56 protein-coding genes and 1 pseudogene (2 of these 57 running past the window's edge) are annotated in these 57671 nt (G+C 43.0%); 9 read left to right on the forward strand and 48 right to left on the reverse strand.

What is annotated here, in order from left to right:
- Together ACSX1A_RS04335 and ACSX1A_RS04340 are read right to left on the reverse strand one after the other, a co-directional pair.
- Positions 1 to 454, reverse strand: the beginning of a protein-coding gene (locus ACSX1A_RS04335) for a hypothetical protein (protein ID WP_439882393.1). It extends 461 nt beyond the left edge of the window; the window shows 454 of its 915 coding nt (coding positions 1–454); the start codon lies at positions 452 to 454; its stop codon lies off the left edge, out of view.
- Positions 447 to 1328, reverse strand: coding sequence for a DUF58 domain-containing protein (locus tag ACSX1A_RS04340; RefSeq protein ID WP_439882394.1), 882 nt, complete (start codon positions 1326 to 1328; stop codon positions 447 to 449). The genes ACSX1A_RS04335 and ACSX1A_RS04340 overlap by 8 nt, the downstream gene beginning before the upstream one ends.
- A gap of 59 nt (positions 1329 to 1387) precedes the next feature.
- Between ACSX1A_RS04340 and ACSX1A_RS04345 the strand changes: the two genes are divergently transcribed.
- The gene (locus ACSX1A_RS04345; RefSeq protein ID WP_439882395.1) at positions 1388 to 1762 is read left to right on the forward strand and encodes a DUF4296 domain-containing protein; all 375 of its coding nucleotides are present in this window, start codon (positions 1388 to 1390) and stop codon (positions 1760 to 1762) included.
- An 8-nt stretch (positions 1763 to 1770) separates the two neighbouring features.
- Here ACSX1A_RS04345 and ACSX1A_RS04350 read toward each other — a convergent pair whose 3' ends face one another.
- From ACSX1A_RS04350 to ACSX1A_RS04380, 7 genes are all read right to left on the reverse strand, one after another.
- Positions 1771 to 2127 carry a tRNA-binding protein gene (locus ACSX1A_RS04350; RefSeq protein WP_439882396.1) on the reverse strand — a complete coding sequence of 119 codons (357 nt, stop codon included), beginning with the start codon at positions 2125 to 2127 and terminating at the stop codon, positions 1771 to 1773.
- Between the two features lie 85 nt (positions 2128 to 2212).
- Positions 2213 to 2770, reverse strand: a complete 558-nt coding sequence (locus tag ACSX1A_RS04355; RefSeq protein WP_439882397.1) for a hypothetical protein — start codon at positions 2768 to 2770, stop codon at positions 2213 to 2215.
- A gap of 110 nt (positions 2771 to 2880) precedes the next feature.
- Positions 2881 to 3060 (reverse strand): hypothetical protein, encoded by a 180-nt coding sequence (locus ACSX1A_RS04360; RefSeq protein ID WP_439882398.1) that lies wholly within the window; start codon positions 3058 to 3060, stop codon positions 2881 to 2883.
- 239 nt (positions 3061 to 3299) lie between these two features.
- A complete protein-coding gene (locus ACSX1A_RS04365; RefSeq protein WP_439882399.1) occupies positions 3300 to 4421 on the reverse strand; it encodes a Fic family protein in 1122 nt (373 codons plus the stop codon).
- Between the two features lie 180 nt (positions 4422 to 4601).
- Positions 4602 to 5027 carry a hypothetical protein gene (locus tag ACSX1A_RS04370; protein WP_439882400.1) on the reverse strand — a complete coding sequence of 142 codons (426 nt, stop codon included), beginning with the start codon at positions 5025 to 5027 and terminating at the stop codon, positions 4602 to 4604.
- A gap of 231 nt (positions 5028 to 5258) precedes the next feature.
- Complete coding sequence (locus tag ACSX1A_RS04375; RefSeq protein WP_439882401.1) at positions 5259 to 5804, reverse strand: hypothetical protein; 546 nt, start codon at positions 5802 to 5804, stop codon at positions 5259 to 5261.
- Between the two features lie 121 nt (positions 5805 to 5925).
- The gene (locus tag ACSX1A_RS04380) at positions 5926 to 6495 is read right to left on the reverse strand and encodes a hypothetical protein (protein ID WP_439882402.1); all 570 of its coding nucleotides are present in this window, start codon (positions 6493 to 6495) and stop codon (positions 5926 to 5928) included.
- A 138-nt stretch (positions 6496 to 6633) separates the two neighbouring features.
- On the opposite strand from ACSX1A_RS04380, the gene ACSX1A_RS04385 reads away from it, so the two are divergent.
- Positions 6634 to 8217 (forward strand): IS1182 family transposase, encoded by a 1584-nt coding sequence (locus tag ACSX1A_RS04385; RefSeq protein WP_439882403.1) that lies wholly within the window; start codon positions 6634 to 6636, stop codon positions 8215 to 8217.
- 12 nt (positions 8218 to 8229) lie between these two features.
- Here the strand turns inward: ACSX1A_RS04385 and ACSX1A_RS04390 are convergent, their stop codons facing one another.
- A complete protein-coding gene (locus tag ACSX1A_RS04390) occupies positions 8230 to 8919 on the reverse strand; it encodes a hypothetical protein (RefSeq protein ID WP_439882404.1) in 690 nt (229 codons plus the stop codon).
- Positions 8920 to 9183: 264 nt separating this feature from the next.
- Here ACSX1A_RS04390 and ACSX1A_RS04395 point away from each other — a divergent pair, with 264 nt between their 5' ends.
- Entirely contained in the window at positions 9184 to 10719 is a 1536-nt protein-coding gene (locus ACSX1A_RS04395; protein ID WP_439882405.1) for an FAD-dependent oxidoreductase, read from the forward strand.
- 53 nt (positions 10720 to 10772) lie between these two features.
- Here ACSX1A_RS04395 and ACSX1A_RS04400 read toward each other — a convergent pair whose 3' ends face one another.
- From ACSX1A_RS04400 to ACSX1A_RS04415, 4 genes are all read right to left on the reverse strand, one after another.
- A complete protein-coding gene (locus tag ACSX1A_RS04400) occupies positions 10773 to 11345 on the reverse strand; it encodes a DUF922 domain-containing protein (RefSeq protein ID WP_439882406.1) in 573 nt (190 codons plus the stop codon).
- Between the two features lie 68 nt (positions 11346 to 11413).
- Positions 11414 to 12763 (reverse strand): MATE family efflux transporter, encoded by a 1350-nt coding sequence (locus tag ACSX1A_RS04405; RefSeq protein ID WP_439882407.1) that lies wholly within the window; start codon positions 12761 to 12763, stop codon positions 11414 to 11416.
- Between the two features lie 88 nt (positions 12764 to 12851).
- Entirely contained in the window at positions 12852 to 14048 is a 1197-nt protein-coding gene (locus tag ACSX1A_RS04410) for a threonine synthase (RefSeq protein ID WP_439882408.1), read from the reverse strand.
- A 75-nt stretch (positions 14049 to 14123) separates the two neighbouring features.
- Positions 14124 to 15029, reverse strand: coding sequence for a LysR substrate-binding domain-containing protein (locus tag ACSX1A_RS04415; RefSeq protein WP_439882409.1), 906 nt, complete (start codon positions 15027 to 15029; stop codon positions 14124 to 14126).
- A 109-nt stretch (positions 15030 to 15138) separates the two neighbouring features.
- Between ACSX1A_RS04415 and ACSX1A_RS04420 the strand changes: the two genes are divergently transcribed.
- On the forward strand, positions 15139 to 15357 hold the full coding sequence (locus tag ACSX1A_RS04420) for a hypothetical protein (RefSeq protein WP_439882410.1): 219 nt from the start codon (positions 15139 to 15141) through the stop codon (positions 15355 to 15357).
- A gap of 111 nt (positions 15358 to 15468) precedes the next feature.
- Here ACSX1A_RS04420 and ACSX1A_RS04425 read toward each other — a convergent pair whose 3' ends face one another.
- Together ACSX1A_RS04425 and ACSX1A_RS04430 are read right to left on the reverse strand one after the other, a co-directional pair.
- A complete protein-coding gene (locus ACSX1A_RS04425) occupies positions 15469 to 15936 on the reverse strand; it encodes a MaoC family dehydratase (RefSeq protein WP_439883534.1) in 468 nt (155 codons plus the stop codon).
- Positions 15937 to 16133: 197 nt separating this feature from the next.
- Entirely contained in the window at positions 16134 to 16667 is a 534-nt protein-coding gene (locus ACSX1A_RS04430; RefSeq protein ID WP_439882411.1) for a DinB family protein, read from the reverse strand.
- Positions 16668 to 16900: 233 nt separating this feature from the next.
- On the opposite strand from ACSX1A_RS04430, the gene ACSX1A_RS04435 reads away from it, so the two are divergent.
- The 3 genes from ACSX1A_RS04435 (at position 16901) to ACSX1A_RS04445 (ending at position 19396) form a co-directional block, all read left to right on the forward strand.
- The gene (locus ACSX1A_RS04435; protein ID WP_439882412.1) at positions 16901 to 17608 is read left to right on the forward strand and encodes a class I SAM-dependent methyltransferase; all 708 of its coding nucleotides are present in this window, start codon (positions 16901 to 16903) and stop codon (positions 17606 to 17608) included.
- Positions 17609 to 17664: 56 nt separating this feature from the next.
- Positions 17665 to 18339 carry a nitroreductase family protein gene (locus ACSX1A_RS04440; RefSeq protein WP_439882413.1) on the forward strand — a complete coding sequence of 225 codons (675 nt, stop codon included), beginning with the start codon at positions 17665 to 17667 and terminating at the stop codon, positions 18337 to 18339.
- Positions 18340 to 18472: 133 nt separating this feature from the next.
- Entirely contained in the window at positions 18473 to 19396 is a 924-nt protein-coding gene (locus ACSX1A_RS04445) for a YihY/virulence factor BrkB family protein (protein WP_439882414.1), read from the forward strand.
- Between the two features lie 271 nt (positions 19397 to 19667).
- Here ACSX1A_RS04445 and ACSX1A_RS04450 read toward each other — a convergent pair whose 3' ends face one another.
- Positions 19668 to 20651 (reverse strand): pyruvate dehydrogenase complex E1 component subunit beta, encoded by a 984-nt coding sequence (locus ACSX1A_RS04450; RefSeq protein WP_439882415.1) that lies wholly within the window; start codon positions 20649 to 20651, stop codon positions 19668 to 19670.
- A gap of 339 nt (positions 20652 to 20990) precedes the next feature.
- Between ACSX1A_RS04450 and ACSX1A_RS04455 the strand changes: the two genes are divergently transcribed.
- The gene (locus ACSX1A_RS04455) at positions 20991 to 21209 is read left to right on the forward strand and encodes a PspC domain-containing protein (protein ID WP_187066083.1); all 219 of its coding nucleotides are present in this window, start codon (positions 20991 to 20993) and stop codon (positions 21207 to 21209) included.
- 2 nt (positions 21210 to 21211) lie between these two features.
- Here ACSX1A_RS04455 and ACSX1A_RS04460 read toward each other — a convergent pair whose 3' ends face one another.
- From ACSX1A_RS04460 to ACSX1A_RS04550, 19 genes are all read right to left on the reverse strand, one after another.
- The gene (locus ACSX1A_RS04460) at positions 21212 to 22234 is read right to left on the reverse strand and encodes a glycosyltransferase family 2 protein (RefSeq protein ID WP_439882416.1); all 1023 of its coding nucleotides are present in this window, start codon (positions 22232 to 22234) and stop codon (positions 21212 to 21214) included.
- Positions 22224 to 22559, reverse strand: coding sequence for a YbaB/EbfC family nucleoid-associated protein (locus ACSX1A_RS04465; RefSeq protein ID WP_439882417.1), 336 nt, complete (start codon positions 22557 to 22559; stop codon positions 22224 to 22226). Before ACSX1A_RS04465 ends, ACSX1A_RS04460 begins: the two co-directional genes overlap by 11 nt.
- 200 nt (positions 22560 to 22759) lie before the next feature.
- Positions 22760 to 24661, reverse strand: coding sequence for a gliding motility-associated C-terminal domain-containing protein (locus tag ACSX1A_RS04470; RefSeq protein WP_439882418.1), 1902 nt, complete (start codon positions 24659 to 24661; stop codon positions 22760 to 22762).
- 133 nt (positions 24662 to 24794) lie between these two features.
- Positions 24795 to 26285, reverse strand: coding sequence for a histidine ammonia-lyase (hutH, locus tag ACSX1A_RS04475; RefSeq protein ID WP_439882419.1), 1491 nt, complete (start codon positions 26283 to 26285; stop codon positions 24795 to 24797).
- A gap of 4 nt (positions 26286 to 26289) precedes the next feature.
- Complete coding sequence (hisS, locus tag ACSX1A_RS04480) at positions 26290 to 27693, reverse strand: histidine--tRNA ligase (RefSeq protein WP_439882420.1); 1404 nt, start codon at positions 27691 to 27693, stop codon at positions 26290 to 26292.
- Positions 27694 to 27801: 108 nt separating this feature from the next.
- Positions 27802 to 28677 carry a glycosyltransferase family 2 protein gene (locus ACSX1A_RS04485; RefSeq protein ID WP_439882421.1) on the reverse strand — a complete coding sequence of 292 codons (876 nt, stop codon included), beginning with the start codon at positions 28675 to 28677 and terminating at the stop codon, positions 27802 to 27804.
- 116 nt (positions 28678 to 28793) lie between these two features.
- Positions 28794 to 30176, reverse strand: a complete 1383-nt coding sequence (locus ACSX1A_RS04490; RefSeq protein WP_439882422.1) for an undecaprenyl-phosphate glucose phosphotransferase — start codon at positions 30174 to 30176, stop codon at positions 28794 to 28796.
- A 42-nt stretch (positions 30177 to 30218) separates the two neighbouring features.
- Entirely contained in the window at positions 30219 to 31346 is a 1128-nt protein-coding gene (locus ACSX1A_RS04495) for a glycosyltransferase family 4 protein (protein WP_439882423.1), read from the reverse strand.
- Positions 31347 to 31363: 17 nt separating this feature from the next.
- Positions 31364 to 32647: an O-antigen ligase family protein gene (locus ACSX1A_RS04500; RefSeq protein WP_439882424.1), complete on the reverse strand. Its 1284-nt coding sequence runs from the start codon at positions 32645 to 32647 to the stop codon at positions 31364 to 31366.
- 78 nt (positions 32648 to 32725) lie between these two features.
- The gene (locus ACSX1A_RS04505) at positions 32726 to 33916 is read right to left on the reverse strand and encodes a glycosyltransferase family 4 protein (protein ID WP_439882425.1); all 1191 of its coding nucleotides are present in this window, start codon (positions 33914 to 33916) and stop codon (positions 32726 to 32728) included.
- On the reverse strand, positions 33906 to 35213 hold the full coding sequence (locus ACSX1A_RS04510) for a hypothetical protein (RefSeq protein ID WP_439882426.1): 1308 nt from the start codon (positions 35211 to 35213) through the stop codon (positions 33906 to 33908). The genes ACSX1A_RS04505 and ACSX1A_RS04510 overlap by 11 nt, the downstream gene beginning before the upstream one ends.
- Before the next feature lie 389 nt (positions 35214 to 35602).
- Positions 35603 to 36631, reverse strand: coding sequence for a glycosyltransferase family 2 protein (locus ACSX1A_RS04515; RefSeq protein WP_439882427.1), 1029 nt, complete (start codon positions 36629 to 36631; stop codon positions 35603 to 35605).
- A complete protein-coding gene (locus tag ACSX1A_RS04520; RefSeq protein ID WP_439882428.1) occupies positions 36624 to 38147 on the reverse strand; it encodes a glycosyltransferase in 1524 nt (507 codons plus the stop codon). The genes ACSX1A_RS04515 and ACSX1A_RS04520 overlap by 8 nt, the downstream gene beginning before the upstream one ends.
- Before the next feature lie 34 nt (positions 38148 to 38181).
- A complete protein-coding gene (locus ACSX1A_RS04525; RefSeq protein WP_439882429.1) occupies positions 38182 to 39465 on the reverse strand; it encodes an O-antigen translocase in 1284 nt (427 codons plus the stop codon).
- Complete coding sequence (locus ACSX1A_RS04530; RefSeq protein ID WP_439882430.1) at positions 39465 to 40562, reverse strand: DegT/DnrJ/EryC1/StrS family aminotransferase; 1098 nt, start codon at positions 40560 to 40562, stop codon at positions 39465 to 39467. Before ACSX1A_RS04530 ends, ACSX1A_RS04525 begins: the two co-directional genes overlap by 1 nt.
- A 74-nt stretch (positions 40563 to 40636) precedes the next feature.
- Positions 40637 to 41317: a hypothetical protein gene (locus ACSX1A_RS04535; protein ID WP_439882431.1), complete on the reverse strand. Its 681-nt coding sequence runs from the start codon at positions 41315 to 41317 to the stop codon at positions 40637 to 40639.
- Positions 41314 to 41706 (reverse strand): MaoC family dehydratase, encoded by a 393-nt coding sequence (locus ACSX1A_RS04540; RefSeq protein ID WP_439882432.1) that lies wholly within the window; start codon positions 41704 to 41706, stop codon positions 41314 to 41316. The genes ACSX1A_RS04535 and ACSX1A_RS04540 overlap by 4 nt, the downstream gene beginning before the upstream one ends.
- Before the next feature lies 1 nt (position 41707).
- Positions 41708 to 42139, reverse strand: a complete 432-nt coding sequence (locus tag ACSX1A_RS04545; RefSeq protein ID WP_439882433.1) for a sugar 3,4-ketoisomerase — start codon at positions 42137 to 42139, stop codon at positions 41708 to 41710.
- Entirely contained in the window at positions 42129 to 42542 is a 414-nt protein-coding gene (locus tag ACSX1A_RS04550) for a sugar 3,4-ketoisomerase (protein ID WP_439882434.1), read from the reverse strand. Before ACSX1A_RS04550 ends, ACSX1A_RS04545 begins: the two co-directional genes overlap by 11 nt.
- A gap of 304 nt (positions 42543 to 42846) precedes the next feature.
- On the opposite strand from ACSX1A_RS04550, the gene ACSX1A_RS04555 reads away from it, so the two are divergent.
- Entirely contained in the window at positions 42847 to 43746 is a 900-nt protein-coding gene (locus tag ACSX1A_RS04555; protein ID WP_439882435.1) for a Wzz/FepE/Etk N-terminal domain-containing protein, read from the forward strand.
- Positions 43747 to 44016: 270 nt separating this feature from the next.
- Here the strand turns inward: ACSX1A_RS04555 and ACSX1A_RS04560 are convergent.
- The 12 genes and pseudogenes from ACSX1A_RS04560 to ACSX1A_RS04615 all read right to left on the reverse strand — a co-directional run.
- Positions 44017 to 45052 (reverse strand): annotated as a pseudogene (locus ACSX1A_RS04560) (IS3 family transposase); the annotation flags it as partial.
- 692 nt (positions 45053 to 45744) lie between these two features.
- The gene (locus tag ACSX1A_RS04565; protein WP_439882436.1) at positions 45745 to 46674 is read right to left on the reverse strand and encodes an acyltransferase family protein; all 930 of its coding nucleotides are present in this window, start codon (positions 46672 to 46674) and stop codon (positions 45745 to 45747) included.
- Positions 46675 to 47192: 518 nt separating this feature from the next.
- Positions 47193 to 48743: a GNAT family N-acetyltransferase gene (locus ACSX1A_RS04570; RefSeq protein ID WP_439882437.1), complete on the reverse strand. Its 1551-nt coding sequence runs from the start codon at positions 48741 to 48743 to the stop codon at positions 47193 to 47195.
- 169 nt (positions 48744 to 48912) lie between these two features.
- On the reverse strand, positions 48913 to 49569 hold the full coding sequence (locus tag ACSX1A_RS04575; protein ID WP_439882438.1) for a 3-oxoacid CoA-transferase subunit B: 657 nt from the start codon (positions 49567 to 49569) through the stop codon (positions 48913 to 48915).
- A gap of 17 nt (positions 49570 to 49586) precedes the next feature.
- Positions 49587 to 50285: a CoA transferase subunit A gene (locus ACSX1A_RS04580; RefSeq protein ID WP_439882439.1), complete on the reverse strand. Its 699-nt coding sequence runs from the start codon at positions 50283 to 50285 to the stop codon at positions 49587 to 49589.
- A 279-nt stretch (positions 50286 to 50564) separates the two neighbouring features.
- Complete coding sequence (locus tag ACSX1A_RS04585; protein WP_439882440.1) at positions 50565 to 52439, reverse strand: TIGR00341 family protein; 1875 nt, start codon at positions 52437 to 52439, stop codon at positions 50565 to 50567.
- Positions 52440 to 52610: 171 nt separating this feature from the next.
- Positions 52611 to 53540, reverse strand: a complete 930-nt coding sequence (locus ACSX1A_RS04590) for a bifunctional riboflavin kinase/FAD synthetase (RefSeq protein WP_439882441.1) — start codon at positions 53538 to 53540, stop codon at positions 52611 to 52613.
- On the reverse strand, positions 53524 to 54219 hold the full coding sequence (gene truB, locus ACSX1A_RS04595) for a tRNA pseudouridine(55) synthase TruB (RefSeq protein ID WP_439882442.1): 696 nt from the start codon (positions 54217 to 54219) through the stop codon (positions 53524 to 53526). Before truB ends, ACSX1A_RS04590 begins: the two co-directional genes overlap by 17 nt.
- A gap of 2 nt (positions 54220 to 54221) precedes the next feature.
- Positions 54222 to 55055 (reverse strand): undecaprenyl-diphosphate phosphatase, encoded by an 834-nt coding sequence (locus ACSX1A_RS04600; protein WP_439882443.1) that lies wholly within the window; start codon positions 55053 to 55055, stop codon positions 54222 to 54224.
- Between the two features lie 12 nt (positions 55056 to 55067).
- Positions 55068 to 55274 carry a DUF3098 domain-containing protein gene (locus ACSX1A_RS04605; RefSeq protein ID WP_439882444.1) on the reverse strand — a complete coding sequence of 69 codons (207 nt, stop codon included), beginning with the start codon at positions 55272 to 55274 and terminating at the stop codon, positions 55068 to 55070.
- A 1-nt stretch (position 55275) separates the two neighbouring features.
- On the reverse strand, positions 55276 to 56172 hold the full coding sequence (locus ACSX1A_RS04610; protein WP_439882445.1) for a cell division protein FtsX: 897 nt from the start codon (positions 56170 to 56172) through the stop codon (positions 55276 to 55278).
- Between the two features lie 101 nt (positions 56173 to 56273).
- Positions 56274 to 57671 carry the 3' end of a translocation/assembly module TamB domain-containing protein gene (locus ACSX1A_RS04615; protein WP_439882446.1) on the reverse strand. The gene runs 3168 nt beyond the window's last position, so 1398 of the gene's 4566 nt are visible here — the last part of the coding sequence; its start codon lies beyond the right edge, outside the window; the stop codon is at positions 56274 to 56276.

A 57671-nucleotide genomic window follows, 5' to 3' on the forward strand; every position in this document is an offset into this window, starting at 1 on the left:
AACGCTGCGCTACTGGTGCGAGGGCTGTATTGGATTTAATTGGCAAAGGCTCTGAAACCTGCTTCACAAGCTGCTGCAGCACCACAGTATCAGCCCGGGCATAGACTTCAAGGGTGTCGCTGGCCTGCAATACATACACTGGCAGCGCCAGCTGCTGTACCGGTTGCGTTTCAAAGGTACGGAGGGTATACACGGCGCTATCGGTGCTGATGCCCCCTTTGGTATAAGTCGGGTAAAACACCTTGCGCACAATTTCAAAAGGGGCAAAGTTATACTTTTCTTCAGGTAGTACGATCTCCTGCGTGGCTGCATGGCGGTGCACGAGGGTATACCGTATCAGCTGCCCCAGCTTAATGGTATCCTGGTCAAAGGCACCCACAGGTTTAGGTACCTGCTGCCCTGAAACGATGCCAAAGGGCAACAATAAAAGGATAAATAGTAGTAGGTTACGCACTCTTTTTGGTTGACCGGTTTCTTAGTCTGAATAAATTGACCAACTGTGGCACATAATCCTCATTAGTCTGGATTGCCAGGTAATTTGCCTGGTACTTCTGGCAGATACGCGCCACTTTCTCCTGGTTCTCTGCATACTGGGCAAAATAATGCTTCTGAAAGGCATCGCCTGAAGTATTCAACCAGATGGTTTTGCCGCTTTCTTTGTCCAGTACAGGTACAATACCGAGCGGAGGTATCTTCTGCTCCCGCACGTCCTGCAATTGTATCACGATCAGGTCGTGCCGCTTGGCTAGCATGCCCAGTTCCTTTTCGTAATTCATATCAATAAAATCAGAGATCAACAGGATAATGCTGCGGCGCTTGATAATATCCATCGTCAGCTTAATACCTGCTGCCAGGTTTGTTTTTGCTGACTTTGGCGTGAGCTCGTTCAAGGCTTTGATAATGGTGTATGCCTGCTGGATACCTTTGGCCGGTTTGATATATTTCTCCTTTTGGTCAGAGATGCAGATAATACCGATCTGGCTTTGCTGGCGGGCCGCCGATAGGGCCAGTACCCCACATATCTCCTTGCCAACATCAATTTTCTGCTGCAAACCTGTACCTATACTTTGCGAGGCGCTTACATCCAGCATCAAAAAAACGGACTGCTCTTTTTCCTCACGATAGGTTTTAACAAAGGTACCATGCCCTTTTGCCGACACGTTCCAGTCAATGGAACGCACATCATCGCCATACTGGTAAGCACGCACATCGTCGAACTCCAGCCCCGTTCCTTTAAAAACGGAGTGGAAATCGCCTTGCATTTGGGTGGTAATTGCCTTGCGAATGCGGATCTCGTACTTGCGTAGCTTTTGAACAAGCTCTTTCATGGGTCAGTGCCGAAGCGTCAGATTTTAAAATTATGATATATTATCGTAATTTTCCATCCGTGAAAAGACTTTTCTACATACTTTTTTGCCTGAGCCTGTTTGGCTGCGGGGCAGATTCATCTGACAGGCCTAAAAATCTTGTTCCAGAGGACAAGATGGTACAGATACTGGCCGACATCCACATTGCTGAATCAAGGATTGAGACCAAGGTGGTTTACCCAGATACGGCGCTCATGACCTATAATTACTGGCAAAAGGAAATATTGCAGAAACACGGGGTAACGGAGAAGCAGTTTCGGGACACGTACCGCTATTACCAAAACCACTTGAAAGAAATGGATGCCCTCTATGAAACAATTATTGATACATTGAGTGTGCGTGAAACCAAACTTAGAGCTTCCGGGCAGGAACCTACTCCGTTGCGCGAAGAGTAACAGTTTTATTAATGTAGTTTGCTGCCATTGGGCACTTTGCCAGCTGGTTGTGCGAGTATAATATCCCCGTTCTCGTCAGAAAAGCCTGTTACGAGCACCTCCGACATAAATTTGCCGACCTGCTTTTTACCCAGATTAGTCACGCAAAGTACTTGTGTGCCCACTAGTGCCTCTTTCGTATAGTGCCTGGTGATCTGGGCGCTGGATTTTTTTATACCTAAAGGCCCCAGGTCTATTGTTAATTTGTATGCGGGGCGGCGCGCCTCCGGGAAATCGTTTGCTTCCAGAATGGTGCCTACCCTGATATCCGTCTGCTCAAACTGCTGCCAGGTAATTGTTTCCATTGTTTCGGAGGGTGCGTGCATAGGGCTTATCTATTGTTGAAGATTGGAATAAATGGAACCAGAATTATCTCCATTTCTTTTAAAAATTAACGGATCTCTTTACTCTTTATTTTGTGGCAAACTTTGTCCCAACATATAGTAGTATTGTTCTGATGTATAAGTACAGTACTAAACCTACTAAACAAAAGATGGCTCCGATACCTGTTGGAAGGACTGTGCCAAATGTAAAAGTCATGCCTAGTACAAAGCCGAGAAAACATTCGGCTCGGTAAATCGGAAACAGAATAGCTAACGGGAGTAGCCCTAACACCATAATGCCTGCTATATCAGTATAACCATAAGTAAAGAAAACGGAGAGTATTAGACCAAATAACAAAGCTCCTGCAAATCCATAAATTACAGGTAACAGGAAGTTCGGGGTATCAGGATTCTTGTTTTCGTTGCTAAAAACTCTCTTCTGAACACGATACAAAAGAAACCAGGTGAGTACAGGAATCAGCACTGCTCCCCACCAATCTGATATGGAAGGCAATGCTTCATTTGCCAGAATATGATGATTTGGTACACCTCCGTTAAAATGGTTCCAACCCAGAAATGCCCAGTCAGCTATCGTTACTACAGCTGTGAAATATACCCTGATTTTAAAAAAACTATTTTGGTTCATAGTTTACATCCTGTTTTATGACTTTCCATTTTTTAATTAACGGGTATGCAAAACGGAGGGCGGGGCCGTCGGCCGTAGCATAGCTGATGCACAATGTTACCTGCTGTCTTTTATTTGGTGAATTCACAAAAGTGCCACAATACACCTGATGGGTCATTCATTATTAATTCTCTGCCCCAATCAAATTGCTTTATTTCAGTGAACATTACCCCTGTATATTTTCCTTGTAATCCTTTATTCGATAACTCTTCTGCGCATCTTCCAATGTCATCCACTTCCAGGAATATCATTGTGTTATTAACCCAATCTTCAACATAGTAGTCCTGTAAATAGAACCCTAAATTCTCATTCACCCTAAAAAGACACATCTTATCCCCAATAACAACTTCCTCAAATTCAAGTGCCTTATAAAATTCTCTTGACTCCTAGTAGTTTTTTGCTCCAATGAACGGGCGAATAGCTTTTGAAAGTGAATCCATTGATTTTATTTTCTTTTAAAATTGCAGGTAAATGATGGGCTAGGGTGCATTTATACACCATAGCTGGGGTTGTGCTTTCGTCCTTTTCTTTTATTCTCCAGTACTTCCATTAATCGCTGGTTTAGGTAAAGTTTTTCTTTTCCGACCTTGGTTGCTTTTAAGAAGCCTTCCTGCTCAAGCGCTATCAGGTAATTGCCTACTGTTTTTGGTGTTCCCATATTCGCGTCAATCAGAAACTGGCGCTTTGTATACGGCAGCCTGAATAGTATCTCTATTAACTCCTTCGAATGTATTTTGGGGAGTTTCTCTCTTATTTCTTCCGAAGTGGCCTCCATGACAGCCATGATCTCCCCCAACTTTATTAGTCCGCTGATGGCTGTTTTTTCTATCATGTCCAGCATGTATAGCACCCAGCCTTCCCAATCTTCGGCTTCTGTAACGTCCCTTAGCTTCTGATAATATGCCGACTTGTTCTGGATAATATACTCACTCAAGTATAGCGCAGGCACATCCAGCAGTTTCTCCATCTTCAGGTAAAGCAAAAGCAGTATTCTTCCTGTTCGTCCGTTTCCATCAATGAACGGGTGTATAGCTTCGAACTGGTAATGCATGACGGCCATTTTGATGAGCGGGTCCAAGGTACTTTCCTCATTAATGAAGCGCTCCAGATTAGCCAGTTTCTCGCGTATTACCGCTTCTCCCGACGGTGGCGTATAGATCACTTCGCCCTGCGTGTTGGATAAAGTCGTGCCCGGAGTAGCCCTGATACCCGATGTGTTCTGCTTGATGCATTGCATGATCTCCACACAAAGGTTCGTTGTGATGAATGGCCGCTCTTTGAGCTTTTCCAAGCCGTACCATAGCGCCTCTTTGTAGCTTATAACCTCTTTTGCTGCCGTGGATTCATATCTCTTTTCAGCCACAACTGATTTATAGAGGTCATCATTAGTGGTGATAATGTTCTCTATTTCAGAACTTGCCTTAGCTTCCTGTAAATGGATTGTGTCCAGGAAAAGGCTTGGGTTAGGTAGGTTAATAATGGCTCCATTCAGTTGTGCCAAGGCCCTGCTCGCTTTGACGGTCTTTCGCATGACTTCTTTTGTTTCCAGATCTGCCTTCGGAGGAAGCAGGGGCAAATTATTGTAAGGTATTTCTCTATGAAATTGGGCCATAATGAGGGTAATAGTTACTCTTGTTCTAAATACAAAGGTAAAAATAGTGATTTATTACACCTGTTGTTCGTTCACAGGTAACTATTACTCCTGTAGGTTCATTTCATGCATTGCCTGAACGGATTTGCGCAGGCGAAGCCGAAACGTAGTGGAGGTTAAGGCTGCGCTTGGTTATGGGACTTAATTTTTATATTCCTTGATGTTGACTTCTTGTACAACCGCTTTGCCATCATGGTACAATATTTCCTTGCTTAAGAAACCGGCTGAGTCATATGTGTAGACTATCTTCGAATCAGGGACTTTGGCGACCCCAATAGGAGAAGCAACTTTATCATTCACTTCTGTTAGTTTCTCAATCAATCTGCCGTGATTATCATAGATGAAGTACTCGTTCTCAAAGATATTTCTGCGAGTCTTTCTGAGCTCTACCAGCTTCCCACTCTTATCATACTTGTAGGCTCCCTTCCAGAGTAAACCATCATTCTCCTTTATTACTACTGAGTCTCTTCTATTCCCATCATAGGTATAGTAGTTCCAAGTCTCAACCGTGTCTCCTGATGGCTCAACCCTTTTGGCTGTTTTCTCCTTTATCAGCCTATTTTTCATGTCATAAAAGTAAGTCTGCTTGTAATCTACGGTGTCTAGATTAACCAGCGAGTCATGTGTAGTATAAGTGCCAACAGGGTTATCTAAAGAGTCATAGATCAGTATGCTCCTTACTGCTCCATAAGCTTGCTCACAGCTTCTTCCCCAAACCTTCTCTTTCAGTTTTCCAGTTTCATCATAGATTTCGGCTTGGCTATAATGTAGCGAAGCTATATTATAGCTTTGGTTAGGCTAAATTATTTTACTTGTAAGTTCCCCTTTTTTATAAAAATCTAAACTAAGTTTTAAAAGAGTTGGGAGTACACCAATTATTATAAAACCGAATTCGAAGAAGTAATTTTCGAAATAATTAGTCCTCAAAATTTCATTAGTTAGTCTACCTCCCCAATCAATGTAGCTTTGCAATAAGAGGATAAGTAAAGGAATGGCTGAGTTTAAAATTAAATAAATAATAAATTTTAGGTTATTCTTTAATTGGAAAACTGCAGCCATCTTTTCAGATAATTTTAACCACACCAAAATTCCTAAAGTCATAGGAATTAATGCAATCAAAGCTAAATAAATAGATGTATCAATGAAGTTTGAAAAGGAAGCCGAGATAGTAAACAGATAAATAAGGGTTACGACGTTGCCAATTATACAAGCTTCTAAAATCTTTTCTTTCATAATTTCTAATTCAGCCAATGTTGAGTATATGGCAAGTAGGGCAGTAGAAAGCGATAAACTGTCAAGTTTGCACTGAGCCAAAGCGTTGTATTTTGTTTTTAATTTATTCATTTATAAAAGCCAATACAACGATTTGGCGGTGTTGGTAAATAGCACTGAACTCTCGTAAACCACTGAACGCCCTATTTGCTATATACCGTGTTGTGTGTTCGGCTTTTTTATTTTTTATTCATTAAGGTAGCAGCCAAAATCTCCAACCATTCCAATGTCTTTTGTAATGTTCAAAGAACTCTTCAAATTCAGCTGGTTTCGGATAATTATTTTTCTCTGCTTCAATTAAATAATCTTCTTTGGTTTTATAAAATGACCACTCGTCTGTTCTTAGGTTCCATATTACATAGTCGCCTTTTTCACCATTAAATTCTCGTTGAGTTTCAGCATACAAGTTGTGATTGTCGAAGGCGAAGTTTTTAATTCCTAACTGGTTATATTTCTCCTTTTCGATATATGCATCATTTCCATTAATTTCTTTTACAACTTGAAAATATCCAACAGGAACTCTTGCACTGTCACCAAGTCCGTGGTCACCCCAATAAGAAAACATAAAAGCAAAAAGTCCAATTGAAATAAGAAGTCCGCTTAGAAACCACAATTTGAATTTCTTCTTTGAAACTCTCGCAAACCAACTTTCAGGTTTAAACTTTCCGATTATCAAAATAGTAATGAAAGTCAGTGTCGCATAAATAACCCCCAAAATGGAGATTTTAATTAACTCGAATACGAAGTGAAAAAGTACTTCCATTAGTTATTAGTTTGTTTTTTTAGCTGACACACAACGGACTAGCCTAAACTGTGGCGTAGCTATAGTTTAGGTGTGGTGCATGTTGCACAACTGGTTGAAGATAATCGTAAAAGCGTATAGTACCAAATCGATGAGGCGATGCAGGGCAGGAAAACTTTCGAAGACGAGCGGGAGCTACGCTTCTCGCTCTCGGCACACGTACCTGAGTGCAACTTCTACAGGCAGCTCAAGCAGCGGCTGGACTTTTCATTTCTCTATGAGCTGACGGCTCCCTTCTATGGCCGCTGCGGTCAGCAGTCGATCGACCCGGTGGTCTTCTTCAAGCTCTGCCTGGTGGGCTACCTGGAGAACATCATCTCCGACAGAAAACTCATCGAGCACTGCAGCCTGCGCCTGGACCTTTTGTACTTCCTCGACTACCAGCTTGACGAGCCGCTGCCCTGGCATTCGACCCTCTCCCGTACCCGCCAGCTCTTGCCTGCCGCGCTCTTTGAGGAAGTCTTCACCCGCGTGCTCTCCCTGTGCGTGGAAGCAGGCATGGTCTCGGGCCATACCCAAGTGGTAGATTCTGCCCTGATCAAAGCCAACGCATCGATGGACTCGCTGGAGCTGAAGGTGCCCCAGCAGGAGCTGGCCGATCACCTGGAGCGGGTCAGGGCAATGAGTCCTGCCGACCGCAGGGCCATGCGCAACAAGGCCAGCCAGCAGCAGCGTACCCTCACCGCCAGCCGCGATGAGCTGCAGGAAATCAAGGCCCGTAATAAGAAGTGGGGAAAAGACCAGCACCCCGGCGCCAGCAATAAGGACAGCCGCTTCACCTCTAACAAGACGCACTACTCCCCGGTGGATCCGGATGCCCGGATAGCGGTAAAGCCCGGCAAGGCCCGCAAGCTCTGCTACCTTTTACAGCTGGCAGTGGATACGGGCAGTCACGTGATCACCCACGCGCAGGCCGACCACGCTGACCGAAAAGATAGCCTGTGTCTGCCAACCCTGCTGGGGTCGCTCACCTCAAGGCTACAGCTGTTAAGCCTCTCGTGTAGTACGCTGCTAGCGGATGCCGGCTACTCCTCTGGTGAGAACTACGCCCTTTTGGAGCAGCAAGGCGTCACGGCTTTCATCCCGCCCCACGGCACCTACAAGGGAGGCCCTGCCGGCTTTACCTACGAGCGGGAAGGGGATTACTGGCGCTGCCCTCAAAATAAAAAGGTAACCTTCCGCAACGTGCTGGTGGAGAAAAAGAACAACAACAAAAAGAGAACCTACTACACCACCAGGAAGGACTGCAGGGACTGCCCCATCAAAGAGAGCTGCATTGGCCAGCTACACGTCAAAAAGATTGAAGTAACCTTCTATCGGGAGGAGTATGAGAGAACCATTGCCCGCCTCCAAAGCCGCTGGGGACGACGCATGAAGCGAGTCCGGCAGGCCACCGTGGAGCCGGTGCTGGGCACACTGCTTAACTTTTTGGGAATGCGCAAGATTAACACCCGGGGACTTGTAATGGCCCACAAGGGGATGCTTTTGGCCGCGGCGGCCTATAACTTGCAGAAGCTGATGCGCTATACCCAAAAAAGAAGTCAGGCGGCTGTCATGGCCCTACCCAGGCCGGAGCTACATGGTTTTTTTAAACTGCTAATTGAGGCTTGGAAATGGAAGTGCGTGAAAAGAGAATTAAGAAAAGAAATTACTTTAGTGTTGTGCAACAGCTACTGTGGTTAGCCAGATGTGTTTTTATTTTGAACCATAGTTCCTCATTTCAAGAGAGTCCAAACAATCAAAGTCGGGCCACGCAATATGAGATTCGGCTTTTACTAAGAAGAATTGCCTGCCTTCTTTAAAAAGAAGGGATTCTACTCCTAGACCGTCCTCGAGTATCACATTTTCATACAAAATATTTTCTTCAAACTTTCTCTCTGCTTTGTTGAATACGCTTGCCTTACCCAAAAGCAGTAGATCACTGACGATCCACCTGTAGCTTTCACTTGCTTTTACATTTGGCTCTGAAATTTTAGTAAGAGGCGCATAGCCATAAGGTTCTATAAACTGCTTTTTATATTCTTTATAGTATCTCCGCCCCATATCCTTGTGATAGTCTGGAGCAGGAAGATGTTCTATATTAAACAGATTGGCATCTCCTTCTATTGTTCGTATTTGCTTGTTCAGTTTACTGAGGTCATTCTTTTTCTCTTGGCATAAGTTCTTGTCGGAAAGGTTCTCGGCAATATAAGATTGTAAAACTGAAAGCGGAATGAAGATCAACGCATTGCTGTTTTCATAGATAAACTGATTGGCAGTGGTATCAATCTGCAACAGACGAACCAGCTCCTTGTCTGCGAATTGAGCATAGTCGCCTTGACTACTGTCTGTTGCTTTACAGGACACCATCATGAAAACTACCAGAATAAGAACAGTTCTTATCATTTTCTGTAATTTCACTTTTGGCTAACTAGCAGATATGCGTAAACATACGCTTATTACCACTATGTGCGGAGTAGCAATCAACGCCAATTGTTTAGTTTTTTAAATCTTGATTAACGTTTCGGAGTACAATATAACGTTTTTATAATATAATTTCACTGTTGCCATTTTAGTATAACAGAAACATATAGTTTTTGCACTCCGTAATCCTTAGCGAAGCTGATACTTGGTATTGGCGGCCACTTTGTTGTGTATAATCAAGAAACTATGAAGAACGAATCCGGAGCTAGCTTACCTGTGTGGGTAGAGAACATTACTTTACCGAGCACGCAGCGATTAGATAAGAACTTAACCTGTGACGTGTGTATCGTAGGTGGAGGTATTGCAGGTATCACCACTGCATATTTACTGCAAAAAGAAGGCAAGCGTGTTATTGTACTCGAAGCAAGATCTATTGCAGGTGGCGAAACCAGCCGGACTACAGCACATCTTTCAAATGCCCTTGACGACAGGTTCACAAACCTGATCAAGTACTTCGGTAAAGATGGTGCCCGGCTTGCCTGCCAGAGCCATGCACGCGCCATTGAGATGATCGAGAAGATAGCTAAAGAAGAAAATATTGATTGTGATTTCCAGAAGGTGAATGGCTATCTTTTTGCCAACAACCGTGAGCAGGAGGAAGAACTGATGCGTGAGCTGGAAGCTGTACAGCAGATCGGCTGGTACGATGTGGTGATGCGTAAAGCTTGCCCTGTGGATACACTAACTGCCTTGCCTTGCCTGCAATTCCCTGATCAGGCACACTTTCATGTGATGAAGTATATGGCGGGCTTATCTAAAGTATTTATGGATAATGGTGGTCAGATCTTTACCGATACAAAAGTAACAGGGTTTAAATCAGGCCCTGTTATAACGGTTACCGCAGAAGATGGCCATGCTGTGTCAGCAAATCATTTAGTGGTAGCCACCAACTCACCGGTAAATGACCTGGTAACCATCCACACAAAACAGGCTCCTTATCGTACCTATGCCTTAGGCTTGGCTGTACCGAAAGATGCTGTTCCGGATGCATTGTTCTGGGATTTGGACGACCCATATCATTATGTCCGTTTGCTGAAAGCGGATGCGCGCGGAGCTGCTAAAGACTTGCTGATAGTGGGGGGAGCAGATCATAAAACAGGACAGGAAAGCACACCTGCAAACCATTTTTATGAACTGGAGCGCTGGGCGCGGCTTAAATTCCCGATGGTAGAGGAACTGGAATACCACTGGTCCGGACAAGTACAGGAGCCGGTAGACGGGCTGGCTTATATTGGTCGAAATCCGGGTGATACTGATAACGTTTATATTGCCACCGGCGACTCCGGTCATGGCATAACACATGGTACCATTGCCGGAATGTTAAACACGGACTTGATCATGGGAAGAGATAACGAGTGGGCTAAATTATATGATCCGGCGCGTATAAATTTCAAATCAGCAGGTAGCTTTTTAAAGGACAACCTGAATGTGGCAGCACAGTACAAAGACTACGTAACACCGGGTGAGGTAGATGATGAGATGCAGGTAATGCCCGGCTCCGGACGTGTGATGCGTGACGGAACAGATAAGATAGCGGTGTATTGCGATAATGACGGCATTCGGCACAAATGTTCAGCTGTCTGCACACACCTAGGCTGTGTGGTTAGCTGGAACAATGTAGAAAAATCATGGGACTGCCCGTGCCATGGCTCACGCTTTGACCCGTTTGGCAGAGTAATAACCGGACCGGCTACCAAAGACCTGCAAAAGCCAAAACTATAATGATCTCCTTAAGCAGAAAGCCCCGTACGTTGAAGTACCGGGGCTTTCTGCTTTTAAAAACTATACGCTTTTAATGCTGAGAGGCGGCTGTAGATATCCTTTTCCCAGGCTTTCTGTTCCTCCTTATTCAGGCCATGTCTACTAAGTTGGTCAAACAGGGCCTGTTCCTCTTTCCAATCCTGGAAGGCACTTTTAACAGCCAAGTTGAGGTTGCTTTGGAGATTTGTACAACTACTGTTCATGTTGCGCAGCTTTTTCCGTAATAGCCTTGCGTGCACTTCTGTCAGGTCAAAGTGCAATTGTTCATGTAGCAGTAGCTTCTCTGATTTCTTGTTCCTGGACCAGGATTCCTGCGGTAAAAACACACATTTTACATCGTAAGACAGCTTGTTATTGCTGCACCTTGCATCTACAGCAAGATTGGCTGCTGTAAGGGCATGATGTTCATTGGCATCATCCGGAATGCCTTTAAAATCGTCCCAGGTAAGCCTTCTGGCCGCTGACCAGGTAAGCTTATCAGTATTTGTTTCTGCTGCCCCAGGTACGGGTGCTTTCGAGGCAGCTGGAGCTACGTCAGGCAGAAAAATACCTAACCATAGCGACATTGCTAAGGTAAACGTAAACATTTTGACTTGGCTAAAAGTTAAAAAGTGTTCGTAAAAAGCAACGCAGCTATTGCACTTTTAGTGCCATGCTATAATGCAATTTTTTTATACCTGCTACTTAAGTCCCTGAAACGCAGGAACAAAAGTATGGCGGCTACGGATAATCCTACTAATAAACCTGTCCAGACGCCACTTACTCCTAAACCCATTTTAAAGCAAAGGATATAGCCAACAGGCAGGCCAACCACCCAGTAGGCCAGCAGGGAGATGAGGCTTGGCACACGCACATCCTCCAGGCCACGTAAGGCACCAAGCCCTACTACCTGTACGCCATCTGATATCTGGAACAAGGCAGCAATGATGAGTAGGGAAGAGGCGATCTGTATCACTGCAGGGTCATCAATGTAGAGCATCGGGATCAGCTTATTGCCCAGCACCATGAGCAAGCCACTGCCGATCATGAACATGATACCCATGGCAAAACTGCTGTTGCCGGCTACCCGCATGCCCCTGAAATTGCCGAGCCCTTTTTGGTTACCCACCCGGATGGTGGCTGCAGCACCGATGCCACTGGCCATCATGTAGGTAACAGATGCAACGTTTATGGCAATCTGGTGAGCGGCAAGTTCTTTGGCGCCAAGCCACCCGATCATAACAGCCGAGAAACTGAAAGCACCCATTTCAAAGATCATCTGCCCGGAAATAGGTAATCCTAATTTAAAGATATGGTACATGTGCAGCACAGACAGGTGACGCAGCTTCAGGTACTTTCGTAATATTTTAAACCGCTTGGCATAAAGCACATACCCGGCCATCATCATGGCCATCACTACCCTTGAGATCAGCGTTGCCCAGCCGGCGCCTACAAGGCCCATCGGTTCGAACCCCAGCTTTCCGAAAATAAGGATGTAGTTGAGAACGATATTCAGGCTGTTGGCCACAACGGAAATATACATGGACTGCTTGGTGAGTGATAAACCCTCCGCAAACTGACGGAAAGCCTGGAACACCATCAACGGTACCATAGACAGGAAAAGAATATTGATATAAGGAACAGCTAAGGCTACTACCTGTGGGGGCTGATCCAGAAGTGTGATGTAGGGAGAGAAAATATAGCCAAATATAAACAGCAGGATACCCAGCAGCACGTTTGATACGAGTCCGTTGAGCAGGAGCAATGAAATACGGGTATAATTACGCCTTCCGTCTGCCGCCGCGATAAGGGGCGTAATACTATACGATACGCCAAGCCCAAAAACCAGCGTTATGGTAAATATGCTGTTACCCAACGAGGCTCCTGCCAGGGGCAGCGTACCGATCTGGCCAACCATGAGGCTATCAAAAACACTCACCATGATGTGCCCCAACTGGCTGAGTACCACCGGGAAAGCCAATGTGAAATTTTTGGAAAAGTGTTCTTTGTACTCTGCAGTGTTCATCGCGTAACTCGTTATGAGCCCGCAAAATTAACGCTTTTCTTTAGAAGCAGCAGCGGAATCGTAAAGTTTAGTGCCTGAGCTGATGATCTTAGCGATACTTACCTGCTATGTTCTCCATGTATTTTTGCCCGGAGCCGGTATTTAGCAGCAGGATATTAGCATCAGGTGCTATGTTATTGGTTTTGAGTAGTTGCCGGGCAGCCATCCAGATAGCCGCACCTTCAGGAGCAACAAAAAGTCCTTCAGAGGCGCTCAGTTCCCGGAGGCCCTGCAGCATTTCATCTTCTGTCACACTAACTGCCGTTCCCCGGGACTCTCTTATTACACGCAGCATCATTTGCTCTCCGATAGGGCGGGGCACAGCCAGGCCGTTGGCAATGGTCGGTTTACCGGTATAGTTCTTTGAGTTTGGCTGATGGCCTAAAAACGTTTCGACGAGTGGCTGGCAGTTTGCTGCCTGCACGGCTATCATGCGGGGCAGTTTTATGTCTTCAGACAACCAACCCATGGCCTGCATTTCTCTAAAAGCTTTCCAGATACCGATCAAACCTGTGCCACCACCGGCAGGATACAATATTACCTCAGGCAAAGACCAGCCATACTGTTCGGCAATTTCATAACCCATGGTCTTTTTCCCTTCCAGGCGGTAGGGTTCCTTAAGCGTGGAAACATCCAGTAAGCTATTGTCAGCGTTCAACTCTTTTGCTTTGGCAGCGCAGTCGTTTATAAGCCCGTCTACCAGGTGCACCTCTGCTCCATACCAGTAGCACTCTTCCTTAAAGGCATTGGGGGTGTGGCGGGGCATAACTACTACAGCACGCATACCAGCCCTGGCACAATATGCGGCCATTGCTACGCCAGCGTTGCCGGCTGTTGGAATGATACAGCCCTCCACCCCAAACTCTTTCGCCTTAGAAATAGCCATACTTAGACCACGCGCTTTAAAGGATCCTGTTGGGTTCTGTCCTTCGTCCTTTAGCTGCAGTTGCTTCAGGTTATACTTTGTGCCAAGGTTATGGAGTGGTAAAACAGGAGTGAAGCCTTCGCCAAGCGTTACAATGTTTTCATCACACAACACCGGAAGCATTTCCCGGTAGCGCCACATAGTGGCCGGGCGACGAAGCAGGGCATTTTTACTTATCGGCTCATAGACGTTATACTGCGCCTCCAGCGGCAATTGGCAACACGTAGATGTTAACTGTGGCTCAAAGGCAGAGTGGGAGGAGCCGCAGTTAGAGCAGGTTAAATGACTGAGTAAGCTTTGGGTGTGCGTGGTAGTTTCCATAGTAAATAGCTTTACTTATTACTACGGCAAATAGCGCTTAACCTATGAGCAAACAAAATACAGAAATGGAATAGCCTATTCCTTTTTGGAATACTGTTTTTTGATAAACTTAATGAAATTCTTGTATAGCAAATCGTTCTCGGTGCCTTTGCGCTGAATGAAGTTAAAGGTGCGGTTTATCTTCAGGCCATTCACCTGCACCTCTACAAGTTCACCGGATGCAAGCTCTTTCAGGACGGCAGGCCTGGGCAGGAAGGAAAGGCAGGTATCTGCCCGCACAAAGTTCTTGAGAGCTTCGGTACCTCCCAGCCTGATCTTAACCGGCAGGTCGGTCAGGTCTATCTGCTTCCGTTTCAGGGCCTCTTCTAGCACTGCCAGCGTGCCGGAACCATACTCCCTGAGAGCTAGTGGAATGTCGTACAGGTCTTTGGGGTCCAGTTGTTTATCCTTCAGCGGACTCTGCGAGGCACACACCGCTATTACTTCATCTGTGAGGAAGGGGGTATAGGTAACGTTATTTACTTTGTTGATCCCCTCAATAATGCCCAGGTCAATCTCATGCTCGAGCAGGGCCTTCTGAATGTTCTCGCTGTTCCGGTTCATAAGTGTTATCTGTACATTCGGGTTGTTCTGCAGGTAAACAGATAGTACAGGAGGCAGGATATAAAGGGATATTGTGGTACTGGACCCAATGATCATCCGTACCTGTGGCGAGAACTCAGAGCTGATACTTTTGAACTCCTCATATAACTCATGCTCCAGCTGACGTGCTACCAGCAGCTTCTGATACAGCACGCTACCGGCAGGCGTGAGGCTAACGCTGTTTCCGTGGCGCTCAAACAGGCCGGTTTTATAATACTCCTCCAAAGCCTTCACATGTTTACTGATGGCAGACTGGCTCAGGAACAGGCTTTGGCTGGCTTTGGTAAAGCTAAGTAAGCGCGCTACCTCCAAAAATATGGCATGGCGATGTGATAGCATATATGGATCAGTTTAAACAAGCATAATAACCTCCCCTTTAACCAACCGTACCTAAGTAAGGATACCTGCAAAGGTTGGAGGTATAATTTAAACAAAAAAGGATACAATCATGGCTGATAATAAAGATAAGCAAAACAAGAACAAACAAAAGCCGGATAGCGATGCAAACGCTACCCCAATGCCCGACAATTATTCTAATACTGCAAACTACAAAGGAGCCGTAGATCTGGGTACGGATGGTACAGGCGCGACTGCAAGTCAGCAGCAGGGGCAAGGCTCCTGGAACAAAAAGAGCGATAAGAACCGTGAAGGGAGCGACAAGAAGTAACTGAATTCATTATAAATGCATTTAAAAAGGGCTTCCCCGTTCGTGTAAAGCGAACGGGGAAGCCCTTTTAAATTTTAACTGAAACGAGGCCTTTGCCTGGGTACAGCTGTTTTAGTTGTTAAAGTGGTATAGAAACGTGACAATGCCTGTAAAAGCAGGTTTTTTATTGTCTTTGATCTCCATGGTTACTTCTATCTGGGCTTTGGTGATGCCCCGCAGGTTTTTAAGCGACAGCAGTTTTGCTTTTAAACGAACCTCGCCATTAACCAAAACAGGCTGGTTGAACCTGAGTTCTTCAATACCATAATTCACCTGCATTTTAAGGTTTTCTATAGAAACGATCTGCCCCCACAGGTAAGGCAGCAACGATACTGTAAGGTAGCCATGGGCAATAGTGTTGCCGAAGGGCGATTCGTTCTTGGCTCTCTCCTGGTCCAGGTGAATCCACTGATAATCGAGGGTAGCCTCTGCAAACTTGGTGATCTGCTCCTGTGTGATGGTGTGGTACCCGGAGGTGCCTAATTCTTTCCCCTCATACTGCTCAAATTCTTCGTAGGTCTTGATGGTCAGCTTACTCATGTATTGTATAGTTTGTGTCATATGAACGTGCTTTTACTGCTGCTTGCTACCATTTGTTTGGGCAACAGCAGGGGAGTTACCTGGTAAATTATCCGGTAAGAACCATGGAGTTCCTGAAAGCGTGTTTCAGCAGGTAAATTACGCAATTAATTTAAAAAGCAACTTGTGCATCGTACCCATTAACCCGGACACAGGTTTTACCTCACTAGTTTTAACTTTAGCTGATGGATCTGGCGCAGGTGGTGGTCAAAATGGTCCTGCAAAAACGATAAGGTTTGAGAAATGGAGAGGGGCCCTACATAAGGATGTTTGAAAAGGCATTTGTCCAGGAGGTCTTCCGGGATTTCAGTCAGAACATCTTCCATGGTAAACCTAACCTCATCCCATTGCTTGCGAAGCTTATCGAATGAAGAAGTGGCCGGGACCTGGGCTACTGCCTCTGGGGCTTTATACTTTTTACCTGACTTTAAAGCAAGCTTCAGGAGCAGGGATTTAAAGCCGTTTGAGATAGAGGATGGATGAAGGTTCTCGCGTTTTGCAACTTTGTTTTTAACGTAGCTGGTCGTAAGCTGATCTACCTGTATCAGGTGGCAGATTGTTTGATTGATGGTCCATTTACCATCGGCAGAAGTTAAGTTAAGCAACTCATCATCTAACCCTTCCAGCTCGTCGAGCAGGCGGTTACGTGACTTTTCTAATCGCAAATACTTCATTTCCAGTTTAGGATCCATAAGCTGAATGTGATTATAAGCTGCTGTATTCATCTGGTGAAAAATATTTATCTACAGCTAAATCTACATATAATTTTGATTAATGCAATAAGCAGGATTTAAATTTATAAGGTAAGTGTTTGGTTAATAGCTATGTCATACAATATTAAATTTTATTAATAATTAGATTTGTTCAAACCACTGTTTCTTAATCGGTAATTTGTGTATTAATTTGCAGCCTGAAACGTAGCATTATGAATAACAACGATCCAATTGGTTCTGCAGTATTAGATTTTATTGCAGGCGATGTAAATACAGAGATAACTGTTGAAAGTAACCTGACAGAGGATGACTTCATTCCGGTAAGCTACCTTTTCAGAAAAGAGGATGAAATGCCCGAAATGGAGCTATTGGCTTTGGACATGTGTAAGGGAGCAATACTGGACATCGGAGCAGGAGCGGGTTGCCATACCCTGGCCCTGCAGGATCGTAATTTGCAGGTAACAGCGCTTGATATTTCAGGAGGTGCCGTAGAGGCCATGAAGCAACGAGGGGTAAAGCAGGTAATGCACCGAAGTGTTTATGACCTGGAAGGTAAATTTGATACACTGCTGATGCTCATGAACGGCATTGGTATTGCCGGAGACCTGCAGGGCCTGGAGCGTTTCCTGGAGCACGCTAAAACCCTGATTCAACCAAAGGGGCAGATCCTGCTCGAGTCATCTGACATACTATACATGTTCGAGGAAGAAGATGGGTCTGTTTTACTTGACCTGAATGCTGGTTATTATGGTGAAGTAAAATATAACATGAAGTATAAAACACAGGAAAGCGGCTGGTTTAACTGGCTTTTTATCGATCCTGAGATACTGGAAGATTATGCCGGAAAGCATGGCTTTGATTTCAAGGTTTTGTTTGAAGGCGAAGCCGGGAATTACCTTGCCAGGCTTACACTGAAATAGAAATGGTGCCCCGTTCTCTGTAGGTAGTTGCTTTCGTACCTTTATACATTGCATTAATGCCGGATACCGATTTTCCATTCATACCGTATCACCCTGATCAGTATACTTCAGAGGAAGTAGTCAGGAGAGCACAGGAATACTTTAATTTCCTGGATAAGCGCCGTTCTGTGCGTGAATTCTCTGACAAACCTGTGCCCCGAAAAGTAATAGAGCGATTACTGATGACAGCCTCCACGGCTCCTTCCGGTGCGCATAAACAACCCTGGACCTTCTGTGTGATCTCAAACCCGGAGCTGAAACAACAGATACGTGCGGCGGCTGAGAAAGAGGAATATGACAGTTACCATGGCAGGATGACCCCTGAATGGCTTGAAGACCTGGCTCCTCTTGGCACAGACTGGCGGAAGCCATTCCTGGAAGTGGCCCCCTGGCTGATAGTGGTGTTTAAAAAAGCCTACGACTTTAAAGAGGATGGTAGCAAGCGCAATAACTATTACGTTTCAGAGTCTGTTGGTATAGCCTGCGGTTTTCTTATCTCGGCTATTCACCATGCGGGGCTTGTTACCCTAACCCATACTCCAAGCCCGATGAACTTCCTGACAAAACTTCTGAAGCGACCTGAGAACGAGCGGCCTTTTCTGCTTTTACCGGTAGGATATCCGGCACATGAAGTACGGGTACCTGACCTGGAGCGTAAACCTTTGCAGCGTGTATCTGAGTGGTATGAGTAAGGCAGGCTGTATCTGAATTTTGGATCAAAACATACTTTAAAATATATCCATAAACCAGAAGCAGCCCGGATGCCGTATGAAAGGTGGTAAAACAAAGTGACCAGCATGGTTACCGTATTATACTACCTTATAGATGAAAAAGGGACTGCAATACACCTGGTATCTGACCAAGCGAACGTTTAAGGAGTTTGCTGACGATAAACCCCTGGACTATGCCGCCATCATAGGCTTTTATACGATCTTTTCACTCCCGGCGGTGCTCATCATCATGGTCCGGATTGCTGGTGCTGCGTTTGGGCAGGAGGCTGTGAAAGGGCAGCTGGTAAACCAGATCGGGGGCATTATCGGGCGTAACAGTGCGGCACAGGTTCAAAGCATCCTTGAAAATGCCAGCCAGTCGTCGGCTACCACAATAGGCACGATCGTAGGTGTCTGCACCATGATCTTTACGGCTACCACTGTGTTTGTTGCCCTTCAGGATTCGCTTAACGCAATGTGGGAGGTAAAGGCAAAGCCGGAACGAGGGTGGGTTAAGCTGATCGTGGATCGTGTTCTATCCTTGGCACTGGTTGTGAGCCTGGGTTTTCTCCTGCTTGTTTCCTTATCCATCGACATCATACTGGGTGTGATTTACGATTACCTGCGGGAGTCCTTGTCTGGCATCGCAGTATACCTTGTCACTATTGGGAACATTTTTATTTCCATTGTGATCAGTACCTTCATTTTTGCAGCAATCTTTAAAGTACTGCCTGACGCAAAAATAAAATGGTTTAACGTATGGGTCGGGGCGACAGTAACGGCTATTCTGTTTGTGCTGGGCAAGTATGTGCTGACCATTTATTTTCAGCACGACCCTTTAGCCGATACCTATGGCGCAGCAGGTTCCCTGGTACTTATACTGGTGTGGGTTTACTATACTTCGGTCATCTTTCTGTTGGGTGCTGAGTTTACCCAGGTGCACTCGAGGGTGCGCGATCATGGCATTAAGCCAGAGGAGCACGCGGTGAAGGTAAAAGTAAAAGAGGTTGAGGAAGACGAAAAGCAAAGCAGCCAGTAACAGGCAATGGAACCTGCGCTAAATACCCTCTCGATCATAAAATACCTTGCTGCCTTAATTGGCCTAGCTATAACAGTTTATATTTTGAGTACTGCAGGCAATAGTGATAGAAAGCGGGTTGTGAAAAAAGCCACTGTCACGTTTTTCCTGACCATTGCTTTTGTTGGCTTAATTTTCTTGCTCGAATGGTGGCTGCTGCTAAGTTGATCTACAAAAAAAGGCTGCACAAGTAAATGTGCAGCCTTTTTTATATAATTAGAGCGCCTGATTACTAAGCCTCTTTATAAGTTACTTTTTTAACAGCTTCAATCGTGCGCTGTACGTTTGGTAACGATGCCTCGATAAGAGTTGGGGCATAAGGAAGCGGAACATCGCGGCAAGTAACGCGCTTAACCGGTGCATCCATGTAATCAAATGCATTGCTCTGGATATGGTAAGCCAGTTCTGCAGAGATAGATGCCAATGGCCAGGCCTCCTCAACTACTACCATTCGGTGCGTCTTTTTAACTGACTCAACTAAGGTTTTATAATCGATAGGTCGAACAGTGCGAAGGTCGATCACTTCTGCGCTGATACCATCTTTTGCCAGTTCATCTGCAGCTTCAAGCGCTACTTTCATCATTTTTCCGAAAGAAACGATAGTAACATCAGTTCCCTCACGCTTGATATCGGCAACACCGATCGGAATAGTATATTCTTCTTCAGGAACTTCGCCCTTATCGCCATACATCTGCTCCGACTCCATGAAAATAACAGGGTCGTTGTCGCGGATAGCAGACTTTAAAAGTCCTTTTGCATCGTAAGGGTTAGAAGGCACCACTACTTTTAGGCCAGGTGTATTGGCATACCAGTTCTCGAAGTTCTGCGAGTGCTGTGATGAAAGCATCCCCGCGCTACCTGTCGGTCCACGGAAAACGATCGGGCAGGAATACTGACCACCAGACATCGACATCATTTTAGCAGCAGAGTTGATCACCTGGTCGATAGCTACTAAAGAGAAGTTAAAGGTCATGAACTCTACGATCGGGCGGAGGCCATTCATAGAAGCTCCTACACCTATACCTGCAAAGCCAAGCTCTGCAATAGGCGTATCAATTACCCGCTCAGGACCAAATTCGTCCAGCATTCCCTGGCTCACTTTGTAGGCTCCGTTATATTCAGCAACTTCTTCGCCCATCAAAAATACGCTCTTGTCGCGGCGCATTTCCTCTGTCATCGCTTCGCGCAGGGCTTCTCTAAACTGTATACTTCGCATATAGGATGTTTAATTCTCTGTTCAGAGGGTAAAATTAAGAGAAGTCTGCCAAAATACAATGTACTTCTTAATTTATAGTCGTCGAAATACCCGTTTATGCTTGTTTACTGGTTCGCTGCAGTATCAGTGCAAACTGATGCCTGCAGGTAGATTACAAAGAAATGGAGAGGGTGGAGGAGACGTAAATCTTATGCGGAGGTTAGCCGCTTACGGGCTTTAAACGTAAAAAGATGAAACTGTATGAGGCAATTCTTTGTCCTTTTTATACTTCATGGCGTCTGAGTCCGTTTGGATAGAAGTATAATATTTGATAATTTTAAGTTTAAAAACCCTTTACAAATGAAACGGCTACAGTACTTTATCGAATCGCAGGCCTTTGGCGTTTGTACCATGCTGGGTGAGAAACTTGGCTTTGCAACGAGCAGCATTCGCCTTACTTTTATTTATGTTTCGTTTCTAACCATGGGGTCGCCTGTGCTGATCTACCTGATGCTGGCCTTCTGGATGAACGTACGAAAGCATTTGCGCCGTGAGCGAAGCACCGTTTGGGACCTATAGGTCTATAAGTCCTTTACAGTACGCTTCTGCCTCACGAAATATTCCCACACAATACTGCCTGAGTAAACTCCTGTAAGGCGCGGAAAGCTACCTTTGTGGAGTTGTTTCTTACGCTGGCTGCTCCAGTAGCTCCTGTGGCGTAAAATATCAACGTGTGCATCCAGCACGGCTCTTGCATCTTTGGTCTGGCCCGCCATCACCATGCGCAACGCCGCTACCCAATCTAAAAACACCCGTAATGCCAGTGTTGGTATAAGCTCTTTTGCTGGCAGGTTTTTGTAGAGCAGGGCAAAGCCGTTCCTGAAGTTAAGAAATGTTTTGCGTGGGTTCGATTTGTGAAGGGTTCCACCACCTACATGGAATACCTGGCTGAAACCGTTATACATTACTTTGTAACCGACATTCTTTGCACGCCAGCAAAAGTCAATCTCTTCCATATGGGCAAAAAAAGCAGGCTCCAGTCCTCCCAACCCATGAAAAACATGCGCTCTTACAACCATACAGGCGCCGGTTGCCCAGAATACTTCCTGTACATCGTTGTATTGCCCTTTGTCTTCTTCCAGAGTTTCAAACAGACGGCCCCTGCAAAACGGATACCCAAGAGTGTCTATCATCCCTCCGGCAGCACCTGCATATTCAAAATAACCAGGGTGTTGCTCTGCATTTATTTTGGGCTGGCAAACGGCAATATTTTCATCCGATTCCATCAACTCCACGAGCGGCACAGTCCAGTTTTCCGCAACAGCTACGTCTGAGTTAAGCAGTATATAATACTTTGCGTCTACCTGCTGCAGGGCCTTGTTATACCCCTCGCAAAAACCGTAGTTCTCAGAAAGTAATATAAGGCGAACCTGCGGAAATTTTTCTTTTAGAAAAGCAACAGAGCCATCGGTAGAAGCATTGTCGGCAACGATCACTTCGCAACCGTTGCTGTTGGCTACTACCGATGGCAGAAAGTTTTGTAAATACCGTAGCCCATTCCAATTAAGTATGACTATGGCAGTGTGTGCGGGGTTATAGGCCAAAGCTTCCGAGGTCTAAGCCGGGGATATTAGGTATTAAGCCTTCAGTGCTTTTTTTAATTTCTTCCTGCGCACGTTCAGCGGCAGTTAGCATGGCGTTGTTCACGGCAGCTACTACCAGGTCATTTACCATATCCTGGTCGTTTGCATTCAGAATACTGTCGTCGATCTCAATTTTTATGAGTTTGCGCTGGCCGTTAACGGTTGCTTTTACCAGGCCTGCACCTGACTCTGCCGTAACAGTTATGTCTTTGAGTTTTTCCTGCGCTTCTTTCATTTTGGCCTGGACCTCTTTCATCTTGCCCATCATGCCGAACATATCAAACATAGTTTCTTATTTTAGGTATGGAATAGCGCCTGGCTTTAACAGGGGCGCTTATATGCAAATATACGAGCAATAACTTTACAACGCTTAAAGTACGGTGACTACCGGTGCGGTTTAGCTAGTATAAATATGGTGGTCGGAAAGAGTAATAACGCATGTTGCTTGTTGAGAAAGAGGCCTTTGATTGCTGTGAGCCGTGCTCATTACCGAAGCAAAGTAACGGTGCCAGTTTTCCGTTTCGTAGCGCCAAAACTTGTCTTAACTGTTATTTCGTAGGCATAGGCTCCAACGGGTAGGGGTTCCCCTTTGTATGTGCCATCCCAACCTGCAGATGCGTCAGCAGACTGGTACACCACATTACCAAGACTGTTGTAAACTCTAATGGAGAAGTTGCTGAAAAGTTTCCCCTTTACTTCAAACGTATCATTCAATCCGTCAGCGTTCGGGCTAAAAGCACTTGGTACATAGAGCGCAACTTCCTGCTCCACTTCCACTATGTTGGAATAAGTTGTTTCATTGCCGGAATTTGAGGTGGCACTGATCCGGTACCGCAGCAGCTGTAGTTCATTGCTCAGGGACTGATCGGTATAGGTTGTGCCAGTGACAGGGTAACTGTTAACAATGTTATTGTTCCCATCCAGCAATTCCACGGCGTACTGTATGTTTCCATTCGGGAAACCACTATAGGCACTCCAGTCCAGCTTCACCGAACCATTCTGCTGCTTTTCTGAGCCTAATATGATAGGGCAGGACACATTGCTGTAGTTGGAGGTGTTGTTGCAGAGATCTGTAAAAGTTGCTCTGTAGCAGAGGTTGATAAGCTCAGGTACAGCATCCGTATAGGAAGTTTGGTTTATGCTGGCTAAGGAAGTATAAGCAGCACTGTTTATACTTTTCTCTATGTCAATATTTTGTGCTTCTTTACTGTTTGGCAGCTTCAGTGAGAGTACTACCTGATTTTCTGGGTTAAAAGAGGAAAGGAGGTACGGTGCTGCAGGTTTAACATTTGAGACAGCGGTTACACAACTTAAGGTGGAAACAGAAGTAGCCTTACTATCTGCTTCAACAGCTCTTATTTCATAGCAGTATTCTTTGCCGCAAATAACATCTGTGTCTTTATAAGGATTTGAAGGGTTGGATATTGGCAAGAATTCACCGTTACGGGTAATCTGCAGCTTTTGAAAAGTACCGGTGTGTACCCATCTGACGCTGTTTTGATCGTTAGATGTCGTTATGTCAATAACAATGTTGCTTACTTCGTTAGACGGAGGTAACACTGTACCACAAGCATCTGTTGCTTCTATGCGATAATCAGCTTTAACAAGCGTGTTGGTATTTGCTAAAGTATAATTCGATCGGCTGGGTGAAAGATCTGCCACTTTACCGAAACTACTCTCAGATTCCAGCTTTCTGCTGAGGGTGTAAGTATAACCCGGAAGTAAGTTATTAAACGTGAAGTTTATACTTCCGGAAGAGGCATCCTGCTGTGCTACTTTCAGGATGTTGATAGCTGGGGGAGAATAAACAGGCAGCTCACTTACCGTTTTGGTTACAGGTGGTGAAGAGCAGGTAGGTTCCTGATAATTTCCCACTACGGTTATCGTATAAGGACCTGCGCTAAGATAAGTATGATCGATCGTTGCTCCGGCTTTTATTTCAGCCTGCTTTCCATCTCCATAGTTCACAGTATAAAGATCATATTGGTTATCTGTGATAGAAAGGGACACTTTACGGTTAGCGCAGGGAGTTACAGTAAAGGAGGGATCAGGTGAAGCTTTTATCTGATACTTTTGCTCATACAGTTTATCTTCACCCGAATTATTTCTGGCATATTGTGTAATGATATATTCACCAGGAACTGTAAATGTTGTGCTCTGCTCACCTTTTAATAATTTGTTGTTATCATAGTTGTCAGGGTCAAAAGCTTCCGGCCCCTTATAATAAAATATGGTAACATTCTGGTTTGAGCAATCGCGAAAGAAAACAGGCTTACCTGCGCATATTACCTGCACAGGCTGTCCGTCTTGTATGGCTTTGAAGCATCCCTGAGCCCTTGCATTAAAAACGGCTAGTACAAAAAATAATATGATGTGTAGGACCTTCAATTTAACTGGTTTAGCAAGGACTAATTTATTTAAATAAAGAACAGAAGAAAAGAATATTGTATTTCTAACTAAAAAGACCTTGCAAGTATAGCTGGCAAGGTCTCTATATATGAAATGTCCTAAAGTAAGATGCCTAGAGGGGGTAAGTTGTAAGGAAATCTATACTTTTCATGATGTCGTAATGTAGTACCCTGTCCGTCGATACGAAAGGAACTACTTCCCGATACGCCTCCACCAGTGTCTCTAACCTAGGAGAGGTTTTTTTTGGCTTCCTGAATTCTATGGCTTGTGCCGCGTTCATGAGTTCTATGGCCAGCACCCGCTCCAGGTTATGTACCACCTGGAAAAGCTTTGTAGCAGCATTGGCCCCCATACTTACATGGTCTTCCTGGTTATTGGAAGAAGGTATGGAGTCGATAGAAGCAGGGGTGCAAAGCTGTTTGCTCTGGCTAACAATGGAAGCTGCCGTATACTGGCTGATCATAAAGCCGGAATTTAGCCCGGGCTCAGCCACTAAAAACTCCGGCAGACCTCTAAGCCCGGAAATAAGTTGATAGGTGCGGCGCTCAGAGATACTGCCCAGCTCTGCCAGCGCGATGGCTAAAAAGTCCAGTGCCAAGGCCAAAGGTTGTCCATGAAAGTTACCTCCGGAGATGATTTCATCCTCTTCTGGGAAAATGTTCGGATTATCAGTAACAGCGTTAATTTCGGTCAGGAATACCTGCTCCGCGTAAGCAATGGCATCTTTTGAGGCACCGTGTACTTGCGGAATGCAACGGAAGGAGTACGGATCCTGTACATGCTGCTTCTCCTGTACGATCAGTTCGCTGCCCTCCAGTAGCTGACGAATATTGTCAGCAGTTTGTAGTTGCCCCTGGTGTGGGCGGATGCGGTGAATCAATTCATTGAAAGGCTCAATGCGACCATCAAAAGCATCCAGGGAAAGTGCTCCGATCGTATCTGCAGCCTTAGAAAGTCGCCGGGCCTTGAGCAGCACGTAAGTACCGTAAGCAGCCATAAACTGCGTACCGTTCAAAAGGGCTAGCCCTTCTTTGGCCTTTAGTGCTATCGGTTCCCAACCAAACATTTCCAGCACATGCTTACTTTCCAGTTTAAAATCCTGAAAGTATACGTCTCCCAACCCAATTAGAGGAAGACAAAGATGAGCCAAAGGAGCCAGATCTCCGCTTGCTCCAAGAGACCCCTGCTGGTACACGACCGGGTAAACATCCCTGTTATAGAAGTCGATGAGACGCTTTACTGTTTGCAGCTGCACACCACTGTGGCCGTAGGAGAGCGACTGTATCTTAAGCAGGAGCATTAGTTTCACCACTTCAGCCGGTACCTCGGCACCCGTACCACAAGCATGCGACATCATCAGGTTGGCCTGCAGCTGCTCCAGGTCAGCGGGGGAGATCTTTTTGCTGTACAATGACCCAAAGCCGGTATTGATGCCGTAGATGCTGCGGTCAGACTGCTTTGTTTTCTGCTGCAGGTACTCAAAGCAGCGCGTAATACGCTGTTCTGCATCCTCTGACAGGGCTAACGTATACTTTTCGCTAACGATCTTCTCAATGGTCTCCAGGCTAAGGTGCTCGCTGGAGATGTGGTGCACGTGGCTCATATCGTTATTTCAGTGATCTTAACTGGGCAATGATATCATCAATATAAAGCTCATCCTGCTCGCCTGTCTGCATGTCGCGCAGCTTTAGTTTGCCGCTTTCTATTTCCTCTGAACCGACCAGCATCACAAACGGGATATTTTTCTGATCGGCATAGCTCATCTGCTTCTTCAGCTTAGCTGCTTCAGGGTATAGTTCTGAGGCAATACCGGCATCGCGCAGTTTCTGTAATAGCGGGAGGGAGTATGTTTCAGACTGCTTATCAAACTGAACGATCAACACCTTTGTACCCATCTGGGTGCTTTTCGGGAAAAGATCAAGCTCTTCTATTACATCGTAGATGCGGTCGACACCAAAAGAGAAGCCTACGCCGGACACACCTGGCAGGCCAAACATGCCGGTTAGGTTATCATAGCGGCCACCTCCACTGATGCTGCCCATTGCCACGTTATTTACCTTTACTTCAAAGATACAGCCTGTGTAGTAGGAGAGGCCTCTTGCCAGGGTAACGTCAAGCATCAGTCTTGGCTGAGCCGAAGGATTTTTCGTTTGCAAAGCATAGCTACCCAACTCCTGCAGGTACTGCCACACGGCACGCAGGTCATTTAATCCGCGTTTCCCCTCTGGCGTAGCGCCAAGTATGGTCTCAAGCTGCTCCAGTATCTGCTCGTTATTACCTTCTAAAGTATAAAGGGGCTCCAGTTTGTCTACCGCGGCTTCTGAAATACCACGCTCCAGCAGTTCTTTCCGAACGCCTTCCTGACCAATTTTATCCAGTTTGTCAATCGCTACACAAATATCGCCCTCACGCCCTTTTTCGCCAATAGCCTCCGCAATACCCGCTAAAACGCCCCGGTGATTGATCTTGATGGTGAAATCAGTGAGGCCGAGTGTTGTCAGCACCTCATCGATCATTTGCACGATCTCAGCTTCGCAAAGCAATGAGTTGGTTCCCACTACATCGGCGTCGCATTGGTAAAACTCACGGTAACGGCCTTTTTGAGGCCTGTCAGCACGCCAAACAGGCTGAATCTGGTATCGCTTGAACGGGAACGTGATCTCATTTCTGTTCATTACCACAAACCTGGCGAAAGGAACTGTAAGATCGTATCGGAGTGCCTTTTCAGAAATCTTGCGTGTCAGGTGCTTAGAGCCCTGTGCAATATCCTCCTCCTTAGTTTTGCCAAGAAAATCCCCTGAATTAAGGATCTTAAAAATAAGTTGATCCCCTTCGTCGCCATACTTACCTGTTAATACCGACAGCTGTTCCATCGCCGGTGTTTCCAGAGGTAAATAGCCGAACTTTTCAAAGGTTCGTTTAATAGTATTGAAAATGTAATTACGTTTGACCACTACTGCTGGGCCAAAATCCCGTGTTCCTTTGGGTATAGATGGTTTTTCTTTGCTCATGCTTATGCCAGTTTGCCGGCGAAGTTACTAAAAGATGAGGAAAGGAGGAGGGTGGACGCGAAAAAGCTACGAGGCTAAATCTTTAATACGAAGTATACATGGTGAGGTTTAAAGGGTAGCGGCGTACTTTCTGCTATAATCATTTGGCTTGTGTACTTTACTAACCTTTCTAGCTGCCATAGCGCTTTTATTAATAGCCTTTCTCTCAGCGTCTATAAACCAACCCCACTTATTAAAGTATTTTACCACTGAAATAGTGTGATGGAAAAGCATTGTTAAGCTTTTTGAGGATGCTCTTTGGTAATGGTGGTAAATTTTTACGTGGCCGTAGTAAATAACTTTAAAGTGTTTATCCATGCGCCTGCAGATGTCTAAATCCTCTAGGTACACAAAATATCGCTCATCGAAGTAGCCCACTTGTTCTAAAGCGTCCATTTTGAATAGCAAGAAACAACCCAATAAGAATGGTACCTCCAGAATTTGCTGACTATCTACGTTATGATATTCATTTGCCTTCGTCCTGGTGCTGAAAAGCTTGGCTGCTAAGGGTAACCTTCGGATGAGTAAGTCTGCAGGTGTAGGAATGAGTCTTCTCGATATCTGTTCTTCCCCATTAGGATACACTACCCGGGGAGCAGTCAAGCCGACTTGCGGGTTAAGCTCTAAATAACTGTAAAGTATATCGATTGTATTACCCTCAAAGAATACATCGGGGTTTAAAACAAGGAAGTACTTAGCCTTATTTTTAAAATAAGCTATTCCTTGGTTGTGAGCTTTGCTGAAACCTACATTACTTCCGTTGAAAATGTAGTATACTCTTTCATCTTTTACCAGTAACTTAACTAATGTGTTTGAAGGAGAGTTGTCTATAATAAGTATTCCTACTCTTAAGTTTGTATCTAAAAAACTGTTTATAGCATTATTAAGTATTGCAGGATCATTATTGTATGCAACAATAGAAGCTGCTATATCATATCTATACATACTTAATTTAATGTTTGCTTCTTATCCTGAATATTTACAACAAATTAAATACAGCATTCACCTATCGAAAGAAAAAGATGTAGTTAACTATTTCTTTTTATAGTAGGGGGCAAAGCCTAAAATGCACGGTCATCGCCATTAATTACATTTAACACAGTGTTGATAATAATTTTTAAATCAAGGATAAACGACCAGTTCTCAAGATAAAAAATATCCAGCTTAACTCTTCCGCGCATCTGATAAAGTTCGCTTGTGTCTCCTCTGAATCCCCTCACTTGGGATAAGCCAGTAATGCCGGGTTTTACAAAATGTCGTACCATAAACTTGTCTACTGTTGCGGCATATTCGGCTGTATGTTTTAGCATGTGTGGCCTAGGGCCAACAACAGACATTTGTCCAACAAATACATTAAAAAACTGAGGGAGTTCATCTAAGCTAGTTTTCCTCAGAAAGGCACCGACCATAGTTATGCGGGAGTCTCCCCTACGCGCCTGATGCGTGTTAGCCTCGGAGTTTACATACATGGTACGGAGCTTCATGCAATTGAAAACTTTGTTGTCAATGCCTGAGCGTTCTTGTCTGAAGAAAGTAGGTCCTCTCGAGTCGAGCTTTATAATAATGGCTATTATTGGCAATAGCCATGACAGTAAAAAAACTATTACAAAAGTAGAAAACGCGATATCAAATGCCCTTTTAATAAATTTATTTACAGCATCATCCAGGGGAATTGAACGTAACATTAACACCGGAAGAATATCGTAGAAATCTATCTTAAGCTTTTTGTATGGAAACTCCCCTGGTGAAGGAAGTAACTTCATTCGTACAAGGTTGTTATCTACGAATTCTGTTAATCTATCAAGCTGATGTTTTTCTACTTCGAAGGGAGAACAGTATATTTCATCAATACCATTTTTTGTAACAAAGTCTTCAACATCATCTACTTTACCAAGTACTTCCGGGTGCTCTTCGGCATTATCATCAAAGAATCCAAAAAAGTGGTAGCCATGCTCAGGATGAGCTTTAAAAAAGTCTCTCATTTCAAGGCTTACTGTGCCACAGCCAACGACAATAACATTTCGGTAGTTATAACCTCTTCTTCGGTACTCTCTTAGAATCTTAGTTATCAAAAACCGCCAGAAAATCATGGATACTGTTAGCAGAATATAATGATAGATAAGGTACTGCCTTGGCATTTGCGAGAGGTTCAGGATGTTTAATGTTGCCTCAACTAGCAAAATGTAAAGAATAATCACTTTCGAAACGTTAAAAGTTGTCCGAAGTAGATTGGTTATCCTGTGAAGCTTATAGGCTCCAGATAAAGAGGAGCAAACAAACCATGCCAAAATGGTAAATAAGGAGAACTTTATAAAAAAAGAAAAGGGTAAGAGAATATCGTATTTAACACTCAAAAAATAAGTGCCAACCGAAACACCAGATAAAACTACTGCATCCCCAATTACATGTATAAGTCTATTATACTTAGAGTAAAGCCCAGGCATTCGTTTATTAACTGATCTGATGATATTAGATAAAGTTACTTATTATATTATAGCTGCAACTTCTTCTTGTTTAAACTCTTGATATTTATCGTGAACAAACTCTTGGAGTTGTTTGTTAAACCTCTCCTTCGAGAATCTCTCTGCATTTAACCTTATTTGATATTTATCAAACTTGAGAATATTCTCTTCAAACTTTAATACTGCATTAATGATGCTTGTTGTGGTTTGCTGATCGAAGAAAATGCCTGTACTATTATTTACAGTCTCTAAACTCCCACCTTTACCAAAGGCGATGACAGGTGTGCCGCAGGCCTGCGCTTCAACTGGTATTATTCCAAAATCCTCCTCAGCTGCAAAAATAAATGCCTTTGCTCTCTGCATGTAATCTTTAAGAACCTCGAAAGGCTGGTATCCCAGCAGAATCACATTATTCTTTGCTTTACTTTTGATCTTATCATAATCAGGGCCTTCACCAATAACAACAAGCTTTTTATCAGGCATCATGGCAAAAGCTTCTACGATCAGATCGATGCGCTTGTATGGTACCATGCGAGATGCTGCAAGATAAAAGTCTTCTTTTTCTACTTTGTAATCAAACTTGTTTACATCAACAGGAGGGTATATTACGGTTGCTTCTCTGTTATATAATTTTTTGATTCTTCTGGCTATGTAATTAGAATTGGCAACAAAATGATCCACTCTATTAACTGTAGATGCATCCCAAAGCCTAATATAATGTAAGACAAGTTTGGCTAGTACTCCTTTAACGCCTTTCTTTAAGTTCGCTCCTACTAAATACTGCTGGTAAAGATCCCATGCATAGCGAATAGGAGAGTGGCAATAGCATATATGCAGCTGATTTGGATTAGTTAATGCGCCCTTTGCTACAGCATAAGATGATGAAATTACAAGATCATACTCAGCTAAGTTGAATTGCTCTACCGCCATTGGAAATAAGGGCAAATAGCTTCTGTACTTCTTCTTCGCGAAAGGAAGTCTATCGATAAAGGAAGTTTTGATGTCGCAAATACTAAAATAAGTATCCCTGATGGCATCCTCATTAATCATCAGCGTGAATATTTTGCCTGGAAAGGAGCGATGTATCTCTTCTAACACCTTCTCAGCACCACCAATCACGGGCAACCAATCATGAACTATAGCAGTTTTCACAAATAGTAATTAAATATTTAATCTCTAGTCTTCGCCTCGTTGTTGCTTCGGTTTGCCAATGCAATAAAAACAGAACAGAAAAAGGAGAACAATACTACCCCCTTAAAGGAGTTTAGTACTGACTCTGATAAAGACGAAAGTACCATCAAAGCTACGAAAAATAGCGCAGAGTAAATCTTACTATTAAAAAACAAGTATATGAGGTTCCCATAAACAAACAGTAGAACAAGCAAACCAACTATACCTGAGCTAATAGCCGCATCTAAATACTGATTATGTGTATTCAGTTTACCTTCTATAAAAGTAGGGTGGTAATTTCTATTTGTATAGCAATTATCTAACTGATTCTGTGTGTCTCCTATACCAACTCCTAATACCGGGTTTTCCCTTAAGATTTGCAATGAACAGTAAATTTGCCCGTACCGTACGCTAACAGAATTCATATCGTTTGGCCCTGGCTCTTTAATAGGTGTGTTAACTAGCTCTACAAGCCTTCTGTTTAAGAAATGGCTATCATAGACAATTTTTACCGTAATAAGCAAGCTTAAAAGGCCTAGAAGAAGAAGTGTGATTTTCCTTTGTGAGATAACATAATATACTGACCACAATGCAACAATAAATACAAGAGACAATAGTGCCATTCTTGAATACGTCAGTAATAATCCCGTGAATAGAACAACAGATGTTGCAAACAGAAGAAACCCGATTTTTACTTTTATCTTGGTGGTTGTTGTGAAGTTTATCAGAAAAAGTAAAGCTGTTGAAAGATACAACCCAAAATAAGGAGGGCGAATACGGATGACTGAAACAAAAAAGTCGCGATCATAGAAATACTGATTGGCAAGGATTGAAATACCATTCGTTCTTGCATAACCCATATAAAAAGCATTTACAATGCATATAATAGCAGCAAGAGTAACCCCTGATATAAAATAAAATATGGTTCTTCTGACTACTGCCTTATCAAATTGATAAGCACAAATCAGAACAGGCAAAATTAGGAGGGATAACTTAGTTTCAAGTTTACTTAATCCTGTAGCTATGTCTTCTGTATATAATAAACTAAAGGAATAAGAAACGAATAACAAAGGTAGAAGCCAAGTTGCTAGCTTATAGTTAATGACAAGCTTGTTTCTGCTTAGGTCAATAATAAAAATAATGGCTAGCAGAATTGATGCAACATTAATTACAAGCATAGAAAAGGGAAAAGAGAATGCTATTAAGCAATAAAGCACCTCTCTTATTTTACTGGTATTCCTTCTTTCCAAAAGGGCACCCCCTTTTTGCACTATAGCTCGCATATAAATTTTATTTATTCTTGATTTAACTCCAAAGCAGCATCTTTTACAGAAGACTTTGTTGTTGTAAGTTATTCTGCTCTAGAAAACGGATATGTTATTTTTAAAATCAGGGCGCTTACCTATCTTATTAAAGAACTCCTCTAAGATAGCGGCTTGATTATAATATTTTCTTAAATGCTCCTGTGCATGTATTACCATTGACCTTCTGTTATCTAAATTTTCCAGAAGCTGTTGTATTTCCTTTGCAAACTCGTGTGGAGTATCTGCTAACTTATAATGTAGTCCTGGTTTTAAGCCTGTACCCTCCATTCCTACTGTAGTAGATACAACTGGAAGACCTTCTTGTATGGCATGAATCGATTTCAACTTTACCCCGGCTCCATTTAGCATAGGATTTATGAACACACTTCCTTGTTCGTAAATAGGCTCTAAATCTACAGCATCAGGATAGTATTCAATAGAATGATCTTCTTTAGAAAGCTTATTCAGATAACTGTTGCTCTTTCCCTTAGTGCTTCCAGCTATAATTAATCTGTAGTCTTTTATATTTTTTAACTTCGGATGCACCTGTTCCAGATACCAATTTAACGCCTCTATGTTGTTGGGCATAAACAGTGAACCAACAAACAGCACATTCTTTGTAGTAAGGTTTCTTTCACGTTTTGTCTGCGGCAAAGGAGGTGGAATATGATATGCGAGTAAACCTTCTTTTTTATTATTTGCTAAAAAGCTATCACACTCATCCTTTGAAATAAACAAGTAGTTGTTTATTTCCTTAATTATCTTCTGTTGATATTTTGAGAATTTCCAAGCTTCTGATGCATAATAGAGCTTAGTTATTCCATTCGAGCTTTTGTATAGAGACCAGAAATATTTAGACTCATTATTGTGAACTCGTAAAGCAATATTAGTATATTTTAATGTCTTATTTTCTAGTATAGCACCAACATACTCACTTTCTAATAGTATTAGATCGAATTTTTTATCAAAGTCATAAAGCTGTAAAGCTTTTCTAGAGGTTACTTGAAGAGGATGTTTGCGTAATAGATCAGTTATTTTGTTTTTTCGGCCAACAAGCATTAGAGAAGCCACTTGTTGTTTAACGGTTGCAATAGATTCGCTATCTGGCTGGCTCTTGGGAGCACAAATAAGATGTACCTCTAGCCCCATAGATACGAGAACTAGAATTCTGCCCCAAATGTCTGCAGCACCTCCATAAGTGGGCGGAAATGGAAAATCAGGAGCAACTACAAGAACATTATTTATCATAGCTAAGTTTTTCTATCTTTATTCTCAGGAAATAGAGGATCAAAGCCCAAAATAAAATTACATTAGGTTTAGCCATAATAATTTCAGAGAAGAAACTGGTGATTGTAAAGTATATCATCCCCCAGTAAATAAAAAGGTGGAGTCTACTGTATATGATTAATTTGTAATGAATTGCAATAAAAAGTAACCCTCCCGGAATACCCAAAATGGCAAGCCACAAAGAAAACTCAGCACCAGTAGCAATTGCCTTGTCATTTTTTACTCCCCAAGTCAAAATCTCACTAGTGTCGCCACCTCCAAAAATAGATGTTACAATCTGGAGTGAGTTATCGAGGTATTTCATGAAGTAATAAAAATACACCCCCCCTGTTCCTAACGGATGGTGAAAGGCGATAAGATAGCCATTAATATAGGCGCCTGTCCTTGTAATAGTAGAGGTATAGTAGTTAATATCTTTAACAAATGCGGCCTCTAGTTTAGGGTATATAAATATAACACTTATTATAAAAAAGATTAGACCAGCAACTAAATACTTATAGTTAAGTTTAAAAGTAGTTAATATCAGAATAGTAGTACAGGCCAATGAGGTAACCAGAAACATCTTTGAAGTTGTGGCAAGAACATATATAACGAAGAAGGCTACTATTACAAAGAGCCTTTTCTTACGTTTTGCCTTATCAGCTATGTACAGCGTACATGTTATAGCTGTAGTTAGTAACATAACAACAACCCCTCCTGTGAAGCTAGACTCTACAGTTAACAATCTTACCCGGTAGTAAGTGTCTCCTAATGAGTGCAAAAAAGGAAGAGCATGAGGTATGGTATACAGTTCTATTAAGATTATGATCAAGTGCAGGAAGATTACCCAGTAGAACACAGAACCGATCTTTTTAGGATCACCTATAGCGCTCAGAACAAAGTAGATGTGTCTGAAGAATAGCCACAGTAAAACATAATATAAAAGAATCTTGATAGATTTTATTGCAACATGTTCTCCGAGAATAACAGTTGGTTTGTCTGAAATAAACCAATAGCATAAGTAAATTATACTTATGCATAATATTCCGAAAATGAAGTAGAAAAAAAGATTATTAACACTAATAAACTGCCTGGTTTTGTATTTACTTAGATTAAGGAATTCGGTTAATACAAATATCGGGAAAAAGAGGAAGATCGGATTTCTTGCTATTTCACCTAGTTTATTAACCAGGATGAAGTCTTGCCAACATACACTTATCAGCAGCATGAATAACCATAACTGCAGATATACTCCTCCTGATTTAGTATTGGTAGACATCTAATTAAATTAAGCTACTATTTATTTGACTTGAGGAATTACTAAATTCCAAAGGTCAGTAAAAAAATCGGGTTCTTTACCTGAAGGTCAGCCAAAAGATTGTAGGAGTCATGAGCACTTTCAAGAGTTGGCTTCAAATTGTTGTTAGCTGCTTAGCAGGCCTTATGCCGTTCAAGCTCTAAAAATTGCCCTCTATCATTTTCTAGGAGGTGCATTTTCAGTACCAAATTAACTATTTCCATAGTGGTTACCGCAACTTTGTTTACATTCTGCAGTTTCCGCTCTGACCTTTCTTATATAACATCGGCATGGCGGCAGGTACTGCATTTTTTGCTTAACTTACCTGTGAAACTAGCAACCTAAATTATTAATCAACACCGAGGATTCCCTTACAAAATTTTCCTATTTGCTGCAACACTCCTTTTTAGGCTTAATGGGTTCAAAGATAGTAGGTATCGAAACATTTTAACTCCAACTTCTCTCTGACCTCTTCTAAAGCGATTTAACATAATGAGAATGGATGATAAATATGTTAAAATAAGATATTGAGGGTAAAACTTACTCATAAAAATAAATCTATTCCTAAAAATCAGAAGGTCTGAGAGCATGCTTCTCGTACGCCACTGACCTGATCCAGCACTTGCACCCTCTTTATGAAACACAGTAGACTCAAGTGCTGTGCCGATTGACCACCCTTTTTCTATAGCTCTATGTGCCCAATCTAATTCTTCGAAATAAAGAAAATACTCTTCTGCGAGTAAACCTACTTCTTTTAAAAAGCCTTGTGAAACAAACATTGAGGCACCTACTACATAATCAATATCTGTAAATATTCCGAAAGAATATGCGCCTGTGTCTTTCTCACCTTCACCGATGTGTTTAGATACCGCTAAAAGCTTATTGAATTTCCCCCCAAGCGCTTGAATAGTATCTGGATTTTCATAGTAGCACAGCTTGCTCCCTAATATTCCTACTTTATCTGTCTGAATGTATTGAACAAGTTTTGGTAAAGTATCATCGTTAATGAAGGTATCATTGTTCAGGAGCCAAAAATAATCACAATTGCAAGCTAGTCCATATCTCATTCCTATATTGTTAGCTCCTGCAAACCCAAGATTTGTTCCAGCCTGAACTGTAATTAGCTTGTACTGTGTAGTAGGTATGTTTAATACTTCAATTTCAGCTCTGCTGCAGGAATAATGAAACTGGCTATCCTCTTCTTTGATTTTAGCAGAAAACTTACAAGCCCACTCATTAATAAAAGTTAATGAGTGGTTGGGTGAGTTATTGTCTACTACTATGACTTTAATATTAGGATAGTTTAGACTAAATATACTTTCCAGACATACGATCGTGTCAAGGTAACCATTGTAATTAACTAATATGATGCATACGGATGGATACGAGTTACTATTCATAAGACGCAGAGAATTGATCTTTTAGAAAGGGGTAAGTTTTGGCAACTACATCTTTAGCTAAAATTTTAGAGTTGCTTGGGTGGAAACCTCTCACAACACAGCCTGCTCCAACTACAGAGTTGTCTCCAATATAAGCACCATCAAGAATAACACAGTTTGCTCCGATCCAACAATTTTTACCTACATAAATTCCTTTAAATTTTTCTCCTTGACTATTGAAGAGTTTTGATTTATCAGCTGTTACATGATTTGATGCAAACAATGAAGTATGACCTGCAATCATAGTATTATCATCGATAACTACTCCTCCCTTTGCTTGGATGTGAACCATAGGCCCTAGAAAGCAATTTTTACCAATCTTTATTGTGCCACCATGAGTGAAGAGTGTGCAGTTATGATCAAGTATACAGTTATTACCTACTTCTATTTTTTCCCTTCCATAGTTCAGATCAGCAACGAGCCTTAGATTACCTAACACTTTCACATTATCACCTAAGCTAACATTATCCAGAAGACCATGAATAACTATTTTTCCTTTGATCTTACAACCTTTTCCTAGTTTTAAACCTCTCGCCTTTAAGATCAAATTGCTGAAACTATACTTAGCTAAAAGTGATAGTTTATATAGAACTACATTTAAAAAAACTAGCGGAGTAGTGTTTGAAATATCGAACCTTGCCTGAACCTTTCTAATAGATTTTCTAATGATCAACTCAAAATTCAGTAAACTTGCATTTCTCAGAACTGAAGTAAAGTTTTTTCGCTTAAGAGCTTCCTGGAAATGGATAAATTTATTAAGAGTTGGGTGATTTAGTGCGGTAACTTTAAGTTGCTCCTGCATCAACTCGAAGTTTGCACTTGTATTATTTTCATGAAATCTGTACTCAAAAAGGCATTCGTTTAAGTAGAGTAGTTTAAACTTTGCTGTGAACTTAAGGAGCATATCATGGTCCTCCACTTTTATACCTTCTGTAAAAAGGCCAACCTCAAATAAGGCTTCTCTTCTGTAGAGCAGGCTTATTGCACCTATCCAATTTTCAACAATGAGCTCTTTGTAAATATTTTTACCGATAGGAACATGGTAGTTATCGGTAAAGTAAGCTGTTCTCTCACCAAAATCATTTATTATATAACCATCACTATAAATACCTCCAACTGAGTCTGGAGACCTAAGTAGTGTGTTTACCTGTTTTTCAATTTTAGTTGGTAAAAACAAGTCATCTGAAGCTAGGAAAGATATAAAATTCCCTTTTGACAGTAGAATGCCACTGTTTAGAGTCTTGCTAACACCTTCGTTAACTTTATTTATATAAATGAAGTTAACAAACCTTTCTTTACAGGTTTCTTCAAGATCTAGAACCTTATTGTGTGTATTGTCTTTTGAACCATCGTTAAGAACAATTAACTCAATATTTACATATGTCTGGTCAATTACGCTTTGTATGGCCTCAGTAACATATTTCTCATGATTGTAGCATGGGACAATTACAGAAACTAAAGGAGAACTAATAATCACTTCTTAAAAAGTTAGAGTTATAAAAAGGTGATTGTTATACTTTGCTTAACATGACCTTTCTGAATATTATTACCATTGTTAAAAAGTAGATAATATAGGTTATAGAATGTCCTATAGTAGCTCCTACTGTACCAAATTTTTCAACAAAGAACAGTCCCAAAAATACAAACATAATACTGAAGATGACTTCTGTTGCGACAAATGTTGCAGTCATTGATTTAGCGACCATCTGGAAAGCTAAGATCCAGCTGATAATTTTAAAAAAGTCACCTATTAACTGAAAGGCGAATAAAGGCTGCATGCCCTGAAATTGATCATCAAACAATATATAAATAACCCAATCTTTTAGGAGGTAGGTTGATAGTGTGATAACGAGCAATACAGGTACGATTATTTTATATACCTCGAGTATCTCTTTTTTTAGTTCAATGTCATTTTTGATCTCTGACAGGCGCGGCAGGTAGTAAATAACCAGGGAAGATGTAATCAATAGTAAATACATGCCAGAAATCCTGTTAATGCCTTCCCATAACCCTGCATCTGTTAAAGAAACATTGTCCGTGATGTATCTTCTTACTATTAATTGGCTAATTGGGCCCGTAGAAGCTGTAGCAAGTGCCATTACGGAGTAGTGGGCAAGCTTCTTTCCTGCTGATGGGTTAAACTCACCAATAAAGTTTGATTTTTTAAACCAATTACTTTTAACAGTTAGAGCTAGCGTAACAAAGAATACTACTGACTGAAAAGTTACTGCGGCAAGCAACGCTCCATATACTCCGAAGGCTAGCGTAAGGGAGGCGGAAAATAAAAGACCAAATAGACTGCTTACAATATTTACTACTACATATTTCCTAAACTCCTTAAAACCGTTTATAATAGACAATAATAAGGCATTGAAAGAGTAAAGTGCCAGCGTGCACCCAAAAACTACTATTGTAAAAGTATACTGGGTATCGTCGAATATTAGTTGAGAAAAAAAAGAGGCCCCAAGTATAAGTATAGCAGCACAAAGCGAGGACAAAACTAAGGTTATCCAAAAGGACGTTCTCAAAAAAGTCGCTAAAACTTTGTCAGAGCCGGCATTCTCTGCTATATATTTGGTTACACCATTGTTGATGCCACCAGTAGAGACAGTAAGGAATATTGTAGAAAAGTTTGTCAGTTGTCCTAAAAGGGCAATACCTGCAGGTCCGATCAACACAGCAACAACTTTTACGCTAACAAACCCTGTTAGCATTTTTACTAAAGTTGAGATTGCATTGAGAGAGAAGACTTTTACAATATCTTTTTTTAAAACTTTTGATATTACTGCAAACATTACCACCTATTGATGACTTCTATCACCTTGTCAGCCTCCAAGTCTGTCATTACGGGGCTTATAGGCAAACTCACGACCTCACGGTGAATCTTTTCAGTAATCGGAAATGAAAGGCTGTTCAATTCTTTGTAGGCATTCTGCTTATGCGGCGGAATCGGGTAATGGATCAACGTTTGAATGCCATTTTCATGCAAGTACTGCTGGAATGACTCTCTGTTGCCTGTCCTGACAACGAACAAGTGCCACACATGGCCGTTTTTATCTTCGACCTGAGGTAGTATAACTTTAGGGTTTGTTATGCCACTCAGGTACTTATAGGCTATCTCCCTTCTTCTGGCGGTGTCTTCCATTAGGTACTTCAATTTCACGTTCAGAACAGCAGCCTGTATTTCGTCGAGTCTGCTGTTAAGCCCCATAGTCTCGTTCACGTACTTAGTGCGAGATCCGTAGTTTGCTAACGTTCTGACCGCAGCTGCGAGTTTTGGGTCGTTGGTAGTTACTGCTCCCGCGTCACCGAATGCTCCCAGGTTCTTGCCTGGATAAAAACTAGTGCCGGCGGCGTCACCAAGCGCTCCGGTTACCACACCTTTGTATTTAGCGCCCTGTGCCTGAGCATTGTCTTCTATAAGCTTCAAATCGTATTTATCGCAAATTCTCTTAAGTTCACTATTATAGGCGCATTGCCCGTAGAGATGTACTATCATGATGGCCTTGGTTCTGGGAGAGATTGCCCCTTCGATTTTGGTTACATTAATATTGCAGGTATTGATGTCTGGCTCTACCAATACAGGCGTTAATTTGTTGTCTGAGATGGCAAGAAGCGAGGCTATATAGGTGTTCGCGGGAACTATCACCTCGTCTCCCTCTTGCATTACTCCCATTTCTATATAGGCTCTCAATATCAGCCTGAGCGCATCTAAGCCATTTGCAACGCCTACTGTGCTGCTTACACCGCAGAACTTTGAAAAGTTCTCTTCAAAGGAAGCTACCTCGCTCCCTAGCAGATACCAGCCAGAGTCTACGACTCTATTGATTGCTTCTTTGATCTCAGTTGCATTCTTGTCAGTTATTTTCTGAATATCAAGAAATTTTATCATTGCTTAATTAAGTGTCGGTTTTGTAATTAAAGGGATACTTTTAGTGAAATGTTGGCATGCAGGTCTCCTTTTTGCTACTCATACTGCTTATTGCCAGAGCTTATATGGAGGCGCTCATACTCATCAACTATGGACTTGATTACTTCAGTATGAGGTCTCTTGTTCTCCAAGACGTACTCTCTGATTTCTTCCAGGGAGCCCTCTAGCTTATATTTTTTGATAGCATAATCATTTACAGACAATGGCTTGCCAGGGATATAGCGGGAAAAAGGCTTGATGTTCTTCATTACCGTTGCTCCAGCAGCAGCAATAGCGTAATGCCCTACAATAACATACTGGCTAACCCCTACGCCAATTGCAAGGTTTGCGCCGGTTAGAATCCTTGTTAAACCAGCTAGCACTACCATAGGCGTGATAACAACATCGTCTCCAATTATAGCATCATGAGGAATGTGAACACTTTGCATCAGGTAGACATTGTTTCCTATTTGGGTCAGGTCCTGGTAACAGGGTTTCTGGATAGCTGTAAACTCTCGGATAATGTTGTTGCTGCCAATTATTATTCGCTTCTCAGAGGAGTCATATCGAGGGTTTCTCGTGTCCTGCCCAGGAGAGCCTATGACTGCGTGCGGCCCGATAATATTATTGTCGCCTATAACCAAAGGGCCCCGTAGAACGGTGTAGGGAAGAATCTCGTTGTTTTCTCCCATCCTTACGTCTCCCTCAATTACTACTGTTGGGTGAATTTTATTCATTTCCTCAAAATTAATGCAGTACCGTCGATTACTAACTCATTGTTCTGGTTAAAGCACTGGGTCAGTAATTTATAAACCGAATCTTTAGGTATATCCAATATCTCCACAACGGCTGTAACTGTGTCACCTATGTAAACAGGCTTAAGGAATGAGAGGTCCTGTTTCATGTATATAGATCCTGGTCCGGGTAGTTCGTTTGCAATTACCGCACTAATAAAAGAGCCGTATAGCATGCCATGGGAGATTCTTTTCTTGAATATTGAATTCGCCGCTACCTCATCGTCCAGGTGTACAGGGTTCCTGTCCATGGAGAGCTCCGCAAACGCCACTACGTCACTAGATGTTATGGTTTTGGAGAGCTGGGCTTTCTGTCCTATGTATAAGTCCATTTTAGCGAGTGTACTTTAATTTTAAATCAATAAACTCTCTGTAATCCCTGATATAATCAGATTCAAAGTAAGGCAAAGATGCTAAGACCAGCAAAACGGAGCCAGACGAAAAGTTTGTCAGATCACGCCATATGCCTGGTTTTATGTAAAGCCCGTAGTTAGGCCTGTTCAAACTGACTGTTTTTTTTATCCTGCCGTCATCCAGCACCACATCAAAGCTTCCGCTAGCTGCTACTATCAGCTGGTGCAGGTCTCTATGGGCATGGCCACCCCTAGACTCACCACCTGGGACATCGTACAGATAATATACCCTTTTGATATCGAATGGAATCTCCTCGTTAGATGTTAAAGGAGTAATGTTGCCAGCTCTGTTTGAGATTTGTGGGAGTTCGCTAACTGAACATTCGTACACGTTTGATTCTTTAAAGCTCATTGCTTGCGTGTCTTTTAAATTCATCAAAGTCCCTAATATAGTCTCCTTCATCGTATGCTGTGGATGAGAGCACTAATGCTAATGAATTTGTGGAGAAATTTTCCAAACTTTTCCAATGCATTTTAGGGATAAATAAACCGTAATAAGATCTGTTCAATGAAAACTTGTGCTCATGTGAGCCATCATGAAGGATAACATCAAAGCTTCCAGATAACGCAACTACAAATTCGGAATTTGTTTTGTAGGCGTGACTTCCTCTAATCTCTCCCCCCGGAACATCATAAACCCAGTAAACCCTCTTTATATCAAATGGAATATGGCTGCCCTCTTCTATGAAAGACAGATTTCCTCGGGGATCTAGTACTTTGGGTAAGCTAATTATCTTAACTTTGTTATATTCCATTCAATCTTAAACCTGATAAACCTAGCATTCCAGCGAATAATATTTTTGCTTGAACGAAGGGAGATTATACTTAAAATACAATAGTACTTACGGGGCAAATTTATAAAATATCTTTGTTAATCTTTTCAAAAATCAGGTTATTTTAGACGGCTAAATTTATCATGAATTTAACAATTTAAATGAGCTGCTAATAGCCAAAATAATGGTGCCTGAACGTGTTGGCATCTGAAAAACTTTTTATTTTGTCTTAATTGATATTTTATAAAACTTCAGCAAAAAAATTATCTTTGCTAAAAAAACAATAATGTACGAGTTAAAAGAGCGAGATACTAGGAGTGAGACTCAGTTTCAGGGGGAAATAAACTTATTAACGATTTATTATAAAGTTGTTGATCTACTAAAAAGCATAAAGAATTGGTTCTTGATGCTGTATTCAATTGTTTTAAAAAGAATCAAGCTTATAATGTTATTTACGCTTTTAGGACTAGGGTTAGGGTGGATAGCTTTCTATGTTACAAAGCCTTATTATACATCTTCTATGACTTTGGTTCTGGCAGATATACGTAATGAGTTCGTTGATGATCAGCTTAGGAAGCTTGCTTATATGATTAAGGACGATAACTATCCAGCTATTTCTCGTAATTTGGATATTAGCGAAGAGGCCGCTAGAAAGATAAAGGGGATGAAGTTTTCAAACTTGGATGCTGATAGGATCGAAGAAGATAGTATACTTACTGGATCTCCATTTAGAATTGAGTTACAGTTGTATGAAAATGGTTTGTTTAACTCTATGGAGCCAGCCTTATCTAACTATTTGGAGAATAACCGCTATTTCTCCAAGCAGAAGCGAATAAAGCAAAGACAGGTTGAAAGTGTAATAATAAAACTGAAGAAAGAAATAAAATCTATTGATAGCTTAAAGACAACTGTTGCTAATCCAAGAGGACCTGTTAATGGCTTCGTTTATGGTGAAGCTTTAGATCCTACTTCTCTTTACCGTGAAAGCGTTGGCATGTTTAAAGAGCAGGCTGAGTTAGAGGCAAAATTAGATCAACTTGATAACATTCAGGTAGTAACAGGTTTCTCACCAAGAAGTAAACCAACTGGGCCTAAGCTGTTAATATATCTCTTCTTAAGTGGAACAATATTTTTCCTCTTTGGTCTTGTATTTGCCGTCTCTAAGGAAACTAAGAATAAGGTATAGCACCAAATTATTGTTCTTGGTTAAAATAATTTAAAAGGTTTTACGATGGCATAAAAAAACTTGTGGGCGTCTGCTCACAAGTTTTTTTGCCTCTTCTGGACATAACCCCGATAGGGTGCCTGCATATGTAAGCTTCCCCTTTTTAGAACTGCCCTGCAGTAGAGAGAAAGGTTTTTCCAATTAATTGAATTAGTGGTTTCTACTATTACTATGGGTGTTAATTGTGGTTAACTCGGTAGAGTTATCCATTGTTAACGCCCCACCTTTAGCCTGGGCATACTGGATTGGGCTAAGCCCCCGCAGGCTATTATGGGGCCTGCAGTTGTTATAGTCTTCCATCCAGATACATGTGATTTTTCTTACTTCATCCAGCACATTCCTCCTGTAAGTACCGTTGAGCCTCTCTACAAAGGCGTTCTGAGTAGGCTTGCAAGGTTGAATGTAAACAAATTCAATCCGGTTCATCTTGCTCCATTCCTCCATGAGTGAGGCAATAAATTCAGGCTCATTATCCATCCTGATGCGCTTAGGCTTTCCCTTCTCTTTATCAAGTGGTTTACACCCACCACTCTGTTGCTCTTCCGGGAATAATCTATCTCAACATGCAAAGCTTCCCTGTTGAAGTCGTCCATCAAGTTAAAAGAGAAACTTACTCCCGTTCATCAAAGCATCACTCATAAAGTCAATAGACCAGGTGTGATTCTGCTCCAGAGGAACATCCAATGGCTCCTTTACTCGCTGAGGAAGCCTTTTCTTCGTTTTCCTTCTGATGTTCAACCCTATGGCTGTGTAGACCCCGTAAACCAGCTTGTGATTCCAAGGGTTTCCTTCATTGCGCAAGCGCCTGAATGCCTCCAGAATCCCTTCCTTGGATGTTCTTCCGCCTTCTTGCGCAAGGTATCTATCACCGGGTTATTCTCCCTCTGAGACTGGTAGTAATACACAGATTTGCTCAGACTCAAGACTCTGCACGCCCTGCTGATGCTTACCTTCTTCTCCTTTACAATCTCCTCTGCTATCTGCTTTTTCTTGCAGGGCTTTAAAGCTTTTTTTCAATTATCTCCCTGGCCACCTTCAGATCCAGGGCCAGCTTAGCTTACATGGCCTTAAGCCTGCGATTCTCCTCTTCAAGCTCTTTTAGCCGCTTTAGCTCAGTGGCATCCATATCATTGTAGCGCTGGCGCCATTTGTAAAAAGCTGCCTGGCTTACTACATACTCCCTACTGATCTCAGCTGCATTTTTTCCTTCCTCAAATTCCTTGAAAATCTTGGTGATTTGTTGGGTCGCAAATTGCTTCCTTTTCATATCTAACTGTTTAAAATTAGTCATTCTTTCTCTACTTTTAAACCGTCCTATTTTTAGGGTAGCATACAATAGGCTCACGTGCTGCCTTTTATAGTAGAGATCTCGACAACTTTTATGACAATTACTTCCAACTCCTTTACGCTAGTGCAGGTTTAAATGGACTTTCTTTAACAATCCCGTTCACGCGCTCGGCCACCGCGTGATGGTTGCACTTGGTGGACTAGCTGACATTATTTAAATACAACGAAAGCTTCTACAACCAAAGTTGAGACATACGATACTTGACTATCTCACCCATCCGCAAGAATAAGGCTATGGCAGAAAAGATTGGCTAGCAAAGAAAAAAACTGCAATTGCAATATGCGTCTAAAACAATCAAACACAGCAGAGCAGAGTTTAACTTTCTAAACTGCCTTTGTTAGTCATTTATGAGGTACTAATTGATTTTGCTTATCTGCAGCTATTTGGGTTTTACTGGAATTATTTTATCATATTAAGTCTATTTGGCTAGTTTCTCTTAATGAAACTATTAAGTTTTGTCTTTAATTTCAGTTGTGACTGTTCCGCTAGAACAATTGATACTTGTTTAAAGTAAAGAGTCGGCTTTATCTTTTTTAATTTAAGTGCCTTTACCTCAATGAAATGCCATGACAAATAAGCTAAAATAGAAGAAGTTAGTAAGCTGATAATCATTAACTGTAAATAATCTGCTTAAAGTAATGAACAAGAGTTTGTTGAACAGGAAAACCCAATAAATAGATTCCATAGGATAAATCACCAATCTTGTTCCCTATATTATTTATAATAGGTGTAGAACCTAGTCCAAAACATATAACTACCAAAGGAAGGGTGAAAAGCTTAAGTAAATCAAATTGGTTGAAAGCTATAGAGGTGATAAGCAATGCAAATGAAATAAAACCGATCAGATTTACTTTATTACTTTTATTTATCTTAATTGATGCCAGTAGTGAACCTGCAATAAAGAAAGAACCTAGATTTAGTAGATTTTTACTTGACTTAAGAAGTTCATGCTTTTCTAGTGTTTCAATAAAGAAAATATTAGCTATTGCTAAAAGAACAAAAGATGCTGATAATATAAGTATGCTTGCAGATTTTTTCTTTCTGAAAATAAGCAGGAAAGACAGCAAAAAGTACATTGTGAATTCATATTGTATAGTCCAAAGTGACCCATTTATTGCTGACTTGTAAGGGTTATTTTCAAAAATACCATCAATGTGGTACTGAGGCCTGTATAAAGATAAATTGTTTGGGATATAGCTCCACATACTCATATTGCTCAAGTATGTAGTATTTCCTTCATAAACAAAAGGTGCAAGTGCTACTGTAGAAAGTAAAACAACTATCAAGGCCGGAAAAAGCCTTAAGGCCCTTTTCCAATAATAATCAATTAAATTTTCGCTTCTCTCAAGGCTCTGGAAAATCAGAAAACCGCTAATAATAAAGAAGCCTGTTACGCCAATGTCTGAGAAAATAAGTTGTTTATTAGTTATTTGATACAACCAATCATGATTTCCCACTCCTGATAATGGATAGGAATGGGAAATAATTACAAATAATGCAAATATTAATCTTAAGAAGTCTAGGTTATTCTTTTTGTGCATTTTAATCAAGCAGGTTTCTGTATATATTAAATGATAATTACCTTCATTTTAAGTACAATTTCTAATTCAATTTACCATTTTGAATAAAATATAACCTAGAAGTTTTAGAATATTCGCAATTATTACTGTATGATGTTTGCAATTTTTTATCAAATTTAATATGAATAATTAATTAAGCCTATTCCAGGGTTTTATTTAATATTGTCTTAAACAAAGTGTTTGATTTTTTTGGTTCAACAATATATGAAGGCTCTGCTAAATGTCTATGTCTTGTGTGGGGAGGACCAGTCGATCATCCAGAAACTAGTCGAGAGCCAGGAGAAAGGGAGCTAAGAAATCTTGAATCCGATTGGAAGATAAACGGTCTATCATGAAAAGCTATACCTGAGTAATGAAGAATTAGCTTATCTGCATATGAGAACTTCCTGTATTTATGTTGTAAGGCTGAAACACAAATACAGGAGGTTCTACTTGCATACTATGTGTAATATGCGGGATTTCATATCAATTGTAACATTTTATTCTTCCTTCCGCATCACCCAGTTCAAACTGTATAGGTCCTTCCTTCTGTCTTTAAGGTTTCTTACGCTTCCTGCCGTATTAAGGTCCTTCAGTAGATCCAGGTCCAGGTCAGCGATCAGGGTCATCTCCGTATTAGGGGTGGCTTCGGCTACCACCGCATCGTGCGGGAAAGCGAAGTCAGAAGGGGAGAAGACGGCTGACTGAGAGTACTGGATATCCATGTTCTCTACGCGTGGCAGGTTGCCTACACTACCCGTGATGGCTACATAACACTCGTTCTCGATGGCACGGGCCTGGGCGCAGCGGCGCACACGCAGGTAAGCGTTCTTCGTATCTGTCCAGTAAGGTACAAAGAGTATCTTCATGTCCATGTCCGAAAGCATACGGGCAAGCTCAGGGAACTCCACATCGTAACAGATCAGGATACCGATCTTACCGATGTCCGTATCAAATATTTTCAGCTTATGGCCTCCGCGCATACCCCAGTAATGTGACTCATCCGGCGTTACGTGAAGTTTATATTGTGCATCATAAGTACCATCACGGCGGCAGAGGTAGCTTACGTTGTAAAGCTTGTTATCGTAATACTCGGGCATACTACCCGCAATGATATTGATGTTGTAAGAGAGGGCCAGCTGCACCATACGCTCACGGATCTCTTCGGTATACTCAGCCATACTTCGGATAGCCTCCGAAGGAGACTCTTCATTGGTAAGAGCCATAAGCGGCGCATTGAAAAACTCCGGGAACACCACCATATCCGATTTGTAAGAGCTTACCGTGTCCACGAAGAACTCGATCTGCTGCATCATATCGTCAAGGTCTTTTACGGCACGCATCTGCCACTGCACGATACCGATACGAACTACCGTTTTCTTACCACCGATCAGCTTCTCTTTCTCCTCAAAGTATACATTGATCCACTCGAGCAACGTTGCATAGGCGCGGGAGTCTTTGTCGTCAGGCAGGTATCCTTTCAGGATGCGGCGCACGTGGAAGTCGTTGCTGAGCTGGAAAGACAGTACAGGGTCAGAAAGCTCCTTGTTCCGCACCATCTCAATGTATTTGGCAGGCGTGAGCTTATCTGCATAATTCTTATAACCCGGTATCCTGCCGCCGGCTATGATACCACGCAGGTTCAGCTTTTCGCAGATCTCTTTTCGGGCATCGTACAAGCGGCGGCCAAGGCGCAGGTTGCGGTACTCCGGGTGCACAAACACATCTATACCATACAGGGTGTCGCCTTCAGGGTCATGTGATTTAAATGTGCCTTTGTCAATTATCTGGTCGTATGTGTGCTTGTCACCATACTCGTCATAGTCTATTACAAGGCTTAGGGCTGCTGCGACTACTCTGCCATTATCCTCGATACAGATCTGGCCTTCCGGAAACTTCTTCAGCAGATTCGAAAACTCTTTGCGGGTCCAGGCGCCATCCATGTTGGAGTACACCAGGTCCATGATCTCTTTTACCTCCTTATAATCTTTCAGCTCTAACTGGCGCAATAATAACCTGTGCTCAAAACTGGTTTCTTCTTTTTCGCTCATATTTTAATGTGGGTCGCTTTTAATCTTCTGTCTTTATACGTGCTGCAAGTATAGTTTTGATATAATATAATTGAAGCTTGACATTCTGCAGTACCTGCTGCTGTAAAATTAAACAAAAAAGCGCAGTGAGGGTACCGCGCTTTTTTGTGTTCTTAGGCTATACAATTACTTATACCTGTATCTCTGGAATATCCCCCTCCACCAGAAGGTTACCTGCCGTCGCGGCTTTGATATCTTCTACCGAAACACCAGGAGCACGTTCCAACAACTTAAAACCACCTTCAACCACTTCCAGTACAGCAAGGTCAGTAACGATCTTCTTTACGCAGTTGACGCCGGTTATTGGCAGTGTACACTCTTTCAGCAGCTTAGATGAACCGTCGCGGGCTGTGTGCTGCATGGCCACGATAATATTCTTGGCGGAGGCTACCAAATCCATGGCACCTCCCATGCCTTTTACCATTTTACCCGGGATCTTCCAGTTGGCAATGTCACCGTTCTCGGCTACCTCCATGGCTCCTAAAATGGTCAGGTTTACATGTTCCCCCCTGATCATGCCAAAGCTTTCTGCAGAGCTGAAAATGGACGAGCCAGGGAGGGTGGTGATCGTTTGTTTACCCGCATTGATCAGGTCTGCATCAACCTGGTCTTCGGTAGGGAAGGGGCCCATGCCCAGCAACCCATTCTCTGATTGCAGGACAACCTCTATACCTTCCGGAAGGTAATTGGCAACCAGAGTCGGAATACCGATCCCAAGGTTCACATACATTCCGTTTTTAACTTCTTTTGCGATACGTTTCGCTATGCCGTGTTTATCTAAACTCATCTCTTGTTGGGTTTGGGTTAAGCAGTTCTTACCGTACGCTGTTCAATTCTCTTTTCATACTTTTCGCCCTGGAAAATGCGCTGCACATAAATGCCCGGCGTGTGGATCATGTTCGGGTCGAGTTCGCCGGCTGGAACAAGTTCTTCCACTTCTGCCACAGTGATCTTACCGGCAGCAGCCATCATAGGGTTAAAATTTCGGGCAGTACCTTTGTAGATCAGGTTACCTGCGGTATCGCCTTTCCAGGCTTTTACAAAAGAGAAGTCAGCCTTAAGCCACTCTTCCATCAGGTACATTTTACCGTTGAACTCTCTACTTTCCTTACCTTCGCCTACCTCGGTGCCGTAACCGGCAGGAGTGAAGAAGGCCGGAATACCGGCACCACCAGCGCGAATGCGTTCTGCCAATGTACCCTGAGGCGTTAGTTCTACTTCCAGTTCGCCGGAAAGCAGCTGGCGCTCAAACTCGGCATTCTCCCCAACATAGCTGGAGATCATTTTCTTAACCTGGCGCTTTTGCAGGAGCAGCCCTATTCCGAAATCATCAACACCCGCATTGTTAGAAATACAGGTAAGGTCTTTTACCCCAAGGCGCAGCAATTCTTGTATCGCATTTTCCGGAATGCCGCAGAGGCCGAAGCCACCAAGCATAAAGGTCATGCCATCCTGAACCCCCTGAAGGGCCTCTTGCACGTTTTTTACAGTTTTATTGATCATAGTTTATGCAATGATTACACTCAGTTTCTATCTTACTGTTACAGCAGGTCAGCAGCTGTAGCTGACTGCAGGAACAGTGTAATTTATATAAAAAAAGCCATATTAGAATATTTTGTACTTCGTTTTTAGGGTGAAATAGGTTTTGCCATAGGTGGAATTATGTTTCGTGACTTGCCAAATTCCGGTAAAAGTGGTTTAGTTATACCTGCTTGGTAGGCAAGTGGAGTATACGCGCGTGGTAGCCTTCGTGTAATTGGTATGGGAAGGCGTTATTGCATTTTATCGCCTGATACTCACCACAATTTCCAGCTGTACCTGTTGCCCTACCTTGTTCTCGATCTCTTTTTTTATGATGTCAAGTTCCTGCATGGAGATCGGGCCCTCGGCCAGCAGCCTTATACTGATCAGCATTGGCTTGTTCTGGATAATGTTCACGTCCCTAATGGTGATGTTTCTGATGGTGTGCCCATCCAGTTCTTGAATTATCTGGTGATCGCGAACCATGGTGGAGAAGCCGAGCCATAGCGGTATACTTACTAATGCCACCAGCAACAGCGAAATGATTAACCCTTTCCTGGCGAGGTGAAACGGACTGAAACCAAGAAGCATAAAGGTAGCGGTACCTGCTAGTACAATGCCAGTAAGGTTGGTCGTGAACAGGAGCAGGGCACCCGTAAATACGGTCCAGTCGCCCCAGCCAACGCCAATACCTGATACGGCAAGCGGAGGAACCAGCGCTACAGCGATAGCCACACCGGCCAGCGTTTTGGCGATGTCTGTACGGGCGTGGGCGTAAGCACCTGCAATTCCTGAAATTATAGCAATGCCAAGGTCAAGCAGGTTTGGTTTAATTCTACTTACTATCTCCTGGTTCATCGAGTGCAAGGGTGATAACCAGGTGATCAGAATCGCAGCCATATAGCTTAGCAGCAGACCTAAACCAATCGTTTTGGCGCTGCTTAATACAAGCTTTTTATCTTGCCGCAGAACCCCCATCGAAAGGGAAATTATGGGGGCCATGAGCGGAGCCAGGATCATGGCACCTATAATCACAGGTGATGAATTAGAAAATAAACCCAGCGAGGATAATAAGGTGGAGAGCACCATTAAGGTTAGGAAGGAACCAGAGACTTTCGCATTTTCCCGCAGCACATCAAACAAGCCCCTGAACTCATCGGTGGAGGCGTGGTTGATCAGCGATAGCGGCTTTGCAACAATCTCCTTCATGTAAGATTCATCTTTGGGGAGTTTATCTACACGATACATCTCGGTGGGTTCTCCGGTCTGCTCCTCCTCAAGCTGAAAACCAGTTGGAATTGTTTTAAATGCGTCCGCTTGCACCGTAAACACTATACGCCTGGCACTCATCAATGTATTATCCAAAGAAAAGTCCATCGGGTCAGGGCCATCTACATTAATGGTCTTGGCTTTTATATGGCCAATAAAGGAGGGAAGCCTACGTGAACGGTTAAAAAATAATAAGGTGGTGATATAAAAGCGCAATAGTTGCAGTACACTTCTCGGGGAAAGCACAAAAGCATGTAGCCTGCCGTCGGTGGTGTAATTTGATTTTAGTACCTGCCTGGAAAGGATCGAGTTTTTACCATGCAGTACGGCTACCAGACCAACGGCTGTTGTTTTTAGAGTTGGCTTGTCATCGGTGTTAATGGTGAAATAGTGCGGTATTAGTTTGTTGATATGCTTAAAAACACTGAACGTCTTTTCCAAAAAAGAGGCAATGGCTGTTTGAGACAGGCTACCTGTTACCAGACTTATACTATTCCCGATCACTACTTTATGAAAAACAGGGTAGCCATTGCAAAGCAGCAGGTCAGTGTTAACGGCGGCGGGACCTTGAATTATTGTTTCCGCTGCCGACTCTAATTTTTCATCAACGTCAAATCCCAGCATGGCTTCCTGCATGTTTGGGTGCGGAAGAAAACCCAGTGTGCAGTTTTGGTATAAAATTTTACAGATCAGCTCTGCCAGCGACTGATCACTAAGATAGGTCACAACCAGGGAATCATGAAAATCATACTTATGGTTGATGAAGAAGGGGTGAAGGTTTATGGTAAAATCACTAAACAAAGGAACAACCTGAGTTTGCACCACCTGGTCATCCTGCAATTCATAAACTAAGATAATTTCCTTCATCTTCAGGTTACCGGATCCTTTACATTCCAATTATCGATTCGTGGCAATCAGGACTTGAGGTTATACGGCATGAAGCCTTTTTACGGCTGAAAAGTATGTTATGCACTGCTGCCGATAAAAAAAGCAGCCGGTATTACAGCTGCTTAATCCCTCTAGGGTACTAAAAAGGACTTATCCCTCCAGAATATGTACTGCCTGGTCGCGGTCTGTTACGAGCTGGGCTTTGAGGGCATCCAGGCCATTAAACTTTTGTTCGCGGCGCAATTGCTGTACAAACTCCACCGTTATTTGCTGACCGTAAATATCACGATCAAAATTTAGAATATGTACTTCCAGGCGAAGTTCCTTGCCTTCTACGGTAGGCCGGGATCCGATGTTCATCATTCCCGGGAAACGCTCGCCACCAATCTTAACCCACACGGCATATACGCCATTGGCAGGTATCAGCTTGTGTGGGGCGGGCAAGGCCAGGTTGGCTGTCGGAAAACCTATTGTACGACCAATTTTGTCTCCTTCCTCTACCAAAGAGGTCAGGCTATAATAGCGGCCAAGGTAGTTGTGTGCTGTCTCGACGTCACCAATTTCCAGTGCTTTCCGGATCTTGGTAGAACTTACCCCCACATCATCAATGTCCTGGCGTGGTATTTCCTCTACTTCAAAGCCATATTGCTGCGACCGTGCCTTGAGGTGCTCAAAGCTGCCTTCGCGGTTCTTGCCAAAACGGTGATCGTAGCCGATAACGAGCAGCTTGGTGTTGATTGCTTTTACTAATATATCTGTGATGAAGCTGCGGGAACTAGTCCGTGAAAATTCTTTAGTGAACGGAATGATCAGCAGGTAGTCAATGCCAAAACTGCGCAGCGCTTCAATGCGCTCCTCAATGGTTGAGAGCAGTTTTAACTTATTATCTTCCGGGAAGAGCACGAGGCGGGGGTGAGGCCAGAAAGTGATCACCACGCTTTGCCCTTTGTTCTGCTTTGCTCTTTTAATGACACGTCTGAGTATTTTCTGATGCCCTATATGCACGCCATCAAAAGTGCCGCTGGTGACAACAGGATAACTTAAACGCGGGAAAGCTGCTATATCACGAATTACTTCCATCCGCTTCCAACTGCTTTCTTCTTATTTCCTGAATATCTTCTATTGTCAGTGCATCTTCCAGCTTATACTCTCCGATGCGGGTACGTACCAAAGATGACAGATGTGCACCACAGCCTAGCTTTTGACCCAGGTCATGCGCCAGACTCCGGATATAGGTACCCTTTGTACAGATAACCTTGAAGTGTATTTCCGGTCCTTCGATAGAAGTAATATCAAAAGCTTTGATAGTGATCGTACGAGGCTTCAGTTCTGCTGACTTCCCTTTGCGGGCAAGGTCATAAGCGCGTTTGCCATCTACCATCACGGCAGAGTAAATAGGGGGCACCTGCTCAATAGTACCAACAAAGGTTTGCGCTGCGGCTTTAACTTCCTCTTCAGACAGGTGGCTGATGTCGCAGGTCTCCGTTACTTCCGTTTCCCGGTCATAAGAGGGAGTAATCTCTCCCAGGCGGATACTGCCTGTATACTCTTTTTCCTGCCCCTGTATCTCATCAATGCGTTTGGTGAACTTACCAGTGCAAAGTATAAGCAAACCTGTGGCTAAAGGGTCTAAAGTGCCGGCATGGCCAACTTTCTTCACCCGGATGGTATTGCGCACTTTCTTTACAACGTCAAACGACGTCCAGTCGAGTGGTTTATCTATAAGGAGTATTTCGCCTGCGGCAAAATCGTATTGCATAGTTATACTCTTAAATCTACACCCATGGCCAGTAATGCCAGCAGCACAATACCAAGGGCAATTCTATAATAACCGAATAGCTTAAAGCCATACTTGGTCAGGAAATTGATAAAAAACCGGATAGCCAGCATTGCTACGATAAAGGCAACAAAGTTACCGATAAGCAGCAATTTCAGATCTTCTGCGGTGATCACTTCAAAGCTATTCTGAATTTTTACGAGGTCAAAACGGATCAGGTCGGAAATTTCCAGCTGCAGCAGGTCTTTTACCAGTTTGTAGCCGGCTGCTGCCAGCATGGTGGGCACTGCCAGAAAAAAGGAGAACTCGGCTGCTGTTTTTCTATTCACCCCTTGTGTAAGACCTCCGATTATAGAAGCGGCAGACCTGGATACGCCGGGTATCATGGCGATACACTGAAAGAAGCCGATTACAAGTGCGTTTTTGTAATTGACTTTGTCCTTGTCTGCGTTGCTGAACCACTTGTCCACAAAAAGGAGCACGACACCACCTAGCAGCAGCATCGTTGCTGTGATCAGCACACTCTCCAGCATGGCGTCAATTATATCGTTCAGGGCAAAGCCCAGCACGGCAGCCGGAATAAATGCCAGCAAAAGTTTTTTATAGAAATCCAGGCCTTGCAGGAAACGACGCCAGTAAAGCACCACCACCGACAGGATAGCCCCGAACTGAATGTTAACTTCAAATATTTTTGTGATCGGGAGCTCGTTAATGCCCATCAGGCTCGAGGCGATGATCATGTGACCGGTAGACGAAACAGGTAAAAACTCTGTAAGCCCTTCAACAATGGCTAAAATAATAGCCTGCCAAATACTCATGTATACCTGTTTTTAGTCTTTTATTAATATGGCGAAAACCTCTACAATAAAACCGGCCATAACTATGATCGGACCCAGGGTAATACCCAGGAAGCCCAGCCCGTAAGGCTGTGTGTCAAGTGTCATGATAAAGAAGCCGATCACCAGCAGGGCAATGCCCACCAGCATCAGGATGTAGTTCTTTCTGCCAAAGGCAAGTCTGTCTTTATTTTCCTCCATGTTAGTATAATTCGTCTAATGACATGCGCAGGTACTTGCGTACTGCCCGGTATGAACTTAAAAAACCGATGATCAGGCCGATCACGATCAATGCACCCATCAGGATGTATGTTTGCTCGTCGTTGCGCAGGAGCTGTAGTTCGCTTACCTCGTGGTAGGCATACTGTGTCAGGGCAAAGATCAGGACAGAGGCGATAAGACCACTCATCATACCCTGCCATGCTGCCCGGTTAAGGAACGGACGCTGGATAAAGAAGGAGGTAGCACCCACCAGCTGCATACTTCTGATCAGGAAGCGCTGTGAGTATAAAGCAAGTTTTACAGTATTGTTTATCAGGATGATCACCACCAGTATAAGTATGGCTGCAAATCCAAGTAGTATCATGCTGATCTTTTGGATATTACTGTTAATGGATTCGATCAGGCTCTCAACATACTGCACCTCGTGCACGCCATCCATTTCCTCCAGGTCCAGTTTTATACTTTTTAGCTCCGGCGAACTGGAGTGGTCTGCATCAATTTTCATGACATACGCATCCCGTAGCGGGTTTTCACCTAAAAACTCCATAAAGTCTTCGCCTGTATCGTCGAGGAATGCTTTGGCACCCTCTTCTTTTGAAATAAAGCGAACCTGGGCCGTATCATTTTTAAAGGCAACGTATTCTTTGGCGGCAATTGACTTTTGTAAACGATCCAGTTGCACCTCGGTCAGGTTACGGTCCAGGTATACCTGCATTTCAATGCTTTCCTTTACTTTATCGGAAAGACTGCCAGCGTGGATGAGCAGCATTCCGAAAAGTCCGATCACAAACAGGGCTAAGGATATACTGAAAACTACCATCAGGTGAGGGTAGTTACCTAGTTTCTTTTTCTTGATGTGCTTAATATTTCTTGCCATACCAGATGCTTCCTCACAAAAATAGAAATATAATTTAAATATACAGTGCGGGAGGGGAAGGTAAAGCAAAAAGGCCTGACTCGTACAAGTCAGGCCCGGGATTATTCTAAATTGAGTCGTGGGTCAGAGTCCAGAATTATACGCTCACGTTCCAGTTCACGCTCCTGAATTCTTCGTTCACGCTTCTTGCTGCTGAACAGCTCTCCTAACGTATCGAAGCGTTTGGTGTGGAGCACACTTATACTTTGCCGGGCTGTTACACCCGTGGCTCGTGTGGCGTAATAATACTCCGGTGTGGTGCTATACTCCAGGCGCAACCTGAGTTCCCCTGTCTGGGAGATGTAGTACTCCAGGAACCAGTCTCCGACATAGTTGTTGCCAGGCAGATCGGACTGATTACCAAAGCCTGTCTGGTTGGTGACGCGCAGCCTGCCCTGGAAAAACGTATAGCTCAAACGTAGCTGTAAGGTTGAAAGTGCTTCCTGGTTGATGCCTCCCAGTCCTATGTCTACTTCCAGATTGCTATCGATGCTGTTAAAGAACGTGTTTAGCTGGCTTGATAGCAAACTGCCCAAACTGCCACCCACGGCCGATGCGCCAACGCTGCTGTCAAAAGCCAGGGAGCCCGGCGGGGATATACGTTGCAGCACCAGTAAACTGAATACCTGGCGGTTTAGCTCTGTTTCATCGTTGTTGATCGTGTTAAGTATGTTTTGTACCTCGATAGGGGCAGACTGCCGGATATCCTCTATGCTAAGGCCCAGGTCTACCTGCGGGGTCAGGAGCGGCCCGTTCAGTTCAATGATCGCGGTGATCGGGAACCGGCTGCCTTTGATATTGTCTGTTGAGTTACTTGCCAGGTAAGCATCCAGCGAGGCCATCTGGGTGTATTTAGCGGTAATGTTCATGATACCCTCTACAGGGTCTCCGTTCCAGGTGATGGTGCTGCCGGGTACAACGTCAAACTCTTTTGTTACGAGCCCCTCCAGCAGTTTCAGGTTGTAGGCACCCTGGGTAATTTCAAAGGTGCCGTACATGTTAAACTCTCCCCGGGTGTCGATGGTCATGCGGATGTCACCATTGCCGGAACCACGGATCACGTCTCCGGTTGTTCGGTCAATTATGATCTCAAAGTAAGCGTCATCTGTTACATCAAGACTAAAATCAAGGTTAATGCCCGACAAGTCTACGCTTTGGTTCTCTATATTGGCAACAACACCAGTGGTGTCAGTGGCATTTTTGTTCACAAATTTTATAAAGTCTTTCCGGGCTACGTCCGTCTGGTAATCAAGGGGTAGCACGATGCGTGTATTTTCGTCGCTGCGGGCATCCACGTTTACCTGCAGGTTGTCTGTGGGGCCTAGCACGCTTGCTGTTCCGGTGGCAAAGGCTGTTCCGTAGAAGAGTTCGTTCTGCTCCTCTGTTGTGTTCAGCACCATAAAGTTGCGGTACCGGGCTTCCATGTCCAGCACCATATTCTGAAAACCATCGTGCGCAAT

The organism is Pontibacter sp. MBLB2868, from assembly GCF_051904785.1.
GTDB lineage: Bacteria > Bacteroidota > Bacteroidia > Cytophagales > Hymenobacteraceae > Pontibacter.

Bases quoted from the DNA above. Each gene is read 5' to 3' on its own strand.
- ACSX1A_RS04340 (WP_439882394.1), bottom strand. From the start codon at position 1,328: ATGAAAGAGCTTGTTCAAAAGCTACGCAAGTACGAGATCCGCATTCGC.
- ACSX1A_RS04350 (WP_439882396.1), bottom strand. From the start codon at position 2,127: ATGCACGCACCCTCCGAAACAATGGAAACAATTACCTGGCAGCAGTTT.
- ACSX1A_RS04355 (WP_439882397.1), bottom strand. From the start codon at position 2,770: ATGAACCAAAATAGTTTTTTTAAAATCAGGGTATATTTCACAGCTGTA.
- ACSX1A_RS04360 (WP_439882398.1), bottom strand. From the start codon at position 3,060: ATGATATTCCTGGAAGTGGATGACATTGGAAGATGCGCAGAAGAGTTA.
- ACSX1A_RS04365 (WP_439882399.1), bottom strand. From the start codon at position 4,421: ATGGCCCAATTTCATAGAGAAATACCTTACAATAATTTGCCCCTGCTT.
- ACSX1A_RS04370 (WP_439882400.1), bottom strand. From the start codon at position 5,027: ATGAAAAATAGGCTGATAAAGGAGAAAACAGCCAAAAGGGTTGAGCCA.
- ACSX1A_RS04375 (WP_439882401.1), bottom strand. From the start codon at position 5,804: ATGAATAAATTAAAAACAAAATACAACGCTTTGGCTCAGTGCAAACTT.
- ACSX1A_RS04380 (WP_439882402.1), bottom strand. From the start codon at position 6,495: ATGGAAGTACTTTTTCACTTCGTATTCGAGTTAATTAAAATCTCCATT.
- ACSX1A_RS04385 (WP_439882403.1), top strand. From the start codon at position 6,634: ATGCAGGGCAGGAAAACTTTCGAAGACGAGCGGGAGCTACGCTTCTCG.
- ACSX1A_RS04390 (WP_439882404.1), bottom strand. From the start codon at position 8,919: ATGATAAGAACTGTTCTTATTCTGGTAGTTTTCATGATGGTGTCCTGT.
- ACSX1A_RS04395 (WP_439882405.1), top strand. From the start codon at position 9,184: ATGAAGAACGAATCCGGAGCTAGCTTACCTGTGTGGGTAGAGAACATT.
- ACSX1A_RS04400 (WP_439882406.1), bottom strand. From the start codon at position 11,345: ATGTTTACGTTTACCTTAGCAATGTCGCTATGGTTAGGTATTTTTCTG.
- ACSX1A_RS04405 (WP_439882407.1), bottom strand. From the start codon at position 12,763: ATGAACACTGCAGAGTACAAAGAACACTTTTCCAAAAATTTCACATTG.
- ACSX1A_RS04410 (WP_439882408.1), bottom strand. From the start codon at position 14,048: ATGGAAACTACCACGCACACCCAAAGCTTACTCAGTCATTTAACCTGC.
- ACSX1A_RS04415 (WP_439882409.1), bottom strand. From the start codon at position 15,029: ATGCTATCACATCGCCATGCCATATTTTTGGAGGTAGCGCGCTTACTT.
- ACSX1A_RS04420 (WP_439882410.1), top strand. From the start codon at position 15,139: ATGGCTGATAATAAAGATAAGCAAAACAAGAACAAACAAAAGCCGGAT.
- ACSX1A_RS04425 (WP_439883534.1), bottom strand. From the start codon at position 15,936: ATGAGTAAGCTGACCATCAAGACCTACGAAGAATTTGAGCAGTATGAG.
- ACSX1A_RS04430 (WP_439882411.1), bottom strand. From the start codon at position 16,667: ATGGATCCTAAACTGGAAATGAAGTATTTGCGATTAGAAAAGTCACGT.
- ACSX1A_RS04435 (WP_439882412.1), top strand. From the start codon at position 16,901: ATGAATAACAACGATCCAATTGGTTCTGCAGTATTAGATTTTATTGCA.
- ACSX1A_RS04440 (WP_439882413.1), top strand. From the start codon at position 17,665: ATGCCGGATACCGATTTTCCATTCATACCGTATCACCCTGATCAGTAT.
- ACSX1A_RS04445 (WP_439882414.1), top strand. From the start codon at position 18,473: ATGAAAAAGGGACTGCAATACACCTGGTATCTGACCAAGCGAACGTTT.
- ACSX1A_RS04450 (WP_439882415.1), bottom strand. From the start codon at position 20,651: ATGCGAAGTATACAGTTTAGAGAAGCCCTGCGCGAAGCGATGACAGAG.
- ACSX1A_RS04455 (WP_187066083.1), top strand. From the start codon at position 20,991: ATGAAACGGCTACAGTACTTTATCGAATCGCAGGCCTTTGGCGTTTGT.
- ACSX1A_RS04465 (WP_439882417.1), bottom strand. From the start codon at position 22,559: ATGTTTGATATGTTCGGCATGATGGGCAAGATGAAAGAGGTCCAGGCC.
- hutH (WP_439882419.1), bottom strand. From the start codon at position 26,285: ATGAGCCACGTGCACCACATCTCCAGCGAGCACCTTAGCCTGGAGACC.
- hisS (WP_439882420.1), bottom strand. From the start codon at position 27,693: ATGAGCAAAGAAAAACCATCTATACCCAAAGGAACACGGGATTTTGGC.
- ACSX1A_RS04485 (WP_439882421.1), bottom strand. From the start codon at position 28,677: ATGTATAGATATGATATAGCAGCTTCTATTGTTGCATACAATAATGAT.
- ACSX1A_RS04490 (WP_439882422.1), bottom strand. From the start codon at position 30,176: ATGCCTGGGCTTTACTCTAAGTATAATAGACTTATACATGTAATTGGG.
- ACSX1A_RS04500 (WP_439882424.1), bottom strand. From the start codon at position 32,647: ATGCGAGCTATAGTGCAAAAAGGGGGTGCCCTTTTGGAAAGAAGGAAT.
- ACSX1A_RS04505 (WP_439882425.1), bottom strand. From the start codon at position 33,916: ATGATAAATAATGTTCTTGTAGTTGCTCCTGATTTTCCATTTCCGCCC.
- ACSX1A_RS04510 (WP_439882426.1), bottom strand. From the start codon at position 35,213: ATGTCTACCAATACTAAATCAGGAGGAGTATATCTGCAGTTATGGTTA.
- ACSX1A_RS04515 (WP_439882427.1), bottom strand. From the start codon at position 36,631: ATGAATAGTAACTCGTATCCATCCGTATGCATCATATTAGTTAATTAC.
- ACSX1A_RS04525 (WP_439882429.1), bottom strand. From the start codon at position 39,465: ATGTTTGCAGTAATATCAAAAGTTTTAAAAAAAGATATTGTAAAAGTC.
- ACSX1A_RS04530 (WP_439882430.1), bottom strand. From the start codon at position 40,562: ATGATAAAATTTCTTGATATTCAGAAAATAACTGACAAGAATGCAACT.
- ACSX1A_RS04535 (WP_439882431.1), bottom strand. From the start codon at position 41,317: ATGAATAAAATTCACCCAACAGTAGTAATTGAGGGAGACGTAAGGATG.
- ACSX1A_RS04540 (WP_439882432.1), bottom strand. From the start codon at position 41,706: ATGGACTTATACATAGGACAGAAAGCCCAGCTCTCCAAAACCATAACA.
- ACSX1A_RS04545 (WP_439882433.1), bottom strand. From the start codon at position 42,139: ATGAGCTTTAAAGAATCAAACGTGTACGAATGTTCAGTTAGCGAACTC.
- ACSX1A_RS04550 (WP_439882434.1), bottom strand. From the start codon at position 42,542: ATGGAATATAACAAAGTTAAGATAATTAGCTTACCCAAAGTACTAGAT.
- ACSX1A_RS04555 (WP_439882435.1), top strand. From the start codon at position 42,847: ATGTACGAGTTAAAAGAGCGAGATACTAGGAGTGAGACTCAGTTTCAG.
- ACSX1A_RS04565 (WP_439882436.1), bottom strand. From the start codon at position 46,674: ATGCACAAAAAGAATAACCTAGACTTCTTAAGATTAATATTTGCATTA.
- ACSX1A_RS04570 (WP_439882437.1), bottom strand. From the start codon at position 48,743: ATGAGCGAAAAAGAAGAAACCAGTTTTGAGCACAGGTTATTATTGCGC.
- ACSX1A_RS04575 (WP_439882438.1), bottom strand. From the start codon at position 49,569: ATGAGTTTAGATAAACACGGCATAGCGAAACGTATCGCAAAAGAAGTT.
- ACSX1A_RS04580 (WP_439882439.1), bottom strand. From the start codon at position 50,285: ATGATCAATAAAACTGTAAAAAACGTGCAAGAGGCCCTTCAGGGGGTT.
- ACSX1A_RS04585 (WP_439882440.1), bottom strand. From the start codon at position 52,439: ATGAAGGAAATTATCTTAGTTTATGAATTGCAGGATGACCAGGTGGTG.
- ACSX1A_RS04590 (WP_439882441.1), bottom strand. From the start codon at position 53,540: ATGGAAGTAATTCGTGATATAGCAGCTTTCCCGCGTTTAAGTTATCCT.
- truB (WP_439882442.1), bottom strand. From the start codon at position 54,219: ATGCAATACGATTTTGCCGCAGGCGAAATACTCCTTATAGATAAACCA.
- ACSX1A_RS04600 (WP_439882443.1), bottom strand. From the start codon at position 55,055: ATGAGTATTTGGCAGGCTATTATTTTAGCCATTGTTGAAGGGCTTACA.
- ACSX1A_RS04605 (WP_439882444.1), bottom strand. From the start codon at position 55,274: ATGGAGGAAAATAAAGACAGACTTGCCTTTGGCAGAAAGAACTACATC.
- ACSX1A_RS04610 (WP_439882445.1), bottom strand. From the start codon at position 56,172: ATGGCAAGAAATATTAAGCACATCAAGAAAAAGAAACTAGGTAACTAC.